Origin of the sequence: Paucibacter sp. Y2R2-4, from assembly GCF_025717535.1 — a bacterium.
Lineage (GTDB): Bacteria > Pseudomonadota > Gammaproteobacteria > Burkholderiales > Burkholderiaceae_C > Paucibacter_A.
Map to the genome: position 1 here is coordinate 398164 of NZ_JAJIRO010000005.1, position 56654 is coordinate 454817.

Annotated in this window: 54 protein-coding genes (2 of these 54 only partly in view); 27 read left to right on the top strand and 27 right to left on the bottom strand. The window is 62.2% G+C overall.

Annotated features, from left to right (window positions below; genetic code table 11):
- The 4 genes from pcnB to LNV06_RS20225 all read left to right on the top strand — a co-directional run.
- Positions 1-824: the 3' portion of a polynucleotide adenylyltransferase PcnB gene (gene pcnB, locus LNV06_RS20210; RefSeq protein ID WP_263540088.1), read on the top strand. Its footprint begins 778 nt before the window's first position; only the last 824 of its 1602 coding nucleotides appear in the window; its start codon lies beyond the left edge, outside the window; its stop codon occupies positions 822-824.
- Positions 825-1352 (top strand): 2-amino-4-hydroxy-6-hydroxymethyldihydropteridine diphosphokinase, encoded by a 528-nt coding sequence (folK, locus tag LNV06_RS20215; RefSeq protein ID WP_263540089.1) that lies wholly within the window; start codon positions 825-827, stop codon positions 1350-1352. It begins immediately after the preceding gene.
- 132 nt (positions 1353-1484) lie between these two features.
- Complete coding sequence (locus LNV06_RS20220) at positions 1485-2132, top strand: DUF47 domain-containing protein (RefSeq protein WP_263540090.1); 648 nt, start codon at positions 1485-1487, stop codon at positions 2130-2132.
- Positions 2133-2142: 10 nt separating this feature from the next.
- The gene (locus LNV06_RS20225) at positions 2143-3153 is read left to right on the top strand and encodes an inorganic phosphate transporter (RefSeq protein WP_263540091.1); all 1011 of its coding nucleotides are present in this window, start codon (positions 2143-2145) and stop codon (positions 3151-3153) included.
- A gap of 102 nt (positions 3154-3255) precedes the next feature.
- Here the strand turns inward: LNV06_RS20225 and LNV06_RS20230 are convergent, their stop codons facing one another.
- Together LNV06_RS20230 and LNV06_RS20235 are read right to left on the bottom strand one after the other, a co-directional pair.
- Complete coding sequence (locus LNV06_RS20230) at positions 3256-3738, bottom strand: TM2 domain-containing protein (RefSeq protein ID WP_263540092.1); 483 nt, start codon at positions 3736-3738, stop codon at positions 3256-3258.
- 8 nt (positions 3739-3746) lie between these two features.
- Entirely contained in the window at positions 3747-4298 is a 552-nt protein-coding gene (locus tag LNV06_RS20235; RefSeq protein WP_263540093.1) for a GNAT family N-acetyltransferase, read from the bottom strand.
- A gap of 256 nt (positions 4299-4554) precedes the next feature.
- Between LNV06_RS20235 and rpsP the strand changes: the two genes are divergently transcribed.
- From rpsP to LNV06_RS20270, 7 genes are all read left to right on the top strand, one after another.
- Positions 4555-4806: a 30S ribosomal protein S16 gene (gene rpsP, locus LNV06_RS20240; RefSeq protein WP_263540094.1), complete on the top strand. Its 252-nt coding sequence runs from the start codon at positions 4555-4557 to the stop codon at positions 4804-4806.
- Positions 4807-4826: 20 nt separating this feature from the next.
- Positions 4827-5444: a ribosome maturation factor RimM gene (gene rimM, locus LNV06_RS20245; protein WP_263540095.1), complete on the top strand. Its 618-nt coding sequence runs from the start codon at positions 4827-4829 to the stop codon at positions 5442-5444.
- A 32-nt stretch (positions 5445-5476) separates the two neighbouring features.
- Positions 5477-6271 carry a tRNA (guanosine(37)-N1)-methyltransferase TrmD gene (gene trmD, locus LNV06_RS20250; protein ID WP_263540096.1) on the top strand — a complete coding sequence of 265 codons (795 nt, stop codon included), beginning with the start codon at positions 5477-5479 and terminating at the stop codon, positions 6269-6271.
- Between the two features lie 159 nt (positions 6272-6430).
- Positions 6431-6784, top strand: coding sequence for a 50S ribosomal protein L19 (gene rplS / locus LNV06_RS20255; RefSeq protein ID WP_263517580.1), 354 nt, complete (start codon positions 6431-6433; stop codon positions 6782-6784).
- 161 nt (positions 6785-6945) lie between these two features.
- Positions 6946-7641 carry a CoA pyrophosphatase gene (locus LNV06_RS20260; protein ID WP_263540097.1) on the top strand — a complete coding sequence of 232 codons (696 nt, stop codon included), beginning with the start codon at positions 6946-6948 and terminating at the stop codon, positions 7639-7641.
- Between the two features lie 28 nt (positions 7642-7669).
- The gene (locus LNV06_RS20265) at positions 7670-8659 is read left to right on the top strand and encodes a CobD/CbiB family protein (protein ID WP_263540098.1); all 990 of its coding nucleotides are present in this window, start codon (positions 7670-7672) and stop codon (positions 8657-8659) included.
- A gap of 222 nt (positions 8660-8881) precedes the next feature.
- Positions 8882-9508 (top strand): hypothetical protein, encoded by a 627-nt coding sequence (locus tag LNV06_RS20270; protein ID WP_263540099.1) that lies wholly within the window; start codon positions 8882-8884, stop codon positions 9506-9508.
- Positions 9509-9598: 90 nt separating this feature from the next.
- On the opposite strand, the gene LNV06_RS20275 is transcribed toward LNV06_RS20270, so the two are convergent.
- The 5 genes from LNV06_RS20275 to LNV06_RS20295 form a co-directional block, all read right to left on the bottom strand.
- Positions 9599-10564 carry a Tim44 domain-containing protein gene (locus LNV06_RS20275; RefSeq protein ID WP_263540100.1) on the bottom strand — a complete coding sequence of 322 codons (966 nt, stop codon included), beginning with the start codon at positions 10562-10564 and terminating at the stop codon, positions 9599-9601.
- 111 nt (positions 10565-10675) lie between these two features.
- Positions 10676-11437, bottom strand: a complete 762-nt coding sequence (locus tag LNV06_RS20280; protein WP_263540101.1) for an SDR family NAD(P)-dependent oxidoreductase — start codon at positions 11435-11437, stop codon at positions 10676-10678.
- Positions 11434-12051, bottom strand: coding sequence for a DUF938 domain-containing protein (locus LNV06_RS20285; RefSeq protein WP_263540102.1), 618 nt, complete (start codon positions 12049-12051; stop codon positions 11434-11436). Before LNV06_RS20285 ends, LNV06_RS20280 begins: the two co-directional genes overlap by 4 nt.
- A gap of 48 nt (positions 12052-12099) precedes the next feature.
- A complete protein-coding gene (locus LNV06_RS20290) occupies positions 12100-12819 on the bottom strand; it encodes an RluA family pseudouridine synthase (protein WP_411970145.1) in 720 nt (239 codons plus the stop codon).
- Between the two features lie 11 nt (positions 12820-12830).
- Positions 12831-13247, bottom strand: a complete 417-nt coding sequence (locus LNV06_RS20295; RefSeq protein ID WP_263540103.1) for a protein-tyrosine phosphatase family protein — start codon at positions 13245-13247, stop codon at positions 12831-12833.
- Between the two features lie 299 nt (positions 13248-13546).
- On the opposite strand from LNV06_RS20295, the gene LNV06_RS20300 reads away from it, so the two are divergent.
- Both LNV06_RS20300 and LNV06_RS20305 read left to right on the top strand, forming a co-directional pair.
- Positions 13547-14821 carry an MFS transporter gene (locus LNV06_RS20300; protein WP_263540104.1) on the top strand — a complete coding sequence of 425 codons (1275 nt, stop codon included), beginning with the start codon at positions 13547-13549 and terminating at the stop codon, positions 14819-14821.
- Positions 14818-15462 carry a helix-turn-helix transcriptional regulator gene (locus LNV06_RS20305; RefSeq protein WP_263540105.1) on the top strand — a complete coding sequence of 215 codons (645 nt, stop codon included), beginning with the start codon at positions 14818-14820 and terminating at the stop codon, positions 15460-15462. The genes LNV06_RS20300 and LNV06_RS20305 overlap by 4 nt, the downstream gene beginning before the upstream one ends.
- A gap of 23 nt (positions 15463-15485) precedes the next feature.
- Here the strand turns inward: LNV06_RS20305 and LNV06_RS20310 are convergent, their stop codons facing one another.
- From LNV06_RS20310 to LNV06_RS20355, 10 genes are all read right to left on the bottom strand, one after another.
- Positions 15486-16265 carry a TVP38/TMEM64 family protein gene (locus LNV06_RS20310; RefSeq protein WP_263540106.1) on the bottom strand — a complete coding sequence of 260 codons (780 nt, stop codon included), beginning with the start codon at positions 16263-16265 and terminating at the stop codon, positions 15486-15488.
- Positions 16262-20401, bottom strand: coding sequence for a non-ribosomal peptide synthetase (locus LNV06_RS20315; protein ID WP_263540107.1), 4140 nt, complete (start codon positions 20399-20401; stop codon positions 16262-16264). The genes LNV06_RS20310 and LNV06_RS20315 overlap by 4 nt, the downstream gene beginning before the upstream one ends.
- Positions 20374-22164: a cyclic nucleotide-binding and patatin-like phospholipase domain-containing protein gene (locus LNV06_RS20320; protein WP_263540108.1), complete on the bottom strand. Its 1791-nt coding sequence runs from the start codon at positions 22162-22164 to the stop codon at positions 20374-20376. Before LNV06_RS20320 ends, LNV06_RS20315 begins: the two co-directional genes overlap by 28 nt.
- A gap of 114 nt (positions 22165-22278) precedes the next feature.
- Positions 22279-22695 carry a hypothetical protein gene (locus LNV06_RS20325; protein ID WP_263540109.1) on the bottom strand — a complete coding sequence of 139 codons (417 nt, stop codon included), beginning with the start codon at positions 22693-22695 and terminating at the stop codon, positions 22279-22281.
- Between the two features lie 161 nt (positions 22696-22856).
- Positions 22857-24740 carry a ferrous iron transporter B gene (feoB, locus tag LNV06_RS20330; protein ID WP_263540110.1) on the bottom strand — a complete coding sequence of 628 codons (1884 nt, stop codon included), beginning with the start codon at positions 24738-24740 and terminating at the stop codon, positions 22857-22859.
- Positions 24733-25011 (bottom strand): FeoA family protein, encoded by a 279-nt coding sequence (locus LNV06_RS20335; protein ID WP_318013540.1) that lies wholly within the window; start codon positions 25009-25011, stop codon positions 24733-24735. The genes feoB and LNV06_RS20335 overlap by 8 nt, the downstream gene beginning before the upstream one ends.
- A 118-nt stretch (positions 25012-25129) precedes the next feature.
- Positions 25130-25831, bottom strand: a complete 702-nt coding sequence (locus LNV06_RS20340; protein ID WP_263540112.1) for a response regulator transcription factor — start codon at positions 25829-25831, stop codon at positions 25130-25132.
- Positions 25828-28281 (bottom strand): ATP-binding protein, encoded by a 2454-nt coding sequence (locus LNV06_RS20345; protein ID WP_263540113.1) that lies wholly within the window; start codon positions 28279-28281, stop codon positions 25828-25830. Before LNV06_RS20345 ends, LNV06_RS20340 begins: the two co-directional genes overlap by 4 nt.
- Positions 28282-28319: 38 nt before the next feature.
- A complete protein-coding gene (locus tag LNV06_RS20350; RefSeq protein WP_263540114.1) occupies positions 28320-28868 on the bottom strand; it encodes a YfiR family protein in 549 nt (182 codons plus the stop codon).
- Positions 28869-28870: 2 nt separating this feature from the next.
- Positions 28871-30970, bottom strand: a complete 2100-nt coding sequence (locus tag LNV06_RS20355; protein WP_263540115.1) for a TonB-dependent receptor plug domain-containing protein — start codon at positions 30968-30970, stop codon at positions 28871-28873.
- 556 nt (positions 30971-31526) lie between these two features.
- Between LNV06_RS20355 and LNV06_RS20360 the strand changes: the two genes are divergently transcribed.
- The 9 genes from LNV06_RS20360 (at position 31527) to trmB (ending at position 40592) form a co-directional block, all read left to right on the top strand.
- On the top strand, positions 31527-32555 hold the full coding sequence (locus tag LNV06_RS20360) for a BMP family lipoprotein (RefSeq protein ID WP_263540116.1): 1029 nt from the start codon (positions 31527-31529) through the stop codon (positions 32553-32555).
- A gap of 31 nt (positions 32556-32586) precedes the next feature.
- The gene (locus tag LNV06_RS20365) at positions 32587-34212 is read left to right on the top strand and encodes an ABC transporter ATP-binding protein (RefSeq protein ID WP_263540117.1); all 1626 of its coding nucleotides are present in this window, start codon (positions 32587-32589) and stop codon (positions 34210-34212) included.
- Entirely contained in the window at positions 34209-35336 is a 1128-nt protein-coding gene (locus tag LNV06_RS20370) for an ABC transporter permease (RefSeq protein WP_263540118.1), read from the top strand. The genes LNV06_RS20365 and LNV06_RS20370 overlap by 4 nt, the downstream gene beginning before the upstream one ends.
- Positions 35329-36309, top strand: coding sequence for an ABC transporter permease (locus LNV06_RS20375; protein WP_263540119.1), 981 nt, complete (start codon positions 35329-35331; stop codon positions 36307-36309). The genes LNV06_RS20370 and LNV06_RS20375 overlap by 8 nt, the downstream gene beginning before the upstream one ends.
- A 22-nt stretch (positions 36310-36331) precedes the next feature.
- On the top strand, positions 36332-36751 hold the full coding sequence (gene cdd, locus LNV06_RS20380) for a cytidine deaminase (RefSeq protein WP_263540120.1): 420 nt from the start codon (positions 36332-36334) through the stop codon (positions 36749-36751).
- Between the two features lie 43 nt (positions 36752-36794).
- The gene (locus LNV06_RS20385) at positions 36795-37646 is read left to right on the top strand and encodes a purine-nucleoside phosphorylase (RefSeq protein WP_263540121.1); all 852 of its coding nucleotides are present in this window, start codon (positions 36795-36797) and stop codon (positions 37644-37646) included.
- Entirely contained in the window at positions 37646-38407 is a 762-nt protein-coding gene (gene deoC, locus LNV06_RS20390; RefSeq protein WP_263540122.1) for a deoxyribose-phosphate aldolase, read from the top strand. The genes LNV06_RS20385 and deoC overlap by 1 nt, the downstream gene beginning before the upstream one ends.
- Before the next feature lie 8 nt (positions 38408-38415).
- A complete protein-coding gene (gene deoA / locus LNV06_RS20395; RefSeq protein WP_263540123.1) occupies positions 38416-39735 on the top strand; it encodes a thymidine phosphorylase in 1320 nt (439 codons plus the stop codon).
- Between the two features lie 128 nt (positions 39736-39863).
- The gene (gene trmB, locus LNV06_RS20400; RefSeq protein ID WP_263540124.1) at positions 39864-40592 is read left to right on the top strand and encodes a tRNA (guanosine(46)-N7)-methyltransferase TrmB; all 729 of its coding nucleotides are present in this window, start codon (positions 39864-39866) and stop codon (positions 40590-40592) included.
- On the opposite strand, the gene LNV06_RS20405 is transcribed toward trmB, so the two are convergent.
- Entirely contained in the window at positions 40579-42708 is a 2130-nt protein-coding gene (locus LNV06_RS20405; RefSeq protein WP_263540125.1) for a S8 family peptidase, read from the bottom strand. The genes trmB and LNV06_RS20405 overlap by 14 nt on opposite strands.
- A gap of 174 nt (positions 42709-42882) precedes the next feature.
- Here LNV06_RS20405 and coaBC point away from each other — a divergent pair, with 174 nt between their 5' ends.
- The gene (gene coaBC / locus LNV06_RS20410; protein ID WP_263540126.1) at positions 42883-44109 is read left to right on the top strand and encodes a bifunctional phosphopantothenoylcysteine decarboxylase/phosphopantothenate--cysteine ligase CoaBC; all 1227 of its coding nucleotides are present in this window, start codon (positions 42883-42885) and stop codon (positions 44107-44109) included.
- Positions 44106-44555: a dUTP diphosphatase gene (gene dut / locus LNV06_RS20415; RefSeq protein ID WP_263540127.1), complete on the top strand. Its 450-nt coding sequence runs from the start codon at positions 44106-44108 to the stop codon at positions 44553-44555. Before coaBC ends, dut begins: the two co-directional genes overlap by 4 nt.
- A 39-nt stretch (positions 44556-44594) precedes the next feature.
- Here dut and LNV06_RS20420 read toward each other — a convergent pair whose 3' ends face one another.
- From LNV06_RS20420 to LNV06_RS20450, 7 genes are all read right to left on the bottom strand, one after another.
- Positions 44595-45116 carry an FKBP-type peptidyl-prolyl cis-trans isomerase gene (locus LNV06_RS20420; protein WP_263540128.1) on the bottom strand — a complete coding sequence of 174 codons (522 nt, stop codon included), beginning with the start codon at positions 45114-45116 and terminating at the stop codon, positions 44595-44597.
- 27 nt (positions 45117-45143) lie between these two features.
- Complete coding sequence (locus LNV06_RS20425; RefSeq protein WP_263540129.1) at positions 45144-45692, bottom strand: GNAT family N-acetyltransferase; 549 nt, start codon at positions 45690-45692, stop codon at positions 45144-45146.
- A gap of 60 nt (positions 45693-45752) precedes the next feature.
- Entirely contained in the window at positions 45753-47222 is a 1470-nt protein-coding gene (locus LNV06_RS20430) for a sensor histidine kinase (RefSeq protein WP_263540130.1), read from the bottom strand.
- Positions 47219-48625: a sigma-54-dependent transcriptional regulator gene (locus LNV06_RS20435; RefSeq protein WP_263540131.1), complete on the bottom strand. Its 1407-nt coding sequence runs from the start codon at positions 48623-48625 to the stop codon at positions 47219-47221. The genes LNV06_RS20430 and LNV06_RS20435 overlap by 4 nt, the downstream gene beginning before the upstream one ends.
- A 40-nt stretch (positions 48626-48665) precedes the next feature.
- Complete coding sequence (locus tag LNV06_RS20440; RefSeq protein WP_263540132.1) at positions 48666-51128, bottom strand: ABC transporter permease; 2463 nt, start codon at positions 51126-51128, stop codon at positions 48666-48668.
- The gene (locus tag LNV06_RS20445) at positions 51128-51916 is read right to left on the bottom strand and encodes an ABC transporter ATP-binding protein (RefSeq protein ID WP_318013541.1); all 789 of its coding nucleotides are present in this window, start codon (positions 51914-51916) and stop codon (positions 51128-51130) included. The genes LNV06_RS20440 and LNV06_RS20445 overlap by 1 nt, the downstream gene beginning before the upstream one ends.
- A gap of 80 nt (positions 51917-51996) precedes the next feature.
- Positions 51997-53319 (bottom strand): efflux RND transporter periplasmic adaptor subunit, encoded by a 1323-nt coding sequence (locus tag LNV06_RS20450; RefSeq protein ID WP_263540133.1) that lies wholly within the window; start codon positions 53317-53319, stop codon positions 51997-51999.
- A gap of 136 nt (positions 53320-53455) precedes the next feature.
- Here LNV06_RS20450 and LNV06_RS20455 point away from each other — a divergent pair, with 136 nt between their 5' ends.
- The 3 genes from LNV06_RS20455 to LNV06_RS20465 all read left to right on the top strand — a co-directional run bounded on the left by LNV06_RS20455 (position 53456) and on the right by LNV06_RS20465 (position 55584).
- The gene (locus LNV06_RS20455) at positions 53456-54589 is read left to right on the top strand and encodes a JmjC domain-containing protein (protein WP_263540134.1); all 1134 of its coding nucleotides are present in this window, start codon (positions 53456-53458) and stop codon (positions 54587-54589) included.
- Between the two features lies 1 nt (position 54590).
- Positions 54591-55151, top strand: coding sequence for a hypothetical protein (locus tag LNV06_RS20460; RefSeq protein ID WP_263540135.1), 561 nt, complete (start codon positions 54591-54593; stop codon positions 55149-55151).
- 259 nt (positions 55152-55410) lie between these two features.
- Positions 55411-55584, top strand: coding sequence for a hypothetical protein (locus LNV06_RS20465; RefSeq protein WP_318013542.1), 174 nt, complete (start codon positions 55411-55413; stop codon positions 55582-55584).
- 69 nt (positions 55585-55653) lie between these two features.
- On the opposite strand, the gene LNV06_RS20470 is transcribed toward LNV06_RS20465, so the two are convergent.
- Positions 55654-56430 (bottom strand): MBL fold metallo-hydrolase, encoded by a 777-nt coding sequence (locus tag LNV06_RS20470; RefSeq protein ID WP_263540137.1) that lies wholly within the window; start codon positions 56428-56430, stop codon positions 55654-55656.
- A 99-nt stretch (positions 56431-56529) separates the two neighbouring features.
- Positions 56530-56654: the 3' end of an NlpB/DapX family lipoprotein gene (gene bamC, locus LNV06_RS20475; protein ID WP_318013544.1), read on the bottom strand. 1081 nt of this gene lie beyond the right edge of the window; 125 of the gene's 1206 nt are visible here — the last part of the coding sequence; its start codon lies off the right edge, out of view; its stop codon occupies positions 56530-56532.

Consider the following 56654-nt stretch of genomic DNA (forward strand, 5'->3'; position numbering starts at 1 on the left):
AGTTGCTAGCCAATGTGCCGGCCTCGCGTTTGTTTGACGAAATGATCAAGCTCTTGCAGACCGGGCACTCGCTGGCCAGTTTGGAAGAGTTGCGCAAGCAAGGTTTGGCGCGCGGCGTGTTCCCAATTCTTGACGCGATGTTGGATGAAAGCGGTCAATTGGCCGAGGGCGTGCGTGGCAAGTTCATCCGCCAGGCTTTCGAAGATACCGATCTGCGTGTGTCCGAAGGGCGCGGCGTCTCGCCGAGCTTCATGCTGGCCTGCATGCTGTGGTTTGAAGTGCTGGAGCGTTGGACCCGCAACCGTGATGCAGGCGAACCCGCCATGCCGGCCCTGCAGCAGGCGATTGATACCGTCTTCGATGCGCGCATTGGCGATATCTCCGGTCGCGGCAAATTGGCCACCGATATGCGCGAAATCTGGATGATGCAGCCGCGCTTTGAGCGTCGTACCGGCAGTGGCGTCTACACCTTGGTCGAGCAACCGCGCTACCGGGCTGGCTTTGATTTCCTGCGTCTGCGCGCCGACGCGGGTGAGATCGATGCGGCTCTGGCCGATTGGTGGGAAGACTTTGCCCTCGGCAGCGACGATGAGCGCGAGGCCTTGTTGACTGAAGCGCGCGAGGCTGACAAGCAGCAGCGCCGTTCCAGCGGAAAAGTGCACCAACTGCCGCGCAAGCCGAAAGCTCCGGATGATGCAGGCACCGAAGCGCCGGGCGAAGGTGAAGCTGAGCCTAAAGGGGAGGGCGCGCCCGCCAAGCGCCGCCGCCGTCGCCGCAAGCCGGCAGGTGCCAAGCCCGCAGCGGCGGGTGACAACGCCAGCTGAATGAGCCGAAGTCTGAGCGCGAGTTCGCAAGAACTCTTGGAACTGGCCTATATCGGCCTGGGTGCCAATCTGGGTGATCTGGCACTGACACTTCGACAAGCCCTCCAGGCTTTGGCCGTTTTGCCACAGTCGCGCTTGGTGGCCGTGTCGAGTGCCTATCGCAGCGCCCCCATCGAGGCCGGTGGCCCCGATTATTTGAATGCCGTCGCAGCGCTTGAGACGTCCCTGCCGCCGCAAGACTTGTTGCAGGCTTTGCAAGCGATTGAACTGCAGCACGGACGTGAGCGCCCCTACATCAATGCCCCGCGGACCTTGGATCTGGACCTTTTGCTCTATGGTCAGGCCTCGATCCTGACGGCAAGCCTGACCGTGCCGCATCCTCGGCTGGGGCAGCGGGCCTTTGTCCTGCATCCCTTGTTGGAGCTTTCTCCTGGGCTTAGCGCCCCGGGCTTGGGCATATTGGCGGACTTGTTGCCTGCCGTCGCAGAGCAGCCCATTGAGCGGCTGTCGCTGTCTTTGATCGACTGATCAGCCCGGTAAGCGGGCGCTGCAATTACACTCTCGCCCTTGCTTTGTGTGACAAAGCGATGACGAATATGTGAATTGCGCGCTTTTTGGCGAGAAATGGTCTTTGCCGCGCGCCACCGGAGACTCCTGAAAATGTTTTTCAGCAAGCTTTTGCCCCGTGAGGGCAATTTTTTCGAACTCTTCAATGAGCATGGGGCCAAAATCACGGAAGGGGCGCGCTCCTTCATGCTGATGTTGAACAACTATGACGACCTGACGTTGCGCGAGAAGTACGCGGCCGAGGTTGATGCTGCTGAGCATCAGGCGGACCGGGTGACGGCCGAGGTCAACCGTCAGTTGCACCGCACCTTCATCACGCCGATCGATCGCGAGCAGATTCACGGTCTGATCAATTCGATGGACGACATTGTCGATCTGCTGCAAGACGCGACCGAGACGCTGTCGCTGTATGACGTGCGTCGAATCCCTGCGGATGTGGTGCGTTTGGGTGAGTTGAGCGTCAAGTGCTGCGAGCGGGTGCAGCATGCGGTGTCTTTGTTGCCCAAGCTGAGCGAACCGACGACGGCCGAGGCGGCCATCAAGACTTGCGAAGAGATCGACAAGCTGGAGTCGGATGCTGATCGCGTAATGCGTTCAGCCATGTCGCGTCTGTTCCGCGAAGAGCCTGATGTGCGCGAGCTGATCAAGCTGAAAGCGATCTATGAGCAGTTGGAGTCCATCTCTGATCGTTGCGAAGATGTGGCCAACTTGATCGAGGGCATCGTCCTCGAGAACTCCTGAGTCGCCCGCGATGGAATCGGTTCAGGTAGCCTTTTGGGTTGTCGCGCTGCTGGTCGTTTTGGCCATCTTGTTTGACTTCATGAATGGGTTTCATGACGCCGCCAACTCGATTGCGACGGTGGTGTCGACCGGCGTATTGAAGCCTCAACAAGCGGTTTTGTTTGCTGCGTTTTTCAATGTCTTGGCGATCAGTTTCTTTCAGCTGAAGGTGGCGGCCACCATCGGCAAAGGCATTGTGGATCCGGGCATCGTTGATCACCATGTGATCTTTGGTGCTTTGATTGGCGCCATCACCTGGAACGTCATCACCTGGTGGTACGGCATCCCCTCCAGTTCCTCCCACGCCTTGATTGGCGGCATTGTGGGGGCCGTGGTGGCCAAAAGTGGCACGGGTGCCCTGGTGGCCGGCGGTGTGCTGAAGACGGTGCTGTTCATCTTCGTCTCGCCCTTGCTCGGTTTTTTGCTGGGTTCGCTATTGATGGTGGTCGTGGCTTGGCTGTTCAGGCGCAGCTCGCCACTGCTGGTGGATAACTGGTTCAGGCGTTTGCAGCTAGTGTCGGCCGGGCTTTACAGCTTGGGTCATGGTGGCAATGACGCGCAAAAAACCATCGGCTTGATCTGGATGCTTTTGGTCGCTTCCGGCTATATGGCGGCGCAGGACAAGAGCCCGCCGAGCTGGGTGATCTATGCCTGCTATATGGCCATCGGTTTGGGCACCATGTTTGGCGGCTGGCGCATTGTGCGAACCATGGGCCAGAAGATCACCAAGCTCAAGCCTGTGGGCGGCTTTTGTGCTGAAACAGGCGGTGCCATCACTTTGTTCTTGGCGACGGCGCTGGGTATTCCGGTCTCCACCACGCACACCATCACGGGCGCTATCGTGGGCGTTGGCTCGGTGCAGCGGGCCTCATCGGTGCGCTGGGGGGTGGCCGGCAATATTGTGTGGGCTTGGATCTTTACGATTCCCGCTTCGGCCTTTGTGGCTGGCGTTTGCTACTGGATCAGCTTCGTATTGTTCTGAGTCGTCAGTGGCGCAGAGCAGGGCGTGGGCATTCAATGAATGGTGTGGCTGCTAAGTCAAGCTCGCAAAGAAATAGAAATGGGCCTTCGGGCCCATTTCTTTCTATTTGCTATTCGGCAGGTTCGAATTGGCTGGATTGGTGGGGTCGGCAGAGGCTGGACTCTCCACTTGATTTTCAAAATAGCGTTGAGCGCTGAATGCAATGGTGGACATCAAGCAGATGCCGCCCATCATCACGCAGGCGATGACAGCGATGATGACCGCCCATCCACTGGGTCGAATCGTCTGATCGGGATTGTGCTTGGCGTTCCAGTCCGCATCTGAGCTCAGGCCGTAGACGATGCCGGTGATGGCGGCGTTGACCAGCATCAGCCCCAGGATGGGAATCAGGATCCAGGCCAGTCGATCATCTTGGCCCAGCAGATCCATGCGCTGAACGCCATAAAGTCCGACCAAGGTGGGCCAGGGGTGCAGCCAGCCCCATTTGTCGCTGAGGCCATACAGATAAAAGCGGTGCAAGCCAAAGCTGCCCAACAGCAGGGCCAGCCAAGTGGCAATGGTTTTTGATTTGTAGTTCTGGCTCATGGGGCGTCTCATTCTGGTTGGCTTTGGTCGCCTTGACCCAGAGGGCGCTGCATCATCACCACATCCAGCCAGCGGCCGAACTTCCAGCCGGCGCTGTGCAAAGTGCCGCTCGCTTGGAAGCCTAGCGATTGATGCAAACCAATTGAGCCCTTGTTCTCGGAGTCACCAATCACGGCCAGCATTTGTCGCGCTCCAGCTTGTTCGCAGCGAGCAATCAGTTCCGCGAGCAGTAAGCGACCCAAGCCTTTGCCTTGTTGGTTGGGGTGCAAATAGATCGAGTCTTCGACGCAAAAGCGGTAAGCCAGGCGAGGGCGAAAATAGTTGGCGTAGGCATAGCCCAGCACCTGACCCTCGGCTTCAGCGACCACCCAAGGCAGTTGCCGGCTCAAAACTTCTGCGCGCCGTTTGCCCATTTCTTCGATAGACGGCGCTTCGGTCTCAAAAGTGCCGGTCCCATGTGCGACGGCATAGCCATAAATGGCCTGAATGGCCTGCAAATCTGCCTCGCGACTCGGTCGAATCAGCACTTGGGCTGGAATTTTGGATTTTTCTGTGTTCATGACTGTGCCGAGTTGAATGTCCGAGTTTATAATGCTGGGTTTTGGCCCTGGTCGAATAGTCACAAATTCTGCAGCAATTGCGGGTGAGGGGCGATTCGGCGTATCTACAGGTCCAACCACGGCGGCTGCGGTTTAAGTGCTTGTTTGTGCATGACTTTGAGTGATGTGCGCGGGCTTTGGGCTGAAGCGCTACCCCGATCTATTCGCCCTGAGTGTCTCCTGGTGCGATGGATGCAATAGATTCATAGGAAACATCATGGTTGTAATTCGTCTGGCTCGCGGCGGCTCCAAGAAGCGCCCCTTCTACAACATCGTCGTGGCAAACAGCCAAATGCGCCGTGACGGCCGCTTCATCGAGCGCGTGGGTTTCTACAACCCCGTGGCTTCCGGTGCTGCTGAGCCGCTGCGCGTCGCTATGGACCGCGTTAACTACTGGATCGGTGTTGGCGCTCAGTTGTCGCCGACCGTCGAACGTCTGGTGACCCAGGCCAAGAAGGCCGCCGTCTAAATCGACGCAGACCTTTTGAAATGACAAGATCACCCGCCGAAACCCGCTCCACGCCTGCCGCCTCAGACGAGTTGGCTTGGCCTGAAGACGCGATTGAGGTCGGGTGCATTCTTGATGCCTGGGGCGTCAAGGGCTGGTTCAAGGTGCAAGCCTATTCCAGCGATGCCCAGGCGCTGTTCTCCTCGCGGCGCTGGTTTCTCCGTGCGCCCGAGGGCAACGGCCCTGTCGTGGCACGCGCCAAGCCGCTGCCTCGATTGCTGAAAATTCTCTTGGTTCGCGAACATGGCGAGGGCATTGTGGCCAACGCCCAAGACATCGCGGACCGAAACCAAGCTGAAGCCTTGCGCGGTGCGCGCATCTTCATCTCGCGCTCAGCCTTCCCCAGCGCCAACCCAGATGAGTATTACTGGGTCGATTTGATTGGCCTGACGGTCATCAATCGCCAAGGTGAGACTTTGGGTGTGGTGGAAGGCTTGATTGATGCTGGCCCGCACAGCGTGCTGCGCATCACGCCTCCGGGCCTGGATGCTCCGGTGAAACCGGATCAAGAGCGTCTGGTGCCTTTTGTGTCGGCCTTTGTTGACGACGTGGATCTGGAGCAGCGCCAGATCACGGTCGACTGGGGTCTGGACTACTGATTCGGGCCGAACTTCTTTCGGTTCAGCGCAGCATGCGCTTTGATGTCATCACCCTTTTTCCGGAATTGTTCGGGCCGCATCTGAGCCAGGGCGTGACACGCCGTGCGTTCGAGTCGCGCCAGGTCGATGTGAACCTGTGGCAGTTGCGCGATTTCGCTGATGACAACTATCGCCGTGTCGATGATCGCCCTTACGGCGGTGGACCGGGCATGGTCATGTTGGTGGAGCCCTTGGAGCGTGCATTGGCAGCGGCCAAGTCCGCTCGTGTCGAGGCGAAGGCCGAGGTCGGTGCGCCCGCCATCATCCATTTCAGTCCGACCGGTCGTCCCATCACCCAAAGCCTGGTTGAGGAACTGGCGGGTGGGTCCGGCGGTGTCCTGCTGTGCGGCCGCTACGAGGGCATGGATCAGCGTTTTCTTGATCGTCATGTCACGCTGGAATTGAGCCTGGGTGACTTTGTTCTGTCCGGCGGCGAACTGCCGGCACTGGCTTTGTTGGATGCCATTGCGCGCTTGCAAGAAGGCGTACTGAACGATGCGCAGTCGCACCAGCAAGACAGTTTTTCGGAAGGCCTGCTGGATTGCCCACATTACAGCCGGCCCGAGGTTCTGAGCGGTATGCCGGGGCAAAGCGAATCGCTGGCTGTTCCGGAGGTCCTGCTATCAGGACATCACGCCAAGATTGCGCGTTGGCGGCGCGAGCGGGCTTTGGAGATCACGGCGCGCCGCAGGCCTGAATTGATCCAAGCGGCCCGCGCGGCCGGCCGCTTAAGCAAGGCCGACGAGCGTTTTTTGACTGAGATGGCGCAGGTTGCGTCCAAAGCCTAGGCGAAAGTCGCGATTCGGGCTATACTTGCGGGCTGTCCGATCCTCTGGTGGGTGGGTTTAGGGCCAATCGATAATTTGTCGATGGGTTCAAAAGCATTGAGTTTGGTCCCCGTGTTGGGGGATCAACGCCCGCGCCGCCATGATCACTAGGAGAACTCTGTGGACTTGATCCAAACCCTTGAGCAAGAAGAAATTGCTCGTCTGAACAAGACATTCCCGACCTATTGCCCTGGCGACACGGTCATCGTGAGCGTCAACGTCGTTGAAGGCACACGCAAGCGCGTGCAGGCTTTTGAAGGCGTGGTGATCGCCAAGCGTAACCGTGGCCTGAACTCCAGCTTCATCGTGCGCAAGATCTCCAACGGCGAAGGCGTGGAGCGTACGTTCCAGCTGTACAGCCCGCTGATCGCTTCGATCGAAGTCAAGCGTCGTGGCGATGTTCGCCGCGCCAAGCTGTATTACTTGCGCGACCGTTCGGGCAAGTCGGCTCGAATCAAGGAAAAATTGGGCTGATCTTCGGATCACCCGGATGGCGCTTTGCCGCCATCCCTGCTCGCAGCTCGCTGCCAGCAAGCAAAGCCGCCTTCGGGCGGCTTTGTCGTTTTCGAGGCGAATGTGAAGGCTTCGGACTTTGGCCTTCTATTGGAGCTTTGAACAAGCCCTATGCTTCAGTCATGAGTCGTCCCCCCATTCTTGATCCCCAGGCGGTTCCCGTGACCGGCCTTGACGCCCATTTGCCCCCGGTGCCCGCCGAGCGTTTGCAACTTAGCTTTTTGCGTCAACGTTTCGCGCATCCACCTCAATGGCAAGCCGAGATCGCAGGTGACGGCGCTCAATGGACGCAGCGCGACCCAGCTGCCGCGGCAGTCCTCTTGCCTTTGGTGATGCGCGAGCAGGGACTGAGCTTGTTGCTGACGCGCCGCTCTGAACAACTGCGAGATCATGCGGGCCAAATCAGCTTTCCGGGCGGGCGTGTCGAGCCGGAGGACGAGTCGATCGAAGCGGCCGCCCTGCGGGAAGCAGAAGAAGAGATTGGCCTGAGCCGTGACTATGTTGAAGTCTTGGGGCAACTGCCGGTCTACAGCACCGTCACCGCCTTCCAAGTCACACCGGTCGTCGCCTTGGTGCGTCCGGGTTTCGATTTGCGCTTGGACGGCATGGAGGTCGCCGAGGCTTTCGAAGTTCCTTTGCATTTCTTGATGACGCCTGCCCATCATCAGCACCACCGTTTTGAATATGCGGGCGGGCAGCGTCAGTTTTTATCGATGCCTTGGCGCAACAGCGAGCATCCCGGCGAGCCTCGGGATTACTTTATTTGGGGCGCGACAGCCGCCATGCTGCGCAACTTCTACCGTTTCCTTTCGGCTTGAGGCGCGACGCCCGCTATCATCCCCGGCCATGAACTTCTTTGCGGTCCTTTTGGCCTTGCTGTGTGAACAGCTGAAACCTCTTCGTCACGGCAATGGCGTGCATCACGGCGTGATCGGCTGGGTCCGTTGGACCGGTCGTAACTTTGATGCCGGACGGGATCACCACGCCACCGTGGTCTGGGGCATCACTGTGCTTGGACCGGCTTTGTTGGCTGCCGTTGTCTATCTTGCGGTCGCTCGCTTCAGCTTGATGTTGGCCTTGGCCCTGGATGTTTTGGTCTTGTATCTGACCTTGGGCTTCCGGCAGTTCAGTCATTACTTCACCGATATTCGCGACGCCTTGGAGCGGGGCGATGATTTGGAAGCCCGGCGGCTGCTGTCCGAGTGGCGTCATTTGGATGCCAGCGAATTGCCTCGTACCGAATTGGTCCGTCATGCCATTGAGCATTCGCTGCTGGCCGCGCATCGCCATGTCTTTGGCGTGTTTTTCTGGTTTGTTTTGCTGTCAACTTTGGGGTTGGGTCCGGCCGGTGCGGTGCTGTACCGGATGGCTGAGTTCGTCAGCCGTTATTGGGCGTTCAAGAGTCGCACGCTGGAAGCGCCGACCAATATGCGCTTGATGGCTTTGTCCCGCATGTTGTTTGCCTGGGTCGATTACATTCCCGCGCGCTTGACGGCCACTGGCTTCACCATCGTGGGAAATTTTGAAGAAGCGGTGAATGGCTGGCGGCGTGATGCAGGCCTGTGGCTGCACCCCAATGAAGGCATTATTTTGGCCACCGCGGCTGGCGCCCTCGGTTTGCAATTGGGAGGGGCAGCTGCGCCCGGCGTGACCCCGGATCGAAGCAAGACTTTCAGCTCAGGTATGGACGGAGATGAAACATTGGCCGAAGGCTCAACGCCTGGACAATTGCCTCAGTTGGGCCATCTGCAGAGCGTGGTTGGCCTGATTTGGCGTTCGGTGGTCCTGTGGATGCTGCTGCTGGCCCTGATGACTCTGGCCAATTTGGTGGGCTAGCGCGACTCAATCAAGTGTTGGGATTCAGCCGCACCTGCACCGTCTCTTGCCGTTTTCGCGGAGCGCCATCTTCGATCGGTTTGGCACTTGTGACCTTAGGGGTTTAAAGTTCGACCTGCGGATGCCGAAACCATCCTCATGATCTGTGGCATTTTGTTTGCTCAGTCTTCGCCGGCTTGAGCGCGTCACAGCCCTGCAATCTCTCTCTAGTGGAGGTTTGCCATGATTACTTCTGTCGCGGGGGCCGCCGAGAAAACTTCCGGCACTGCCGTCCGAACCAATGCTGAAGACACGGTGAAGCGCACGGACTCGATTCGTGCAGCCAAGCCTGCTTCCAGTGCAGCGCCGGAGTCCGGGTCTTCGGTGGTCGAGATTTCCAGTGAAGGCGCACGCCGCGCCGCGCAACAGCAAGCGGTTCAAACGCGGGCGAGCGAGCAAGCGGATCCGTCTCCAATTGCGGCACCAGTCGATCAAGTGTTCAGTCCGGCCAATGAGCAGGCGCCTTCCACCACCTCGGCGGCCAATGAGTCGACCCGTGCGAGCCTGGCTTCGGCCGCTACTGATTCAAGTGCCCCTTCAAGCACAAGCTCAAGCGCTACTTCCACGAAACAAGCTGCCAGCACCGTCAAGGAGTTTGACGATGCCGACACCAATCAGGATTACACCGTCAGCGTCTTGGAGCGCCGTGCCTACGACTTTTTGCATCCCAGCTTGAATGGCAGTAGCGAACAGGATCAGACGGCCTCCTTGGCAAGCTTAGAGGGTCAAAAAGAAGCTCAGAACTCCCGCGCCATCGATGCAGAGCTGAAGGCTTACACCGAAATCGCCAAGGCCGGCCGGGTGGCCTGAGTTCTGCATATCGAATCAGGCGATGGAGTCGCCCAAAGAAAAAGGCCCGCGGAAGCGGGCCTTTGCTTTTCAACGGACTTGCAAGTTCATTCAGGCCGTGGCTTGAATGCCAGCAATGGCCCACTCGCGGCTTTCGTCGACGGGGCGAACCAGATGCCAGACCTCGTCAAAGTTTTCCGCCGCGGCATCGCTTTGTTCGCGGATCAAGCCCCAGAAGCGAACACTGACAATCTGCTGCCCATCATCTTGGGCGCGCTCAATCACCTTGGCATCCAGTTGCAGCACTTCGGTCGACTGTTTGGCGCCTTTGCGGTCCAACAAGTCTTGTTGAATCACACCGTACATCTCAGGCGTGGTAAAGCGGCGCAGATCGGCTTGGTCGCCCGCGTCATTGGCTGCTTGCAGTCGAATGAAGACTCGCTTGGCCAATTGCTCGAAACCGGCAGCATCAAAGCCGTCATGGGCAGGTGCCAAGTTCTGGCTAGCCACTGGGATGCCGGCAGGGGCTTGTACCGGCGCTGAAGCTGGAGCCGGGAAGGCATTCTGCGGCGGCAGTGTCTGGCTTGCCGGCTGGCTCATCGGGGTCTGGGTCGGGAAGGGCGCACCCGCTCCGGCAAACTGCATGCCTTCGGGTTTGGCCTTGTTGGCAGCCATACGACGCATGATGAAGCCGATCACGAACATCACCGCGACGCCGATCAGCAGCATGGTCATCATATTGGCCAAGGCGCCGCCAAGACCGAAATGGCTGGCCAGAGCGGCAATACCCAGACCTGCAGCCAAACCGGCGATGGGCCCCATCCAATTGCGTTTGGGGGCGGCTGCCGCGGCGGGCGCTGCGGCAGCGCCGGGCGTGGCAGGAGCCGCTTGTTGCGGCGCTGGCGTGGCTGCTTGCTGTGGGGGCGTGCCTTTGCTGGCATCGTGCGTCTGCTGCGGCGTGGCGCGCTTCATGCCGGAAGACCCTCCGCCGCCCAGTCGTTTCGCTTCGGCATCAAACGAAGTCAAGCTCATGGCCAAAACGGCGACGGCTGCACTCAAGACAAAGAATCGTTTCACTACAAACTTCCTCCAGGCCTACTATGGCCGATCTCCCCATTTTGGGGCAAGCCTTGTGTTCTCAAGCGCCCGTGCTCAATTAACAGCGCATGAACAGCGGATGAAAACCTCTCAGGCCTCGCGCACGTCGGCCAGCACGGTTTGGCCAAAGTCCTCCCGAGCCAGGTAACGCAAGACCTTGCCTGCTGCTTCTTCCGGGCTCATCAATTGACCGCTGCTCTTGAAACTGGCGAACACGGCTTGATCCGGAAACTTGCGCGGGTCTCCGCTGCGCAGCTGCAATTGCATCTCGGTGTCAATGATGCCGGGGGCCAGCGACACGATGCGGGCACCGTCTGGCTTGGCCGCTTCATCCAAAGCCATGGCGCGCGACAGATTGTCCATGCCCGCTTTCGCCGCGCAGTAGGCGGCGCTGCCGGCCATGGCGCGTCGGCCCAAACCGGATGAGATATTCAGAATGCGACGTTGCGCTCCCAGATGATTCGTCGCTCGCAAAAAGGCGCTGCTCAGCAAGAGGCAAGCTTCCAGCCCCACCCGAATGGCATTGGACAAGTCTTGAAGAGAAGTGTCGTCAACAGGCCCAGGTTGAGCGACGACGCCTGCGTTATTGATCAGGCAGGCCTGTTGGAAGCGATCTTTGGGCTGTGCCTTCAGCCAATCTTCCAAGGCTTCAGCGGCAGTGAGTGGTTGGGCCAGATCGAATGACCATTGCTCCAAGGCTGCCCCGCAGTTTTTCGCCTGCGCGTTCAGGGCTTCACTCTGGCCTCGTGAGATGCCGATCACCAGGTTTTGGGGAGACAGCAATTGCTGCGCCATGGCCAAGCCCATGCCGCGAGAGGCGCCGGTGACGATGTAAAGGCATTGATGAGTCATGGCTGGGCTTGCGTAGGGTTAGGTGACGGGCTGAATTGAAACACCAGCAGCAGGTTGTTGGCGGGCATTTGCAGCTTCTGATGCAGATGCAAGCCTAGGCTTTGAGCCTCTTGAGCAACGGCGGCCAAAGAGCGCAGACCCCAGGCGGGGTCACGGCGACGGAGGTCGGCATCAAAGTCCAAATTGCTGGGGGCCGTGGCTTCGCCAGGCACGAAAAACGGACCATAAATGATCAAACGCCCCTGCTCGTGCAGGTGGCGCTGTGCGCCTCGCATCAGGGCCGCACAGTTGGACCAGTCCGAGATGTGCAGCATATTCGCGCAGTAGATCAGATCGAGCTGCTGATGGCTTGGCGGCAAATGCCAATCGGATTGGCTGACATCCAGCTGCACTGCCTGGGGCGCATTCGGGCAGCGCTCCGCAATTGAGGCCAGCGCTTCCTCTGAAGGATCGGAGCCCAGCCACTGCCAAGCCGGCAGGGCCTGAATGAAGTGCTCCAGATGCTGGCCGGTACCGCTGGCGATTTCAAGCGCGAGGCCATGCTTGGGCAGCAGGCTCAGCAAGGCTTGCAAGATGGGCTGCCGGTTGCGCTCGGCGGCGGGCGAATGAAGCATGGCAAAGGGCTTTCGCTGAGAAGGCGGGAAGTAGGTCGGATGGATGAGTTAAAACTCTGGCGGGCATTCAAACTTCAAGCCCAGTGCGGGCAACTCCAGCACTCGGGCGTGTAGATAGAGCCTGGGGGCCTGATCAGTCTCAGGGCCGTACAGCGTGTCACCGATGATGGGATGCCCCAGCGCCAGCATATGCACCCGCAGCTGGTGGGTGCGTCCGGTCACGGGCTCGAGTTCAAGCCGGCTGTAGCGGGGCAGGCCGGGTCTGGCCAAATTGGCTAAATTGGCTAAATTGGCTAAATTGGCAGAACGGCTTGGACTGGCGCATGGCCCCTGTAACACGCGGTAGCGGGTCAGGGAGGGCTTGCCCAGAGCAAAGTCTACTTTTTGGCGAGGGCGGTTGGGCCAGTCGGTGAGTAGGGGCAAGTTCACTTCCGACCATTCCTGCGCAGGTGTGGAGCTCACATCGCCGTGCACCAAGGCCTCATAACGTTTGTGGACCTGCCGGGCTTCAAAGGCCATGCTGAGTTGTCGCTGCGATGCCGGGCCGCGCGCCAACAAGAGCAAGCCTGAGGTCGCCATGTCCAAGCGGTGCACGATCAAGGCTTCGGGAAACTGCTGCTGGATTCGGTGAATCACACAGTCTTGCTTGTCGGGGCCGCGGCCGGGGACCGAGAGCAGCCCGGCGGGCTTGTTGACGACCAGCAAGTCGGCATTGGCAAAAAGCAGAGGCACTTCGTCCCAGGGGCCGGCTGGATCTGGCGCAGGCAAGCCCAAGTCGGTCAAAACTGATCCACCCAAGCTGATTGCAAAGCGGATTGGGGATTGGAGCCAGCAGCCCGCACCGCCGCCAGCGCTTCTTCACGGCTGGCCCCCAAAGACTTCAACACGCAGGCGGCCACGGTGCCGGTGCGGCCGATGCCGGCTGCGCAATGCAGCAGCACTTGCTCGCCGAGGTTCAGGCTGTGGCAAATCTGTTCGACACCGAGCCGGAAGGCCGTGGGGTCGGCGCCGAGACCAAAGTCCCGCATCGGCAAATGCTGCCAGCGAAAAGGCAATCGACCTTCGGCAATTGCCTTGTGATAGGCCGGAGACAAATGCGCGACTTCTTCCAGAGGATTCAAGCAAACCACCAAATTGAGGCTGCGCTGACGTGCTTCATCCAAAAAACCGCCCCAGGATTCCAGTCGTCCCGGCATGGACTGCAGCCACAGGCGTGCCTGGGGCAGAGGAGGTTTGTGAAGAGAAGCGGGGAGTGAAACGGGGCGAAATGGCATGCCCCTATTTTCAGCCAAAGCTGTCAAAGGCCTGATGCCTATCTGGTTAATAAACTTTTTGTTTATTTATCTGGGGTGTGACGGCATGATGGCTTGATGTTGAAGACGCTTGGACTTGATTTGAATGCCTCAGACGAGGCAACGCGCCGAGCAAAGCACCTGATTTTGCTGAATGCAAGTGCTCGCCAGGGCGTCGAAGAGGTGGCTCCTTGACGGCGGGCTTGAAGCCGGCACCAGACCTGAGCGCAATCACGGTGCGCCATCCTCAATGGGTGTTGGTGGCCGTGTGTGCGTTGGCGCTGATGAGCACCATCGGCGTGTCCATGCCCTATCCCATCTTGGCGCCGATTTTTGTTGGAGGCCCGGTTGACGGCTTTACCCACTTTGCCGGCTTGGACCCGAAGTTCTTGATGGGCTTGGCGCTGGCGGCCAATCCTTTGGGCATCTTGCTGGGCAGCTTGTTCATTGGCCCCTTGTCAGACCGCCAGGGACGCCGCCAAGTTTTGGGTTTGACTCTAAGCGCGACCCTGTTGGGCCATGCCTTGACCGCCTATGCCTTGAGCGAACGGGACTACCTCTTGTTTATTTTTGCCCGGTGGGTGACCGGTCTGACCGAGAGCAATGTGGCTGTGGCGCGGGCCTTGTTGGCCGATATGCATGCGCAAATCGACCGCACCCGCGCTTTTGCTTGGCTCAATGCTTGTTTGTATATGGGCTGGCTCTTGGGGCCTTTGGTGGGGGGACTGACGCTGCCCTTGGGCGAAGCGGTGCCCTTTGTTTTGGCCGGTCTGGCCATGCTGCCTTGCCTGATGGTGCTGATGCTCTGGGTTCCTGCAGGTCAACCTCCTCTTGTTGATGGAAGCCAGCCGAAAAGAGGCTTTTGGTCTGCGCTTGGCGAGCAGCAGGTTCTGGGCTTGCTGCGTCGCGATCGGTTGCTGGCGACCTTGTTTGCGCTGCAGCTGTTTTACTGCCTGGGCGTCAACGCTTTGTATGAATTCGCGCCGCTGTGGATGTTGGAGAACCTGGGTTTTGGCAGTGTGGGCATCGCCTGGGTGACGGCGGCACAGTGTGCTGCCATGACCACGGCCAGCGTGATAGCCGGCAAGTTGCGCCAAAGCCGACGACCGCTGCGGCGCGCCGGTTTGTTAGCTCTGTGTGCCGCGCTGGGGCTGAGCGCCTTGGCTGTTTTGCCAGGTCAGCTGGGCTTGGCCGCCATCATTGGTTTGGGCCTGCCTTTGGCGCTGTACAACGCGGTGCTGCCGGCTTGGGTGTCAGAGCGCTTCGCCGACTATGGGCAAGGGCGGGTGATGGGCCTGCTCTCGACCATCTTCTGCCTGGCCAATGTTTTGATGGCGCTGGCCGGAGGGCTGATCTCTATGCTCTCAACCCGATGGATCATGGGCTTAGGCGGGCTCACCTGTGTGATTGCTGCGCTGGCGCTCTTGCGTCTGGCGAATCAAGAGGCCGGGCGGCCCGATGAGGGGAGCAAGCCGTGAAGGCGAGTACCGATCTCATGCTGGAGCAATTGAAGCGTCATGGGCCCCAATCGGCCACCGCTCTGGCCCATGCTTGTTCCATCACGCCCATGGGGGCGCACAAACAGCTGCAGCTCTTGCTGGCGCAGGGCCTGGTGGTCTTCGGTGAAAGCAGTGCCTCAGGTGTCGGTCGGCCTCAGCGCATCTGGCGCCTGACGGCGGCTGGCCATGGCCGCTTTCCCGATCGCCATGGCGATCTTTCGGTGCAACTGATTCGTCAAATCAAGCAGACCTTAGGGCCACAAGCCTTGGACCGGCTGATCACCGCCCGAGAGGAAGAAAGTCTGCTGCTGTACCAAGGCCGTCTGGCTGGCTTGAAAGGCTTGGCTGAACGGGTTCAGACCCTGGCCGCCATGCGCCTGGAGGAGGGCTATATGGCGAGGGCGGAAGTCGATGGCGAAAGGCCAGGCGCTTACTTGCTGATCGAGGACCATTGCCCCATTTGCGCTGCTGCGACCGAATGTCAGGGTTTTTGCCGCTCTGAGTTGAATCTGTTTCAGCGCTGCATGGGTGAACAAGTGAAGGTCTCGCGCGCCGAGCATCAGTTGGACCGGGCCAGGCGTTGCGCTTATCGCTTTGAGGAGTTGAGCTCGCCCGCTTGAGGGGTCTCTGTGCCAAGCGGCGTCTATGCCTGGCGCTTCTTCCTTCGCCGCCAAGCCAGCGCCAAACCGAGCACGAGCAATAAGAGCCCCAAGGCCAAGAGTAAAGCCGGCACGCCCAGATCTTGCGGATCTTGGAGCCAAGCCAAGATCCAGTCCATAAAGAAGGCCATGGCCAAAATGCTGGGCGACATGCCGATCAAGGTGCCAAGCAGCAAGTCGCGCAAGCGGATATGGGTCGCTCCTGCCGCCATATTGGCCACCGCAAACGGTGCCAGCGGTACGACGCGCAGCGTGATCACCGCCCACAAGCCACGCGCCCCTAGGCTCTGGCTGAGCAGTCGCACCCGTGGGCCGGCCAGGGTTTGCAAGGCTTGGTGGCCCAAATGATGGCCAATGGCATGGCTGATGCTGGCGCTGATCAAAGCCCCGATCAACACCGTCGCAAATCCGGCCCAGGGCCCTAGCACCGCAATGACCAGCAGCGCCAGCAGTCCCAAGGGCACGGCCAAGGAGAGCGCCAGCGTGAACAAGGCCAGGACCCAGCCAGGACCGGCCGATTGCGCCGAGGCTTGCAATAGCGCGAGTGACTGCTTCAGGTCCTGGCTGCCCGCGCTCCAATACACGGCCAGAGTGATCAAAGTGATCAAGCATGCGCCTAGCACCAAGAGCCGCGTCAGCGCCTTGAACCGGGCAGATCTCACATGGCGGTCTGCGGTCAATTCTTCCGGCTCATGGCTGTCATTGGGCGCGCTGGAGGGCCGGCCCTTGCTTGGCGTCTCGGCCGGTCGAAGGTCCGAGCTCATGCGCCTTCTTGCGTGCTGAGTGATTGCATAAAGCGTCGCATGGTATCGGCCAAGTCTTGCGCATGGCCGGGCTCAAAAATAGAACCATGCAGGCCCGTCACAGTTTGAGTGCTCAGCTGGCGCGGCATCATGCGGTGCCAGGCTTGAAACAGCAGGCGGTTCCAGCCCGCCAGCCCGCTGGACTTGATCAAGAGTACCGGCCCTTCAAAGGCTTGGCATTGATGGCCGCGCAGGGCCATCACCTGGCTGATCAGGCCGGGATCGCTGAACATGGCGCTCAGGCGCCGCCCGTTCATGCTGAGTTCTTGCATGTGTAGCTTGCGCACCAACCAGCCCAGCGTACGCCAAGAGGCCGCGCCTCCAAACACGGCGTCCGGGTGAATGGTGTCCAGCAGCATCAGCCCCAGCGGTGGATGGCCACGGCGCTGCAGTTCACGCGCGGTTTCCAGCGCACTGACGCCGCCGACCGAAAAGCCGGCCAAAAAAGTAGGCCCGGAGTGGGGGGCTTGGGCCTCAATGGCATCGGCATAGAGGGAGGCAAATTCCTTCATCGTGGCGGGCGGCGGTTCCAATGGTGCTTGCAGCATGAATAACTTGGCCTCGCCTTGCAGCGCGGCGGCGAGATTTTGCAGACGCAAGATGTCACCAAATCCAGAGGCCGCCAGATAGATGACCGGACGCTGTTGGCTGTCAGCCGGGTCGACTTCGTCGAGCGCGGTATCGGCGCTGCCGAGCCCACCGTCGAGGGCTCTCAGCACCTCCGGCCGGGCTGCTGGCAGGCTGAGCGCTTGTGCCAGTTCAGCGATCGTCGGGTGGTCCGCCATCAACTGCAGCGGCAGCGTGCGTCCGAGGCGTTCTTCCATGCTGCCCAGAATGGACAAGGCCGCCAAAGAGTCGCCGCCCAAATCAAAGAAGTTGTCGTGCACGCCGAACATTTTGGGCGGGGGGCTCAAGCCGTTTTCTGCCGCTGGCGTCAGCGCTTGCTGCCAGAGTGCGAACAAAGCGTGCTCCATGGCGGAGTTGGGGGCTTGAGGGCCTGATGAGGCGTGCTGTGTCCGACTTGATTCAGCGCTGGGCAGGGCGGCCAAGTCGATCTTGCCGTTGTCGCTCAGCGGCAGCGTTTCAAGACAGACGACTCGGCTGGGGCGCATATAGTCCGGCAGCTGGCTGCGTAAACCCGCTTGGATCGCGGCTGGATCGAGTGCAATGCCGCCCAGCCAAGCATGCAAAGCCGGGGGCTGGCCGGCGGCCCGAACCAGTTGAACGACCGCCTGGCTGACACCGACCAAGGCCAGACAGGCAGCTTCGACTTCAGCGAGCTCAATGCGATAGCCGCGCAGCTTGACCTGGCGATCGGCCCGGCCGCTGAAATGCAGTCGGCCCGCCATATCAAACCAGCCCCGATCACCGCTGCGGTACAGGCGCGGCTGCGCTAGCCCGGGTAGGGCACTTTGGAAAGGGTCGGGAAAGAAGGCTTGTTCATCCAAGTCAGGGCGGCCCAAATAGCCTCGGGCCAAGGCACCGCCGCCGATAAAGATGTCGCCGACCACGCCATGCGGCAGCACTTGCAGTTGCGGCCCCAAGACGTAGAGACGGGTGTCATCAATCGGCCGCCCGATGGGAAGGTCCGCGTGGGCTGGCGCTGCTGGGGCTGCACCCAACACCTGCACGCCTGGATCAAGCGCAGGCAGGAGGGTGGGGCCGGTATGGAGGCTTTGGCATGCCCAAGCGCTGGCGAAAATGGTCGCTTCGGTCGGGCCATAAACGTTGTAGAGCTGCGCGCCGGTTTCGCGCATGAACCGGTCGGCCAGCGTCGGTGTCAACACATCCCCGCCACAACAAGCCACGCGCAGCTTGAGTGCGGGCGCACCGGGTTCCTCAGAACGGCCACGCCAACCGGCCAGCAGACCCGGCAGCGAGGAGGGTACAAAGGCGCTGAAGGTGGCGCCATGGCGCAGGATGAACTCTGCCAGGCGTTGCGGATGCAAACGTCCCGGTGGCGCCAGCGCAATGCTGGCGCCTTGCGTCAGCGGCAGCAACAATTCAATCAAGGCCGGGTCAAAACTCAGCTGTGTGCCTTGAGCCGAGCGGTCTTCGGCTTGAATCGCCCAGGCTTTGGACAGCCAGGCCAGGCGGCGCGACAAGGCGCCATGCTCGATCATCACGCCTTTGGGTCGACCGCTTGTTCCCGAGGTAAACAAGACATAAGCAAGGTCATCGGCCCCGGCTTTGGCCCAGGACCACAAGGCGGCCGCCTCTGCATGGAGGCGGTCTACGGCGCCTCGGTCTCCCAGTACTTGAAGCTTGGCGTCGAGCGACACATGCAAGCAGCGGCTGTGCAATCTCAGGAGTTCTTGGGGTGCTTTGGGGTCCAATAGCAAGGCCACTGCGCCGCTATCGACCAAGATGCCCGCCAAACGAGCCAGCGGCGCTTGTGGATCCAGGGGCAAGAAGGCAGCGCCCGCCCTGCCAATGGCGAGTACCGCAATCACCATCTCGGGCGAGCGCTCCAGAGCCAAAGCCACGACCTTGTTTCGCGCAGCGCCCAGGGTGCGCAATTGGCCCGCCAGGCTTTCAACCCGCCGCGCCAGCTCGCCATAGCTCATCTGGCCCTCGTTCCAGACCAAAGCGCAACGCTCCGGCCAGAGGGCCGCTTGATGTTCGAAAAGATCGATATAGGGTTGGGGCGCTTCGAGCTGCGCCAGGTCTTTGTGCACGCCATTCACCAAGGCCCAGCGCTCTTCGTCGGGCAGCAGTTCAAAGTCTTCAAGCCTTGTTTCGGGCTGGGTGCTCAGCGCTTGGGCCAGCAGCCAGATCCTGGCGCCCAGCAACTCGGCCTCGCCGGCTTCGAAGCAATTGGCGCTTGCTTCCAGCACCATTTCGGGATCGAGTTGCTTGCCAAAATCACACAAGCTGATGGCGAGTGGATAGCGGGCCAAACCGGCGAAGAGTTGGCGCGACTCGGTCAGTTGGGCTTCACCAAATGGCAAGTCATAGTCTTGCCGTTCAAAGGACAAGAGCACATCCACCAGATGGTCTCTGCCCTCTCGCAGCAAATGCAAACGTTGGCCCAAATCACTGAGTGGATAGCGGGGATGTCGCAAGGCGCCCAGCATTTGCTGACCGACGTGGTGCAACAGGTCCTTGGCCCTTGCCTGGGGCTGAAGTTCGATACGGACCGCCAAGATACCGGCGAACATGCCGGGCGTGCGCATGAAGCGCCGTCCTGAACGGTTCAAGCTGGGCACGCCAATCAGCAGACTGCTGCGTTGCTGAACCCGGCCAAAGTAGAGCGCCAAGGCGGCCAGAAAGCAGGCAAAAGGGCTGCTGCCCAGCGCCTCGGCGGCGGAGCTCATGGCGGCATAGTCGCGGCGATTCAGCTGCAAATGAGCCAGGTGAGCGGCGGGCAGGCTGGGTCTGGCGCTCGCTTCGGGCGAGGCCAGCGGCGTGTGCTTGCTGCCCGGCCCGCGTGCGCAGAAAAGGGCTTGAGGCGGACTGCCGACTTGCTGCAACCAATAGTCTGCGTCCAGGGCAAACTGTGGCGACTCCCGGTAGTTCAGGGAGGCTTGGATGAAGTCCAGATAAGGCGGTGGCGTTCCGGAAGCAGTTTCGCCGGCCAAGTCTGACACTGTGGGTGCCAGGCTTTGGTAGAGATCACTCCAGAGTTGCATCACTTGGCTGCTGCCCCAGCCATCCATGACCAGATGGTGGAATTGAATCGTCAGACCCCACAAGTTGTCACTGGCCTTGAGCAAGATGAAGCGCCAGGGCGGGCGATCATTCAAGGCAATGGGCTCGCGAATGCGCTGCTGCCAATAGGCGCGCATGCTTTGCTGGGGGTCAGGTGTTGACTCGGGGAGTTCCACCAGCGTCAACGGTGGCTCGTAGTGGCGCAGCAGGATTTGCGTGCCGTCAGGCTGCGGCACAAGGCGCAGGGCATCGCAGCGTTCCACCAGCATTTGCAAGGCGCGTTGGAAGCGGCCGAGGTCCAGCGGGCCTCGAAAAAATCCAGCGCCACCGATGTTCAAGTGAGCACTGCCGGGCCACGCACGCTGATCCAACCAAACTTCACGCTGGCTCAGTGACAGCGGGAGGCTGTCGCCTGCGGTCAAGTCCGCTGTTTGAGGATGTCCCATTCGCCGATTTTTTCCATCGCATAGCGGTAGCCGACCTCGGCAATATCGGCACCTCGACCGTAAGCCATGAGGGTAAACTCAGCCACCGGCGGCTCCAGATAATGGTCGGCTTGCGCAATGGTGCGAAAACGTTGGTTCACGCCGCCGACATGAGAGGCGCTGTAGAGGATGTCGGCAATGCCCGGCGAGGCCGGCGCATTCTTGAATGCCATGCGCTTGAAGGTGCTCCAGGTGCTGAGGCGCTCCAACTTGGCATCCGCAAACAAACTCTCCCGCACATCGACATCAATGGCAATGATCAGGCCATTGCCACGGCGTCGCTCTAGCGGCGTGCCCAGCCGCATGCGCATCGGCTGCACTGGAACGTTTTCGAGAATGGCGCCGTCTACCAAGAGCGAGCCCTGATGCAGCACCGGCGGCAGCAAGCCAGCGGGTGAGTTGCTGGCCAAGACGGCTTTCCAAAGCGGGCCACTGTCCAGCACCTGCGTACTGCCCAGGCTCAAATTGCAGGCGGCGGCGAAATAGGGCTTCCACAACTGCTCGATCAATTGATCACCGAACATCGCCTGCAGGTCACGTTCGACGCGCCGACCCCGCACCAGCGAGACCAAGGGCAAGGCGGGCCATTCGCCGCCCGCAGCAAAGCGCTGGGTTTGGCTCAAGATCTGCTGCAAGTCGTGCCCGCAAGCGTATTGCGCCGCGATCAGCGCACCCATGCTGTTGCCGCCGATGAGGTCGACAGGAATTGAGGCTTCATTCAAGGCACGCAAGACGCCCAGATGCGCAAAGCCGCGGGCGCCTCCGCCGCCCAGCACCACGCCGACCGCCGAGCCGGTCAGAAAGCGCGCCAGCCTCTCGGCATCGCGTCGGCGGCTCAGTCTCATCGGGTAGATGCGCTCCAGATCTCGCCCTTGCAGCCAGGGGCCGGGCAAGGTCGGCAAGGCGCGTTGATCTGCATGCAGCAAGGCCAGGTGCTTGCGCTTGAGCGCGTAGCCAGCTTCTTGCGCAAGGCTACGCTCAATAGGCTCCAAGCCCGGCGCGGCGTCCGCGTTCGCAACAAAAATCAGCTGATCGGCCTGGCGAAAGGCACGGCGCGTCCAGGCCAAAGCCTCGGGCTTGGCGCTGGCCTCGTAGACGATGAACTCATGTGCGTCCTCCAGCCGCGCCAACTCGTCGTCAGGAATCGATGTACGCAACAAAACGACGCGTCCTTGGCGCGCCAGGGCCAGGGTCAGTTCGCGCGCCAGTTCGGCCGTGGGAACTTCGGCGTTCAAAGGGATCAAGGCAAAGGTCTGCGCCATGCGGCGCTCGCCCGCTTCGCTGACGTTGCGCAGTCGGTCGTAAACCGCTTTCAGGAAGACCTGCGACAGCTGCAGCGGAAAGCGTTGCAACAGCGCTTCATAGGCCGCTCGGTTCAGCACAGCCAGTGTCGAGTCGCGGACGGCAGTGACGTCTTGAGCGCGGGGCTGGCCCAGAATCAAGCCCAACTCACCGATGCTCTGGCCGGGCTGCACCTGGTTGTACAAGAGGATTTGGCCGGTCTTGTCTTGGCGCGAGACGCGCAAGCCTCCGCTGATGACAAAGACGATGCTGTCTGAGTTTTGGCCTTCGCTGATGATGCGTTCGCCACCGTGCACATGGCGGAGCTCGATGGCCGCCGCCAGGGCCTTCAGAATGCCCTCTTCCAGGCTCCCGAAGACCGAGCTGTCTCTCAAGACCTCGAATACGCGCTGCTGTTGAGCATCGGCGGCTTCTTCATTCATCGCCGCAGTCTAGTCGCAGGCCTAAAAAAAAGCAGGCCCGTGTTTTCCAACACGGGCCTGCTTTGTGAAGCGCAAGCCTGGATGGCGCTTGCGCTTGATCTCAGTTCTGAAACATCAGTTCGGCACCAGGGCAGAGCCCAGGGCTTGCACCGCTTCGTCCAGCTTGGAAGCAGCCAGGGCCTTGCACTGTTCGATCGAGGCGTTGGCTTGCTGGCCAAAGGTGGTGGCGCTCTTGGCCGGCTTGAACAGCAATTCCTTGCCGCTGACCGGCAGCATCAGGGTGCGAGCGGTGATGACGCAGGTCTTGGAAGCGTCAATGCCGCCTTCCACTTGGCTCAGGAAGCCCCATTTTTTGGCCGGGTAGAGCTTGACGAACTTGGCCGAAGGAGCCTTCAACCAAATGCCTTCGGCGGTCGCTTGATCCATCCAAGGAGCGGTCGAATGGTCGGTGATGATGTACTTGGCGGGAGCAGCCAGGGCCAGGGAGGCGCAGGGCAGCAGCATGACAGCGATCAGCTTGGAGATTTTCATGGAATTCTTTCGACCAATGGATATTCTGGAGCACTCGACCGGGCACGGCCGATCGGCGGCATTGTAGAGACTCGCTGAGCGCCAAACCTAACTCAGTCGCAGGCGGACTACTGGAGAAAACCCTAGTTTTTACCCGCGTCAGTTGAATTCCCGAGGCCGCTTCAGCTCAGCAGCCAGCTGCTGATCCTGAAGGTTAGGAAGGAGGCCAAGTACGCCAGGCCGAACAAATAGCTGGCCATCAGCAGCGGCATTTTCAGCCCGCCGGTTTCACGCTTCACCGCGGCCAGAGTGGCCAGGCATTGCGGTGCGAAGACAAACCAAGCCAGCAGCGAGAGCGCCGTTGGCAGGCTCCAGCTCTCGGCAATCAAGGGCGCCAAGGCTTGCGCTGTGTCCTCAGCCGTGGAGGACAAGGCGTAGACCGTCCCCAAGGCGCTGATGGCGATCTCGCGGGCGGCAAGACCTGGCACCAGCGCGAGGCTGATTTGCCAGTTGAAGCCGATGGGCTCAAACACATGGGCCAGCGCACGACCCAGCATGCCGGCAAAGCTGTGTTCTATGGCCAAGCCACTGGCGCCGGGCGGTGGTGCCGGGAAGCTCGACAAGGCCCAGAGCAAGAGCGTCAACACCAAGATGATGCCGCCGACGCGTTTCAGAAAGATCTCGGCGCGCTGCCAAAGTCCGATCAGCACATTGCGAGGGTTGGGCCAGTGGTAGCTGGGCAGCTCCATCATCAGCGGACGCACTTGTTGGCGACTGGTGAAACGCTTGAGCACCCAGGCCACCGCCAGAGCACCGACGATGCCGGCCAAGTAAAGCCCGAACAGCACCAAGCCTTGCAAAGAAAGCCCGCCCCAAACCTCCCGCTGTGGGATGAAGGCGCCGATCAACAGTGCGTACACCGGCAGGCGGGCCGAACAGGTCATCAGTGGCGCGATCATCAGGGTGACCAAACGGTCGCGGGAATTGGCGATGCTGCGAGTCGCCATGATGCCGGGGATGGCGCAGGCAAAGCTCGACAGCAAGGGAATGAAGCTGCGGCCAGACAAACCGACACTGCCCATCAAACGGTCAAGCAAGAAGGCAGCGCGCGGCAGGTAGCCGGATTCCTCCAACACCAGGATGAAGAAGAACAGGATCAGAATCTGCGGCAGGAACACCAGCACGCCGCCGACGCCAGCGATCAGCCCGTCAACGACCAGGCTGCGCAGGTGGCCTTCGGGCAGCAGCGGGCCGACTTGCTGACCCAGCCAAGCCATGCTGGACTCGATCATCTCCTTGGGGGTTTCGGCCCAGCTGAACACAGCCTGGAACAAGAGGAAGAGTATTGCCGCCATGATCAGCGGCCCGAGCAGCGGATGCAACAACACCCGGTCCACGCGGTCGCTCGGCAGGTGCGGCAATTGCCGGTCCAGATTCAAGCTCTGCAAGATCTGCTTCACCACCGCGTGATCGGTGTCGGGCTGGCTGTCCAAATTCAGATCGGGCAGGGCTTGAGTTGCCGGCGCCCAGACTTCGCGTTGGTCCAGCAAAGCCTTCAACTCGTCGATGCCTTCGCCGCGAGTGGCGACTGTGCGCACGACCGGCACGCCCAACGCGTCGGAGAGCTGCTCGGTGTTGATCTCAATCCCGCGCTTGGCTGCAAGGTCTGCCATGTTCAACACCACGACGCAGGGCAGGCTCAGGCGTTTGACGGCCAACACCAGGCGCAAGGTGCGACGCAGATTGGTGGCATCCAGCACGCAGACCACCAAGTCAGGGCGCTTCTCACCGCGCGCGCGCCCGGCCAGCACATCGCAGGTCACGCGTTCATCTGGCGACCTGGGGTGCAGACTGTAAGTGCCTGGCAGATCGAGCAGGCGCAAAGCCCGACCCGCGGCGCTGTGCAGGCGCCCCTCTTTGCGCTCGACCGTGACGCCGGCGTAGTTGGCCACCTTTTGATGGCTGCCGGTCAGGCGGTTGAAGAGGGCGGTCTTGCCGCAGTTCGGGTTGCCCACCAGAGCCAACAAGGGACCGCTGGGATGCACATGAATCACCGACTCACGCATGCAGAGGCTCCCCTGCGTCGATGCGGCCAACCGCCACACATTCGGCTTCTGCGCGGCGCAGCGCGAAGGTGGATTGCCCGATGCGCACCACCAAGGGGTCTGCGCCGGGTTGACCGCGCGCCATCACCCGCACCGCCTCGCCTGGCAAAAAACCGATCTCTTCCAACCACGCCGACCATTCGGGCGCGTGCTGGGGCGCAGTGATGCTGAGGACTTGCAGTGGCTCGCCAAGGGCGGCTTGAGCCAGATTGCCAGGGGAATCGGTCTTCATGGACAGGGGCGCTCGGGGAACTCGGCCTAGAACAGACATTGCCGAGTGGGGTGGCTTCAATCGAGAATGATTCTCATTGTATTCTGATTGAGCGCTGCCGTGCGGGCCGTTGTCGTCTTCAGTCTTGCGAGAACAATTGCTGATGCAGTTGCTGGCGGATTTCACCCAGGTATTCGCTCACCAGTCCGCTGCTGCCTTCCTCGCTGGTGTCTCGACTCAGCAATTGCTGGGCACGCCAGAGCCCCAAGGTGGCGCAGTTGGCTTTCAGACTGTTTAACTTTTGCCGCAGGCCGCTGCTGACGGGCGCTTTGGGTCCGGCACCCTCGGCCAATTCCGCCAGCAGTTGGCCAATCTGGTTTTGCAGGCCGCTCAGATAGGCTCGGTAGCGGTCTTGGGGGAGTTTCAGGCGGGCCATGGTGAGCGCGGGCCGCTCCATGGTCTTGCTGGCGGCCAGTAACAAGAGCTTGCTGAGTCGGTTGCGAGCGTCTTGTTGGCTGAAGGGCTTGACCAGATAGCCACTCACGCCCAGTTGCACCGCCTCTTGAATGGCGGCCGCTTCGTTCACCATGGAGACCAGCACAAAGGGCAGGTCTTTGCAGCCTGGATGGGCGCGCACTTTTTGCAGCAGGTCCAGTCCCGACATGCCGGGCATGCGAATGTCGCAGCACACCATCATCGGCGGCACCGCCTGGCCGCTGATCTGTTGCCATGCTTCTTCGCCATTGCTGGCCTCGGCAATGCGGTAGTTGCCGCACTCAGCGATGGCATCGATCAAGGCCATGCGCGTCACCTTCTCATCATCCACCACCAAGACTTTCAAGCCTGGCCCTCCGCGTCTGGGTTGATGTCGAGGCTGCTGAGCAACTCGTTCTTGAGCAGTTCAAAGCTCTCGATGAACTCGGCTTCGTCTTCGTTGTCGGCCATGCGCTCCAGCCAGTCACTCAGCTCATAGGCCTGGCCCTCGGGTGCGATAAAGGCCAAACAACCTTTGATGCCATGGGCCAATATGGCCGCGGCCGGCCAATCCTGGGCAGCCACCGCAGCTTCGATCTCGCGGTAGCGCAAGGGGGCCTGAGCGCGAAAGGCTTGCAGCATTTGCTCTCTGAGTTCGATGACGCGCTGGGCGCGCCCCGGTTTCGGCGCGACGGACTCAGGCGCAGCCGGTGTCGCTAGGGTCTCGGTCACCGGGCCCAGGTCCAGCAAGGCATCGAGTCCGGCCAGATCGGCGGCGCCGGCCGCGTCCACAGGCGCTTTGGGCTTGAGCATCAGGCCTTGCGCTTTGCGCTGCTCGATCACTCGGCTGAGCGCGTGGTGCAGGGCCACTTCATCCACCGGCTTGCGCAGGAAGTCGCTCATGCCCACCGCCAGGAACTTGGAGCGGTCCAGCTCGGAGGCATTGGCGGTGAGGGCAATGATGGGGATGTCACGCTCCGCGAAAACCCAGTCGCCCCAGAAGCCGGCGCGGATATGTTGGGTCGCTTCCAATCCGTCCATGATCGGCATTCGCCCGTCCATCAGAATCAGGTCGAAGCTTTCCTGGGTCAGCGCTTCCAGGGCCTTCTCGCCATTGCTGACCACGGTGAAAGTGTGGCCCATATCGCTGAGCACGGCCTTGATGATCAGTTGATTGGTTTCAGCGTCTTCGGCAACCAGCACATGCAACTGATGGTCATGAGCTTGCAAATCTTCAACAGGTTGCTCGATCGGTTGCTGACCCGGCAGCAAGGGGAGGTCAAAGTAGAAGATGCTGCCGCTGCCGACCGTGCTGTGCATGCCAATGCGGCCACCCATCAATTCGACCAGTTGTTTGCAGATGGACAAACCCAATCCGGTGCCGCCGAAATTGCGGGTGGTGGACATATCGGCCTGCTCGAACTTCTGGAACATGCGGCCCTGAGCTTCTTCGCTGATGCCGATGCCGGAGTCTTGCACCGCGAAATGCACCCAGAGTGAGTGCTCGTCTGCTGAGACGGCGGAGGTCTGTGTCGGCAGGGTGGCGGCCATGTCTTGGGGCGACTGCAGTCGCACGTTCACGCTCACGCCCCCCTGCTCGGTGAACTTGATGGCGTTGCCTACCAGGTTGAGCAGCACCTGACGCAGGCGGGTCGGGTCGCCTTTCAGGAACAAGGGCAGGCGCGGATCCACATGCAAGGCAAAGCCAATGCTCTTTTGCTCGGCACGCTCTTGCAGCAATTCCATGGCATCGTCCAGCAGCGGGTGCAAGGCAAAGTCCACGCTTTCCAGACTCAGCTTGCCGGCCTCGATCTTGGAGCCATCCAGCAAATCATTGACGATCTGCAGCAGCGCATTGGCGTTCTTGCAGGCTAGTTCCACCCTCTCACGCACTGTCGACTCCATTTGCCCGCGCAGGCTGAGTTTGAGCATGCCCAAGATACCGGCCATCGGCGTGCGCAACTCGTGGCTCATCAAGGCCAAAAAGGCGCTCTTGGTGGTGGAGGCTTGTTCGGCCGCTTCTTTCAAGGCCAGCAGGCGGCGGTTGTTGTCTTCCAGCAGGCCGTCGCGTTTGACGATTTGATCGAGCATGTGGTTGAACACGATGCTGAGATCACCCACCTCGTCATTGGCAACCAGGGCGGCTCTCACGGTGAAGCGTTCTTGCTGGGCCACCTCATCCATCACTTGCTTGAGTCCGGCGAGGGGCTGCAAGGCGCGGTGCAGGAAGCGCCGCGCCGCCAAGGCCGCCACGATGCCAGAGATGCCCAGCGCCAGCATCAAGGAGACACCGAAGCGCAGCACCGATCGCCACATCGGCGTCAGGTCAATCTTGGCGACCACCCGGCCGACTTCTTCATGCGATAGCAGCACCGGCGTGCTGATCAGCAGCGACCGGTCGAAATAGGCCGAGGTGGGCAAGCGCTTGAGCGCATCTGCAGACAAGGGCTCTTGCAAATCATCCAGGTGGCGGGCCATGGTCGACCCGTCCGAGCGCAGGATGTAGGCCGCCTGCAAGCCGGGGTAAATGCTGGTCGCGCGCAGAATTTCATTGGCCGCTTTGGCGTCATCAAAAACCAAAGGCGAGGCAGCTTGAACTGCCAAAGTATTGAGCCAAGCCTGGCTGCCTTCACTGACGGCGGCCCTCTGGCTCAGCACTTCTTGGCTGCTGATCAGAACCAGCGCAATCAAGAGCGCCGCGCCCATGGCCGCCGCAAGAATGCGTTCCAGGCGGCTGACCAAGGACAGGCGAGGGCGGCCGACTTGCGGGCTCAGTTCGTCGGATGACGGGCCGCTGAAGGCGGGAGAGGTGCTCACAGATGCTGGACGCCGGATTTCAGTTTCAAAGGATGGGCTTAGTTGGTGCTACGGGCCAATTGCAAAACCTTGGATGACAAGTTGATGCCTTGCTTTTTGACGCGTTGAACGTTGACGTCAAACACCAGTCGGTTGCCGTCCACGGTCAACATTATTGCGGCAGTGGAGGCCAAAGGAGAGTCGGTCACCGTCAGCACCGGTGCGTCACCGATCGAGCTTTGAATCGACTGCATATTTGGCGCCTCTCGCTCGGTAACGAAGAGCAGATGGCATTTTTTGATGCCGGGCAAATGGTTCAAACGTTGCACGCTCAGGCGCCGGCCGTTGACATTCTTGCCCTCCAAATTGGACAGGGCGCTCCCAAAGTTGTCTTGACCAAAGACGCAGAGATTGAGCCCCTCGCGAGGTGTGTTCGGCGCGCTTGAGTCAGGATTCGGCCATTCCGTGAACACCATGAAGTTGTACAAATAGGTGGCCTTCATGACGTACTCAGGGACCGGCGGCGCCGTCGCCTGAGCCTGGGATGGCGCGGGCAAGCCGCCTCCCAAGCTCAGCAATCCGGCGATGAGGAGACCGGGCATCTTCATGCCTATCTCCAGAAGTCCAGACTGAGTTGCAGCCAGAAGGTCCGGCCATCCATTTCCATGGTGTCAAGCACCGCGCCCGTGTCCGAATAACGTGGGTCGGCCGCGGGCACCTCGTAGCGACGATTCAGCGCATTCTTGACGCTCAGCACGGCGCCAATGCCATACCAGGTGCGCGACGAGGTCAGTGACAGGTTGAGCAAGCTCACGCCGCCAATCGGACGTCCTTCGCGAACCAGAACGCGGTTGTCATCGCGGAGTTCTTGAGTGGAGCGTGCGCCGATGTATTGAGCTTCCAGTCCAAAACGCGCAGCGTTCTCCAAGATCGGCCAGCTCATATTGAACTTGGCCAGCCCGCGCGGGGAATTGGCCAGACGTTTGCCTTCCACATCGGTCGCCGATTGCATGGCCGCGCTGGCCCGCAACTTCACCTCATCGCTCCAGCTATGGTCCAGTTGAACTTCCAGGCCTCGCGTCTTGCTTTGGCCATTGAACAGTCGCTCGCCCGTTGATGACGATCGATAGCTTTGGTCAGACAAACGGTAGTCGTAGATCGAACTGGTGAAACGCAGCGTTGGCGTCAAGTCATACAGCAAAACCAATTCAGCAGCGGCCACTTGCTCTGGTTTGAACAATGAAGACGGAATCGGCGTGTTGACCTCGTAAGGATTGGGCAGGCGGAAGGCCTGGCTGTACGAGGCTTTGAGCGTGGTCTGTGCGTCCGGGGTGTAAACCAAGGCCAGGCGCGGACTGACAGCGGCCTTTTTGGCATAGCTCAAGCAAGGCGCGGTGGTGCAGTCGATGGCGTCGGGCTTGTCGTAGCGAATGCCGATATTCGCCGTCAAATGCTCGCTGAGCAGGAATTCATCGGTGGCGTACAAGCTGTAGGTCTTGTTGCTGTACGGCGACTTGAAGTATTCGAACTGTTCCTTGTGCTGCGCGTCCAAGGCAACGGCACGGACTTCTTGTTGGTAGTCATCGCGGAATTCAAGACCAAAGATCAGGGTGTGATCTTTCAAGCCTGTGTAAGCAAACTTCTGGTCTAAGCCCCACCATTTGCCGTGAGTCTTGTTCTGTCGAAAGAACTCGTTAGGGTCGGGGGAGCCGTATTCCCGCAGGGTTAAGTCTTCGTAGTGGCCGAAGTACAAGCGAGACACCGACTTCAGGCCACTAAAGACATTGAAGTCGTACTGGGCGCTGGCATGGGTCGAAGCGTCGTTCAACTCATAGGCCCGGTTGAAGGCGTTCTCTTTTTTCGGAATCGGAGCCGCCTTGGTGCGAGAGGCTTTGGCCAATTGCAGGCTCAGGCCTTCGAACTCCAGCTTGGCAAAAAAGCGCTGGCTGCGCTCGAAGTCCTGTCCAACTGCCAGCCCTTTGTTTTGACCGATTTGGTCAAAGTAGGGGAAGTAAAGCGTCTGGCCATCGCTACGCTGGCGCGAGGCCGAGGCTAAGAAATTGCTGCCGTTGTCCAGTCGCTTGCCGACCGTGACTCGCTGCTTTTGTCCTCCAAAGCTGGCGGCCTCCGTGGCGATTTGGGCCGCGTTGAAGTCACTGCCTTTTTTGGTAATGACGTTGATGATGCCCAGCATGGCATTGTTGCCATAGGTAACCGAACCGGTGCCGGGCACGTACTCCACTCGATCGATCAACTCCAGGTCGAGCAGGCCGGAGTTGTCGATATAGGCTTGGTTGTAGATATTGTCTTGGACCGAGTTGCCGTCCACCAGCATCATGATCCGGCCGATGTAGTCGCCCGGCGCGCCAAACCCGCGTCCACCCAGATACTCATAGCGACGGTCATAGGTGGTGTAGAGGCCACGCATGCCGTTGATCACATCGGCCAGAGTGCGGTAACCAAAGGTTCGGATATCGTCGGCGGTGACGATGGCCACCGCAGAGGGGGAGTCGCTGACTTGCTTGGCCAGCTTCGAGGCCGTGATGACGCTGGTTTGCGTCAGCCTCTCAAAAGGGATGGCGGTCAGGTCGTTGCCGTTGCTGTCTTCGTGCGCGACAGCCACACCCAAGCCGGCCCAAGCAGACAAGGCCAGCAGCGCCAGGCTCCAGGCGCCTGTTTGAGCCAGCTTGTGGCAGGGTTTGAATTCCATCGTCATCTCAATCGGGTCAATGTTGCAAGAATGGAAAGTGCTGCCTCGCCGCTTTCACCCTTGCAATCCCGCTTTTCGCTGTGCGGGAGTATCTGCCTTGGGCTGCATGCCATGACGAGCGAAGACGCTGATTCCTGTTCTTTCGTGAATTTCTAGGCGTAGCGGCCCGAGGGGCTTGCCTGGATCAAGCCTGCGTGTCGTTGCCTCGCTTTTAGTGCGCGTCGACTTTACTTGATCCGCTGGGTGGCCCTGCTTGGGGTTCTTGTCCTTGGGGCGCAAGGACTTGCCAGGGATGCCTCTGTCTTGACTCCTGCGGGCGCTTGGCCCCCACCGACTCAAGCGCAGGCCTCAGGCCTGACTAGGCGGCTTCAATCCATTGTCCAATGATGGTAATCGCTTAAAAAAGACGCCAATTGATGCAAAAACGCTGCGCGCAAACGTTTAGCGTTTTCCATTGCCTGTCGATACACTTGAATTTCTTACAATGCTGGATCGCCAACGGGCGGGATCCTCGGGTCTCGTCCGCCTTCACTCTTTGCTGCCACCTCATTTAGCCATGACGATTGCCATCTCGCCGTTTGCTCGCGCCGCTGCTCCGAAGCGTGGTACGCCCTGGGTTTCTTCGCCGCTGGCGCTCGCCCTGCTGGTTTTGTCGGCCTCGGCCTTTGCGCAAAGCAAGCCGGCGGTCATCTTCGATATGGGCGGCAAGTTCGACAAGTCTTTCAATGAGTCGGCCTACCGCGGCGTGGAGCGCTGGAAGCAAGAAAGCGGCAAGCCTTACCTCGAATTCGAAATCAGCAACGACACGCAGCGGGTGCAGGCCATTCGCCGCATGGCCGAGCGTGGCGCCAGTCCTATCATCAGCGTCGGCTTCGCCCAAGCTTCGGCCCTGGAACAAGTGGCCAAGGAATTCCCCAAGACGCAGTTCGCCATCGTGGACGCCGAGGTGAAGCTGCCCAATGTGCAGTCGCTCTTGTTCAAGGAGCATGAAGGCAGTTATTTGGTCGGAGCCATGGCGGTGCTGGTCAGCAAGACCGGCAAGGTCGGCTTTGTCGGCGGCATGGACATCCCCTTGATCCGCAAATTCCAATGCGGCTACGAACAAGGCGCCAAGGCTACCAACCCTAAGGTTGAGGTCTTCTCCAATATGACCGGCACCACCTCCAGCGCCTGGAACGACCCCACCCGTGGTGGTGAGTTGGCCAAGGCTCAGTTTGCCAAGGGCTCAGACGTGGTCTTTGCCGCCGCCGGCGGCACCGGTTCTGGCGTCTATCAGGCCGCCAAGGACGCAGGCCGTCTGGCCATCGGTGTGGACAGCAATCAAAACCATCTGCAGCCCGGCACCATGCTGACCTCCATGGTCAAGAACGTCGATGTGGCGGTCTACAACGTGCTCAAGGGCTGGAAGGCCGGCACCACGGTCTTGGGCCTGAAGGAAGGCGGCGTGGAGTACGCGCTGGACCAGCACAATGCCAAGCTGGTGACGCCTGCGCTCAAGAGCAAGGTCGAGGCCATCAAGGCCGACATCATCTCTGGCAAGGTCAAGGTGGCCGACTTTATGGCCGATGGCGCCTGCAAGTACTGAACTCGCTTCCGACAAAAATTCTCCATTCATCATGAAGCAAGTTGTGCAGGGCGCTGGGCCTGACGCGGCGCCCGGCTCGGGGCGGCCTGCCGTTCAGTTGTGTGCCATCTCCAAACGATTCGGCGCGGTGCAGGCCAACCGCGAGGTCAGCTTGAGCGTGGCCGCGGCCAGCGTGCATGGTTTGGTGGGCGAGAACGGTGCTGGCAAGAGCACCTTGATGGCCATTCTCTATGGCTATTACCAGGCAGATGCCGGCCATATCGAAATCGACGGCCAGCGCGTGGAGATCGCCAATTCGCAGCAGGCCATTGCGCTGGGCCTGGGCATGGTGCATCAGCATTTCATGCTGGTCGACACCCTCAGCTGCCTGGATAACGTGATGCTGGGCGCCGAGCCCGCCTTCTTCTTGAATGCGGCCAAGCGCAGCGTGCGCGCCAAGCTTGAGGCCTTGATGCAAGACACCGGTCTGCATGTGCGGCTGGATGCCTTGGTGGGCGACTTGCCGGTGGGTGAGTTACAGCGTCTGGAGATCCTGAAGGCGCTTTACCGTGGCGCCAAGATCTTGATCTTGGACGAGCCCACGGCGGTGTTGACGCCGCAAGAAACCCTGCAACTGTTCGAGACCCTGCGTCGCTTGAAGGCGCGCGGCACCACCATCATCTTGATCACCCACAAGCTCAAGGAAGTGATGGCCTTGTGCGATGAGGTCACGGTGATGCGGGCCGGCCAGGTGGTGCAGACCCGTGCCATCGCGGACACCAGCCCGGAAGATTTGGCCGAGGCCATGGTCGGACGCAAGGTCAATTTGGGTCGCAAGGCCGGGACAAAAGCTGCCCAAGCTGAGGTCCGCTTGCGGTCCGAAGGCCTCAGTCTGCGCGCCGCTAACGGCGTGCCCTTGCTGACTGACTTGGGCTTCAGCCTGCATGCCGGTGAGATCGTCGGCGTGGCCGGCGTATCGGGCAATGGCCAGAGCGAGTTGTTGGAGGTCTTGTCCGGCATGTTGGCACCGGATGCTGGGCGCCTGCACTTGGGCGAGACCGTGTTTGACGCGGCTACGGGGGACTGGTTGAACCCGAAGCGCGCGCGCGAGCTGAAGCTGGCCCATGTGCCGGAAGACCGCCATGCCTGCGCCATGGTGATGGGCTTCCCGGCCTGGGAAACCGCCGTGCTGGGCTATCAAGACCAGGCCCAGTACCGCAGCGGTCCTGCAGGTCTGGGCATGAATCAAGCCTTGATGCGCGAGCAAACGGCGCAAATGCAAGAGCGCTTTGATGTGCGGCCGCGCAATGTGGAACTGGGCTCCTCCAAGTTCTCGGGCGGCAATCAGCAAAAGCTGGTGATGGCGCGTGAGATCGGCCAGGCGCCGCGAGTCTTGCTGGTCGGCCAGCCGACGCGTGGTGTGGATATTGGCGCCATCGAGTTCATCCACAACCAGTTGCGCGCGATGCGAGACGCCGGTTGCGCGGTGCTGGTGGTCAGCAGTGAGCTGGATGAAATCTTGGCCTTGGCCGATCGGGTCATTGTGATGAACGGCGGCCGTATCACCGGTGAATTGGCGATTGAGGCCTGTGACGAGAAAACATTGGGAATGATGATGGCAGCGCAAACGACAGCGCAAACGTCAGCGCAAACGGCAGCAACGGGAGTGCAAGCATGAGCAGCGGTCAAGCCATCGTCTTGCCGCGCTGGATCGATGTCGGCCTTTTGCCGCTGTGGAATCTTTTGGTGGCCCTGGCCGTGGCCGGCGGTGTGGTGCTGGCCATCGGACAAAGCCCGGCGCAGGCCCTGAGTGTCTTGCTGGAAGGCGCATTGGGCAGCTCGCGTGGCATCGGCTACACGCTGTACTACGCCACCACCTTTATCTTCACCGGCCTGGCGGTGGCGGTGGCCTATCACGGCGGCCTCTTCAATATTGGCGGCGAGGGTCAGGCGACGCTGGGCGGCATTGGTTTGGGGCTGTTGGCGCTGGCCTTGGGGCCGCGTTTGCCGGCCGCTGTTTTGTTGCCGCTTTTGGTCGTGGCCGCCGCCTTGTTCGGCATGGCCTGGGCCTTGGTGCCGGCGGCCCTGCAAGCCTGGCGCGGCAGCCATGTGGTGATCACCACCATCATGTTCAATTTCCTGGCGGCCAGCCTGAATGTCTATTTGCTGGTCAACTGGCTGCGGCCCAAGGGCTCGATGTCGGTGGAGAGCGTGAATTTCGCCGACTCGGCTCGTATGCCGGGCCTGCATGAGATCGCCGCCAAGTTCGGTTATGAGTTGCCCTCGTCGCCGCTCAATCTGAGTCTCTTGTTGGCCTTGCTGGCTTGCTTGTTTGTGTACTGGTTTCTGTGGAAGAGCGGGGCGGGCTATGCCTTGCGTGCGGTCGGCAGCGCGCCACGGGCCGCCCATTACGCTGGCATCAAGCCGCGCATGCAGGTGCTGGTCGCCATGGGCTTGTCGGGAGCCTTGGCTGGCTTGGTGGCAGTCAATGAAATTTCCGGTGTGCAGGGCAAGCTGACCCTGGACTTTGTGGCCGGTGCTGGCTTTACCGGCATCGCCGTGGCCTTGATGGGCCGCAACCATCCGGTCGGCATCATCCTGGCGTCTTTGCTGTTCGGTGTGCTGTACCAAGGGGGCGTCGAGGTTTCCTTTGAGTTGCCCGGCTTCAGTCGTGAAATGGTGGTGACGGCCCAGGGCCTGATCGTGCTGTTCGCCGGCGCCATGGCCAGCGTCAGTGCGCCGACGTTTGCGCGGCTGTACGCGCTCATCGCCACAAAGAAGAAGGAGGCCCGCCATGGATGAAGTCATGATCGGCTCGGTGCTGGCTTCAACGCTGCGCGTCAGCACGCCGCTGCTGCTCTGCGCGCTGGCCGGCCTGGTCAGCGAACGTTCGGGCGTGGTGGACATCGGTCTGGAAGGCAAGATGCTGTTTGCCGCGTTTGCTGCGGCTGCCGCTGCCAGCGTGGCGCATTCCACGGGCTTGGGCGTTTTGGCCGCTGTGGGCGTGGCCTGTTTGATGTCGCTGATCCATGGCTATGCCTGCGTCACGCATCGCGGGGACCAGGTGGTGTCCGGTGTGGCCTTGAATATGGTGGCGGCGGGCTTGACCGTCGTTTTGGGCATTGCCTGGTTCGCCCAGGGCGGGCAGACCCCGCCGGTGGCCGCCGATGTGCGCTTGACCGGCTTGATCCCGGCCTGGAGTGAGTTGGACGCCGCTGTGGCTGATCTGGGGCCTTGGCTCGGCGCCGTTGTGGGCCATGGCTTGCTGAGCCACAACCTGCTGGTCTATTTGGCCTTTGCCTTGGTGGCGGGCGTTTGGTTCTTTCTGGAGCGCACCAAGCCGGGCCTGCGCCTGCGCGCCGTTGGCGAGAACCCGGCCATGGTGGACGCAGCGGGCCTGTCCGTGCCGCGCTTGCGTTATGCCGCTTTGATGATCAATGGGCTGCTGTGCGGTTTGGCGGGTAGCTATCTGGTGCTGGCGCAAAACGCGGCCTTCTCCCCGAATATGACGGCTGGTCGGGGCTATATCGCCCTGGCTGCGATGATCTTCGGAAAGTGGAAGCCGGTGCCGACGATGTTGGCCTGCCTCTTGTTCGGATTCTTGGATGCAGTGGCGATTCGCATGCAAGGCGCAGTCATCCCCGGCATTGGCGAAGTGCCGGTGCAGCTGATCCAGGCCTTGCCGTATTTGCTGACTGTTGTTTTGCTGGCTGGTTTCATCGGCCAAGCGCTGGCGCCCAAGGCCTTGGGGCGCCCCTATGTCAAAGAACGTTGAAGACAAGAACATAGGACGCCGGATGACACTCAGCCCCGACCTGATGCAGCAACTGCTGCAGGCTTCGCTCGCCGCGCGTGTGCATTCGCATTCGCCGTATTCCGGCTATGCCGTTGGTGCGGCCGTGCTGGACGAGCAGGGGCGCATCCATGTGGGTGCGAATATCGAGAACGCCGCCTATCCACAAGGCTGGTGTGCCGAAGCCACGGCGCTCAGTGCCATGATCATGGCCGGCGGGCGCCGCGCCCAGGCGGTGCTGGTGACGGGCCCTGGCCCCGAGATCATCACGCCCTGCGGCGGCTGCCGACAAAAGCTGCGCGAGTTCGCAGGACAAGAGCTTGTCATCATTGCCAGCGATCCTTCGGGGATTCGCCAACAGTGGACCCTGGGCGAATTGCTGCCTTTCAGCTTCGGCCCCGAGCATCTGAGCCACAAGGCTTGATGCGTTTTGAAGAGTCATCTCAGTTTCAGTGGAGTTTAGAAAAATGATCAATCACGCCATCCTCAATCCCGCCATCGCCAGCACCGTGGCCAAGCTGAACGAGTTGTTCGGTGCCGCACCGGCGGTGGCCGTGGTCCTGGGCTCCGGCTGGGCCGGCGCGGTCAGCCTGGTGCAAGACGCCAAGCATCTGTCATACGCCGAATTGCCGGCCTTCCCGCAACCCAAGGTGGAAGGGCATGTCAACGAAATCGTCGTCGGCACCATTGGCGCGCAGCGCGTGGTGATGTTGCGCGGCCGCGCACACACCTATGAAAGCGGTGAATGCACTGGCATGGCCGGCGCCTTGCGCAGCTTGAAGGGCTGGGGCGTGCAGGTGCTGCTGCAGACCAATGCTTCGGGCTCCTTGCGCAGCCATATGGCGCCGGGCAGCCTGATGCTGATCAGCGACCACATCAATGCGCCGCAGCGCTCGCCCCTGGTGGGCGAGCCCGGCAGCGAGCGTTTTGTCGACATGAGCTGCGCCTACGACTTGGAGCTGCGCCAGCACGCCAAGAAGGTGGCTCAGTCGCAAAACCTGATGCTGGGCGAGGGCGTGTACTGCTGGGCTCTGGGCCCACAGTTTGAGACCCCGGCCGAGATCCGCATGTTCGCTGCCTGGGGCGCCGACGCGGTGGGCATGAGCACCGTGCCCGAGACGATTCTGGCCCGCCACGCCGGCCTGCGCGTCATGGGCCTGGCCTTGATGACCAATATGGCCGCCGGCCTTTCGGCCGAGGCGCTGACCCATGCGCTGACGCTGCAGCAGGCGCAGCTGTCGGGCGAGCGCGCAGCGGGCTTCCTGGGCGCCGTGGTGGCCGGTCTGGCCGAACTGCCTTCACTGCAAGCGGGGGCATGATGAACGAGCTGAAACACGCCGCGCAGTTGGCGCTGCAATGCCTGGATCTGACCAGCCTGAACGAAGCCGATACCGCCGCCGACATCGAGGCCCTGTGTGCCCGCGCCCAAACGCCGTTTGGCCCGGTGGCCGCGGTCTGCGTCTGGCCGCGCTTTGTGGCGCAGGCGCGCGCTGCTTTGCCGGCGACCATCCGTGTCGCGGCGGTTGCCAATTTCCCCGCCGGGGAGTTGGACCTGAACCGCACGCTGGCCGAGGTGCAAGAGATTGCCACCGCCGGCGGTGATGAGGTCGACGTGGTCTTGCCTTACCGCGCCTTGATGCAAGGGCAAAGCGTCGAGTGCGCCGAGTTCTTGGCCGAGGTGCGCCACGCCACCCGGCCGCTGACGCTGAAGGTCATCATCGAAAGCGGTGAACTGGCCAGCAGCGAGTTGATCGCTCAGGGTGCGCGTCTGGCCTTGATGGCGGGCGCCGATTTCGTCAAGACCAGCACCGGCAAGAGCAAGGTCTCGGCCACGCCCAAGGCGGCCGGCCTGATCCTGCGTGAAATCGCGGTGAGCGGTTTCAGCGCCGCCGGCTTCAAAGCCTCGGGCGGCATCCGCACCGTGGCCGATGCGCAGGTTTATCTGCAACTGGCCGAGCAGCATCTGGGCGCAGCCGCCCTGAACTCGCGCCGCTTGCGCTTTGGCGCCAGCGCTTTGCTGGGTGATATCGAAGCTATCTTGTCCGGCGCGCACGCGGTGGTGACCGACGCCGCCTACTGATCGCCTCGATGCTGGCTCAGGAAATCATTCGCGCCAAGCGCGACGGTCAAGTCTTGGGTGAACCCCAGATCCAGGTCTTTGTACGCGGCCTGGTCGATGGCAGTTGGAGCGAGGCGCAGATCGCTGCCCTGGCCATGGCGGTGTTCCAGCGCGGCATGGGGCGCGATGAGTGCGTGCAGTTGACGCTCGCCATGATGCTGTCCGGCCGCACCATGAGCTGGCCCGAGTTGCCCGGCCCGGTGCTGGACAAGCATTCCAGCGGCGGCGTGGGTGACAAGGTCAGCCTGATGCTGGCGCCACTGGTGGCGGCCTTCGGCGGCTATGTGCCGATGATCTCGGGCCGGGGCCTCGGCCACACCGGCGGCACCCGCGATAAGTTCGACGCCATCCCCGGCTACAAGGGCACGCCCTCGCCCGAACTCTTGAACCGCGTGGTGCGCGAGGTCGGCTGCGCGGTGATCGGTCAGACCGGCGATTTGGCCCCAGCCGATGGGCGTCTCTATGCGATTCGCGACGTGACCGCCACGGTCGAGAACGTGCAGCTGATCACCGCCAGCATCTTGTCCAAGAAGCTGGCCGCCGGCCTGCAAGGCCTGGTGATGGACGTCAAATGCGGCAATGGTGCTTTTGCCGATTCGCCGCAGATGGCGCGCGAATTGGCCCTCAGCATTGTTGAAGTGGCCAAGGGCGCCGGCCTACCAACGCGGGCGTTGATCACCGATATGAACCAGGTGCTGGGCCGTGAAGTCGGCAATGCGCTGGAGATGGATGAGGCGATCCGCTACCTGACGGGGCAGGGCGTGCGCGAGGCGCGGCTGCATGAGGTGACCCTGGCCCTGGGGAGCGAGATGTTGCTGCTCGGTGGCTTGGCGAGCGACGCTGACGATGCGCGCCGCCGGCTGCAGCAGGCCTTGGACAGCGGAGCCGCCGCCGAGCGCTTTGCGCGCATGGTGGCGGGCCTGAGTGGCCCCAGCGATCTGCTGGAACGTCCGCAGCACTATCTGGCGCAGGCGCCCGTGCGGATGCCCATTCCCGCACTTCGGAGCGGTGTGTTGGCGGCCATGCGGACCCGCGACATCGGGCTTGCTGTTGTGGAGTTGGGCGGCGGTCGTCGCCAGGCTTCCGACCTGATTGATCCCCGCGTCGGCTTCTCTGCCATGCGCGCCTTGGGCGAGTCGGTCCAGGCCGGCGAGGCCTTGGCCTGGGTGCATGCGGCAGATCAGGCTGCAGCCGAGCGCGCGGTTGCCCAGGTTCAGGCCGCTTGTGAAATCAGCGATGCAGGAGCTCCATTCAACGCAAGCGCTGTCGTGCTCGACCGCCTGAGCTGATTCTTTTCCTCCCGCCGGCTTGTGGCCATGTGGTCCCGCCAGCCGGGGCGGCTAGACTCAGGTCGGATAGACTTGCCGCCCCTCGCCAGCGAGCCGTTCTCCCTTTTTCTCTTACTCATTCCAAGCCTATGTCAGAACTTCCCGAGCAGCCGGAGCCCCTAGCCCCCGCCGAATCTGCAGCGGATGCCCATAAACATCGGCCGATCAAGAGCTTTGTGGTGCGCGCCGGGCGCATGGGCTCGGGGCAGGTCAAGGCCTTGGCCGAGTTAGGCCCCAAGTTCGTGCTGCCTTTCAAGCCCGAGCGCCTGAACCCGGCCGCGGTGTTTGGCCGCGAGGCACCGCTGGTGTTCGAGATTGGCTTTGGCATGGGCGACGCCACCGCCAAGATTGCCCAGACCTTGGCCGACACCGATTTCATCGGCTGCGAGGTGCATGAGCCGGGTGTGGGCGCCTTGCTCAAGCACATCGACGAGCGGGATTTAAGCAATATCCGCATTGTTCAACACGACGCCGTCGAAGTGCTGGAGCAGATGATTGCCCCGGCCTCGCTGGCCGGTGTGCATATCTATTTTCCGGATCCCTGGCACAAGGTGCGCCACAACAAGCGCCGCCTGATCCAGGCGCCGTTTGTGGCCAAGCTGATCCAACACATCCGCCCCGGCGGCTATTTGCATTGCGCCACCGACTGGGAGCCTTATGCCCAGCAGATGTTGGAGGTCTTGACGGCCGAACCGGGCTTGGAAAACACCGCCCAAGGCTTTGCCGAAAAGCCCGACTATCGCCCACTGACCAAGTTCGAAAACCGTGGCCTGAAGCTTGGCCACGGGGTCTGGGACGTGGTGTTCAAACGTCGCTGAGCGATCGTCGGCGCCGATACAGCAGCAGCGCCAGCCCACTCAGCAGCAAGGCATGAGTCTGCGGCTCGGGCACGGCGGTGATCTCGAAGCGCAGGCTGTCGCCGTCGTAAACGAGCTGGCTGTTGTAGCCGGCGCCCAAGCCGCTGATCTCGACCGAGGCGAAAGCCCCGCTCAGATGCCCGGCGGTCAAGAGGGTGAAGCTGCCCGGCGCGGCCTCGCCGCTCAAGTTCAATTGCAGGGTACCGCCCAATACCGCGTTGCCCGCCACGCTGAGCCAGTCGGCCGCGCCCAGGCCCAGATCGAAGGCCAGCGCGGCGCCGGAGCTTTGCTCAAAGCTGCCTAAAACGGTCAGCGTGGCGATCGAGTCTTCGCCGAGTGCCACCAGCCCGCCCAGATTGCGCAGATCGCCGCCGATGCGGGCTTGGCCGGCGAGGGTGCCGCCCAGCACCACGACATTGCCGCTGCCGAAGGCATTGACCGAGCGGCCGACCAGGGTGCCGCCCGACAGTTCGACCCCGCCAGAGAAGCTGTTGTCGCCGCTCAGCACCAAGCTGCCGGCGCCGGCCTTGGCCAAGCTGCCCTCGTAGACACGGCTGTCGCGCGCGGCTTCGCGGGCCACGCCTATCGCGTACTCGGTCTGGTCGTCGGCGCTGGCACCGGGCGGCAGGCCTTGGGTCCAGCCCTTGGCGATCTTGGTGGCTTCCCAGCTGGCGGCCTCGGTCTGGTCTTCCAACTTGCGCGCCTTGATGGCGAGGTCCGAGATATTGTTGGACCAGGTGTCGTTCTGGCCCTGCGTGTTGACGGCGAAACGGCCCTGGAACTGGCCCGGCCCATTCATCGCATGGCGCAGGCTGACCGTGCCCCAGCCATTGCGGGCGTCGGGCACCTGGGTGAGTTGGCCGGCGCTCGGGTTGACGATGGCCGTCCCTGCCGCATTGTTGATGCTGCCGTTCTGGATCGCCGTGGTTTTCATGACGTCCAGCGCCTGGGCGTTGCTCATATAGGCGTAGCGCTCCATCACCACCGCCAGCGCGCCGGACGCATGGGGCGCGGCCATCGAAGTGCCAGACAGTGCGGCATAGGTCGCGCTCGGCACGCCGCCGGTGAGGGTGACGGTGCTGCCGTTGATGGCGTTGCCGGGAGCGCTCATGCAAGACCATTTGGCCAAGCCGCATTGGTTGTAGAGTTGGGCGCCGGGCACATTGACCGAGCCGTCTGGGTTCAGGGTCTGACCCGCGACGGTGCCGCCAATGCTCAGGTTCTGGCGGATTGCCGTCACCGCCAACCAGTTGGCTTCCAGCTCGGGCCTGGCATAGGCCATGGCAGAGCGCGCGCTGGCATTGGTGAAGCCGGTGTTGCCGGCGCTGAAGACGAGCACGGTGCCGGTCTGGGCGGCGTCCAGCGCGCCCTTCATCCAGGTGTCTTCACGCGACAGAAAGCCCCAGGCGCCGATCAGGCCGGCCACGCCGGTCCCGCTGGGGCCGAGGCTGTTGTACTGCTCGCTATTGGGCTGGCTGCCCCAGCTGCTGCTGATGATGCGCACGCCCTGGGCGTTGACGCCGCGATAGACATCCGCCACATGGCCTTGCTCCAGCGTCTGGGCTGCGGTCTGGCTGGCCTGCGGCATGCCGAACAGCACGGCGTCGGTCTTGTGGGTATTGCCGACATAGACATTGGCGTTGAAGGCGACACCGTGGAAGTTGGTGCTGGCTGCATCACCATCGCGGGCGCCGGCGATCGTGCCGGCGACATGGGTGCCGTGGCTGTCGTTATAGGCCTGGTTGTAGCTACCGGCGATGCCATTGACCGTTACCCCTTGGTAGCGCGTGCTGCTCAGCTGCGGATGCAGATCAAAGAAGCCCGAATCGACCATGCCAACCTTGATGCCGGCGCCGCTGTAGCCAGCCGCGTAGGCATATTCGGCGCCGATCGACAACAGGCCCCAGTCGCGCTTGAACTCGTTGCTGCGCCAACTGCTGGGATTGCCCAGCGTGCCAGGATCGCCAGGGTAGGTGTTGATAGCCTGGGCTTGCTGGGCGGCAAGGCAGGCCAGCATCAGCAGGCTTAAGCGACCAAGGCGTGCTGTTCGCTGCAGTGCGGTGCGGGTCTGTTTCACAACATACTCCTATCGAGCTAACTGATTAGCTGCGCGTGTAGATTTCGGCGCGGGTGTGGGCTTCAGTGGTGCAATATTTCACGCAAAATGAGCGGAGCCGGCGAGCCTAGGCTAACCCTTAGGCGCTAACCCCTGGCGCTAACCCCTGGCGCTAGAACTGCTAGAGTGCTCGCCATGACTTTTGTTTCACTTCCACTCGCCGGCAAGCATGTGTTGCTGGGCCTTTCCGGCGGCATCGCCTGCTACAAATCCGCTGAACTGGTGCGTCTGCTCAGCAAGGCGGGCGCGACCGTGCAAGTGGTGATGACGGAGGCCGCCGAGCAATTCATCACTCCGGTGACCATGCAGGCGCTGTCGAACCGGCCGGTGGTGATCAGCCAATGGGACGCACGCGAGCCCAACAATATGGCCCACATCAACCTCAGCCGCGAGGCGGACTTGATGTTGGTGGCGCCGGCCAGCGCCGACTTCATTGCCAAATTGGCACAGGGTCGTGCCGATGATTTGCTCAGCTTGATGGCCCTGGCGCGCCCGATCGAACGCTGCCCGCTGGCGGTGGCGCCGGCCATGAACCGCGAGATGTGGGTGCACCCGGCCACGCAGCGCAATCTGGCGCAGATCCATGCCGACGGCGCCTTGGTGCTAGGCCCCGGCAATGGTGATCAAGCCTGTGGTGAGGTCGGTGACGGCCGCATGCTGGAAGCCGCCGAATTGCTGGAAGAAGTGATCGCCGTGTTCCAGCCTAAACGGCTGGCGGGGCTGAAGCTCTTGATCAGCGCCGGGCCGACCTTCGAGCCCATAGACCCGGTGCGCGGCATTACCAATCATTCCAGCGGCAAGATGGGTTTTGCCATCGCGCGCGCCGCCCGCGAAGCCGGGGCGGAGGTCACCCTGGTGGCCGGCCCGGTGCATCTGCCCACGCCGCGTGGTGTGAAGCGCATTGATGTGCAGACGGCGCAGCAGATGTTTGATGCGGTGCTGCCGCTGGCGGCCTCGCACCGCGTCTTTGTGGCCACCGCTGCGGTGGCCGATTGGCGCCCGGCAGCCGCCGCCGATCACAAGATCAAAAAAGACGGCAGCGGCCTGGCGCCCAGCATTGCGATGACGGAGAACCCCGATATCTTGGCTGCGGTGGCCGCCTTGCCGCAAGGGCCGTATTGCGTTGGCTTTGCGGCCGAGAGCCAGGATCTGGTCCAGCATGGCCGCGCCAAGCTGATCCGCAAGGGCGTGCCGCTCATCGTTGGCAATATCGGACCAGCCACTTTTGGCCGCGATGACAATGCCTTGCTCTTGATCGACGCCGAGGGCGAGCGCGAGATTCCCCATAACGACAAGCTCACACTGGCGCGCGAATTGGTGCGCGACATTGCCGAGCGTTTGCTACACACCCAACGCCCATGACCACAGTTGATCTGAAAGTGCTCGATGGCCGCATGGCCGAGCAATTGCCCGCCTATGCAACCCCAGGCAGCGCCGGCCTGGACCTGCGCGCCTGCCTGGACGCCGCCATCACCTTGGAACCCGGCCAGACCACGCTGATCCCGACCGGCTTGGCCATTCACATCGGCGACCCGGGCCTGGCGGCCATCATCCTGCCGCGCTCCGGCCTGGGCCATAAGCACGGCATCGTGCTGGGCAATTTGGTGGGCTTGATCGACTCCGACTACCAGGGCCAACTGATGGTCAGCTGCTGGAATCGGGGTCAGAGTGCTTTTGTGATCGAGCCTATGGAGCGCATCGCTCAATTGGTGCTGGTGCCGGTGGTGCAAGCCAACTTCCGGCTTGTGGACGACTTTGACGCCACGCAGCGCGGTGAGGGCGGTTTCGGCTCGACTGGCAAGGCCTGAATCGGTCGAACGTCAACCTTGCCATTTAAGACCTAGCGCTCAGTGCAACTGCGCATCCGGCGGGGCGCCGCTGGGCAGCTGAAACACCGCTTCGCCCAGGCTGCCGGCTTCGAGTTCTTCGGCCGTGGCTTCGCGCACATCCAAGACCTTCAGATGCATGCGCAGGCCCACGCCGGCCAGCGGGTGGTTGCCGTCCAGCACTACATGCTCGGGGTAGACCTCGGTGACGATGTAGATGGCGTCGCGCGGCATGTCTTCGGTCACTGCGCCCTCGGGCAGGCCTTCGACTTGCATGCCGGGTTCCAACTCGGCCGGGAAGAGGCTGCGGGCCTCGAAGCAGACCAGCGAGGAATCGTAGTCACCGAAGGCATGTTCCGGCTCTAGGCCAACAATGGTTTGAAAGCCGACTTCCTGGCCTTCCAGCGCTTCTTCGACCTTGGCGAACAGGTCTTGCCCGCCGTAGAAAAACTCAAGGGCTTCGGTCAACTCATCGATCAGCTGGCCTTGGGCGTCTTCCAGTCTCCAACTGAGGGAGACGATGCAGGGGGCAGAAATTTTCATGCCGATATTGTTTCACAGGGCTGCGCTTCAGCCATTTCTGCCCGCACTCAATCTGCAAACATAACGCCAGCCATCTTGCGTTTGCCCCTGGATCTCGCACAGGCCGGTTTGAAACTCAGCAGGCACAAAACCATGCTTGATCAAAACCCGCGCTGAGGCCGGATTGGCCTCGCTGACAAAGGCCTCCACTTCCCGCAGTCGCCAATCAGCCGCTGCGCTCTTCAGCAATTCGCCCACGGCCATGCTGGCCAGGCCTTGGCCGATATGGGCTTTGCCCACGCGGTAGCCCAGCTCGGCGCTACCTTTCTCGGCATCAATCGCCTTCAGATTGGCGCGGCCCAGGATGCGGCCTTCGGCATCGACCAGCACGAAGGGGTGGAACTTGCCTTGCGCGTGCTGGGCCAGCAAGTCGGCGATATGGCTGGCGACACCCTCGGGCGAGTAAAAAGCGGCGGGCCGAGGTTCGACAAAGGCTTCGAACCAAGCGCGATTCTCTTGCTCGAAGCACAGCAGCGCCGGACCATCCGACAGGGCCAAGGTGCGTGCGGCGTAGTTCATCATTGGGTACAGAGTCATTGGGCTTGAGAGAAGCGAAGTATCTTGCAAGTGCCATTGAGCTCTACTTCGAGTCCCGCATCAGTCGCTGGTCTGCTGCCCTGCCAGCGCAGCCTGGTGAGTGTTGCCAAAGCTCAGGATGGCGGCACAACCTCTCGCTGTTCCCCGTGCTTGTAAGATCAAGCTGCCTTGGTGAGCCTCGGCAATCTGGCGTGACAGCAGCAGGCCGATGCCGCCCCCATCCGGCTTGGTGCTGTAAAAGGGCACAAAAAGATTGTCCGGGTTGGCCAGACCGATGCCCTGGTCCAGCACCGTCAGGCGCAGCGGTTGCAATTGGCTGCGCAGTTCCAGTGGCGCGCCATCGGCCTCGATGCCGTTCTTCAGCAGATTGATCAGCAACTGTTCGATCTGTACCGGGTCACCAAAAAACGGGATCTCGAGTTCGGGCGGCAGCGCGGCGACGTGCGGGGCTTCGCCTGCGGGGGAGTCCTTGGCTTCCAGGCTGAGCTGTAGGCGAGCCTGGGGCAGCATGGTGGGCAAGCGACGCAGCAAGCCCGCCAGGTCGAAGACGCGCTTGTGGGGTTCGGGCAAGCGGGCTAACTGCGCATAGCGGCGCACAAATTCGGCCAAATGGATGGCGCGCTCATGGATCAGGCTCAGGCCTTCGTCCAGGTCCGCCAGCTCTTCTTCGTTGTTCGCATCCACCTGCTTGCTGTGCATCGAAGCCAAGCTTTTGCGCAAGGTGTCGCTGAGGCTGGAGATGGGCACCAAGGAGTTGTTGACCTCGTGGCTGAGCACCCGCAACAGGCGCCGCCAGGCTTGCATTTCCTCACCGCGCAGCACCTGCTTCAGATCGGTGACGAAGAGCAGCGTGTGCTCGCGGCCTTCCACGGCACTTTCTGCGGCACTTTCCACGGCATAGTGCTGCCGCCGCAGCTGCCACAGGCCGGCTGCACCCGGAAACACATGCTGGCTGAGCTGCCCGGTGTCGGCATTCAGCAGTTCGGCCAAGCCGAGGTCGGCGGCCAAACGGCCGATGACGGCAGAGCTGGGTTGGCCCAGCAGGCTGAGTGCGCAAGGGTTGGCCAGTTGCAAGTGGCCCTGCGCATCAAAGGCGAAGATCGCCACATCAATGCCTTGCATCACGCTGTCCACCAGGCTCATCGCTTCTTTGGCCTGCAGGCGCTGGCGGTGCAGGCCGTCGACCAGCTGATTGATCTGCAGACCCAAAAGGTCATCAGGTCCGGCCCGCCGCAAGCGGTGGCTGTAGTCGCCGCCAGCAATGCCCTCGACCAAGTTGCCTATGGTCTGCAGGTGGAATTCGGCCCGCTTGTAGATCGCTCGCGCGGCGCCTAGCCAGGCCAAGCCAAAGAGCAAACAGAGAAGCAGCTTGGGGTAGATCAGCCAGGTTTGCTGCCAGACCCAGCAACTGGCGGCCAGCATGGCGGGCGCACCACCGGCCAAGGCCAGCAAGCCCAATTGCCCGGCAAAACCGAAGTGATGCGGGCGTGGGGCCGACGCATGATTCAGAGGTGATGAGCGCTGCTTCACAACTGGTGCTTTTCCAGCCGGCGGTAAAAGGCCGAGCGGCTCAGGCCCAGCGCTTGCGCGGCCAATTGGGCGTTGCCGCCGTTGCGCCGTAAGGCGGTGCGGATCAAAAGCTTCTCGGCCTCGTCCAGCGTCATCTCGGTGGGCAGCAGGGCCGGGCTTGCCGGCGCGGAGGCGGCGGACTGCAAGGCCAGATCGCCCGGGTTGATCTGCTCGCCCGGCGCCAGCAGGCAGACTCGCTCCATGCAATGCGCCAGTTCGCGCACATTGCCCGGCCAGTCATGCACCAGCAGGGCAGCGCGGGCTGCGTCCGTCAGCGGTTTGAGCGGCCGTTTGTAGCGCTGCGCAAACTCGGCCAGGTAATGCTGGGCCAGGGCCAGGATGTCTTCGCCGCGCTCGCGCAGCGGCGGGAGTTGCAACTGCACGCTGTTGAGCCGGTACAGCAGGTCGCGACGAAACAGCCCTTGCTCGACCATGGCGTTCAGGTCCGCATTGCTGGCCGCGATCAACCGCACCTGTGCGCGCCGTGGGCGGGCCGAACCGAGGCGCTCGAACTGGCCGCCTTCCAGCACCTGCAGCAATTTGGCCTGCTGGGCCAGCGGGATATTGCCAATCTCATCCAGAAACAAAGTGCCTCCATCGGCCAGCTCAAAGCGGCCGATGCGGGCCTGGCGGGCATCGGTGAAAGCGCCTTTTTCGTGGCCGAACATTTCGCTTTCGAACAGGGTCTCCGGAATGGCCCCCATGTTCACGCTGATGAAAGGCCCCTCGGCACGCGCCGACTGGCGATGGATGGCCTGAGCCAGCTGACTTTTGCCGCTGCCGTTCTCACCGGTGATGAGCAGATTGACGTCGGCCGCCGCCACCGCCGCCACCTGCGCCATCAAGGCCTGCATGGCAGGCGACTGGCCAATCCAGGCGCGCTCAGCGCTGCCGGCCAGCAGCAAGGCGTTCTGGGCCGCCAGCTTTTGCGCGCGGCGTTGACTCTCGCCCAGCGCCAGTTGGGTGCGGATGAGGCCCGCCAGACGGGTGTTGTCCCAGGGTTTCTCGATGAAGTCGCAGGCCCCGCCCTTGAGTGCCTGCACCACCAGCGGCACGCTGCCCCAGGCCGTCATGGCGATGATGGGCAGATGCGGGTCGAGAGCGCGGGCGCGCTGGATCAAGTCCAGTCCTTCTTGGCCCGAGGTGGTGTCACGGCTGTAGTTGAGGTCGGCCAGCAGCAGGCCGAACTCACCTTGGGCGAGCGCCGCCAGCGCCTTCTCTGGTGAGTCTGTCAGCTCACAAGCCCAGCCCTCGCTCTTGAGGAACAGGCGCAGGGCGCTGCGCACCGCCGCGTCATCGTCGGCCACCAGAATGCGCAGGCTTGCGCTTGAGCTGGGGTGCGCATTGAGGGGGAGAGGATTCATCGGCGCTGGCTATTCATGGCCCGACCATTCTCGCCCAGGCTCATGGGCTGTTCAGCGCGGCGGTGGGCGACTGACGCAGCGCCCGCCGCGCCGGCAGCCAGGTCGACAGCAGCACCAGCGCCGAGATCAGCGCCGCCACCAGAGTGACGCCCAAACCTAGCGGCAGACCCGGTCCCACGTCATCGCTGAGCACCAAGGCGCCTGCGATTAAACCCAGCGGCAGCGCGAGGGCCAAGAGGCGCAAGGCCTGGGCCAGCAGCAGACGCATCAGCTGCGCATCGCTGGCGCCGACGGCCCGGCGCACGCCGATTTCCTGGCTGCGCAATTGCACCGCCCGGCTGGTCACGCCGTAGATGCCGCTGGCGGCCAGACCTAGGGTCAGCAGGCCCAGCACCAGGCTCATAGCCGCCATCACCTCTTCGCCACCATGCGCGATGCGCTGGCGCTCTTCGGCGCTGAAGACCTGCTCCAGCGCCAGGCCAGGGTCGGCCTGCGCCACGGCCCGACTCAGCAGCTCGCGGCTCGCGGTGTTGTCGGGCACGCCAACCAGGGCGATGCCCATGTCGGCAGGGGCGGTCTGGCTGATCGGCAGGTAGAAGTTGGCGGCGCGCAGGCCGCGTTCTCGACCGATGCCTTGCAAAACATGGGGCGTGACGCCGACCACGGTGATCCAGGTGCCGACGCTTTTCTTGGCGCTGTCTTCGACGATGGCGAAACGCTTGCCCAGCGGGTCTTGGCCGGGCCAATGCTCTTGAGCGAAGTTTTGGTTGATCACCGCCACCTTGAGGCTGTCGCCGCGGTCCTGCGGGCCAAACTCTCGCCCGGCCAGCAGCTTCACCTCCATGGCTTGGAAGAAGCCCGCGTTGACGCGGTAGTTGCCGCCGACCGGATAGCGCTCGTCCTGTACCGTCATGCCTTCGGGCAGGATGAGGTCGCTGTCAATCATGCCGCCGCCGGGCAGGCTGGTAGACATGGCCACGCGAGCGCCGGCGCTGTCGGCGGCCGCGCTCAGGCGGGCCTCCAAGCGCGTCCACAGGGCATCGCGGGCGGAGCGAGCCGCCTCGCTGTCGCCGCGGTACTCGGCCTGGCGCGGCGTCAGGCGAGCGGTCAGCACGCCTTCCATGCGGGCCCCGGTGCCGGCCGTCAGGCGCTGATGCACGGTGTAGGTCTGCAGGCTCGAGGCCAGCAACAAGAGACTGGACAGAGCGATCTGCACCCAAACCAGGGCGCGGGCAAAGCGCCCACTGGCCCGGCCTTGGCTGCCGCGGCCATCGCGGAGTACGGCGTTGAGGTCCACGGCGGAGGCGCGCCAAGCCGGCAGCAATCCGGTGGCCAAAGCGGTGAGCAGGCTCAGGCCCAGCCCGACAAGCAAGGCCTGCGGACGCATCGCGAAGTGGATCCAGAAGGGCAGGCGACCGTCTGCCGTGGCCTGCACCGCCAGCTGGGTGGCGTCAAGCGCCCAGGCGCTGAAGAATACACCGAGCGCGGCCGCCGCCAGACACAGCAGCAGGGTTTCGCTGAGCATTTGCAGGATCAAGTGGCCGCGCGGTGCACCCAGCGCAGCGCGCACCGCCAGCTCTTGCCGACGCTCATTGGCGCGCACCAGCAGCAAATTGCTGGTGTTGATGCAGACCAAGGCCAGCAGCAGGGCCGCCGCGCCGGCCAGGCCCAGATAAATCATTTCCACGTCGGGCATGCCCCAGGCTGCATAGGGCAGAACCAGGGCACCAACATGGGCGTTGTTGGCCGGGAAGGCCTGGGCCAGTTGTTGGGCCACCAGGCGCAACTCGTCTGCGGCCTGCGCGCGGCTGGCTCCGGGCTTGAGCTTGCCCAGCGCCAGCACATGTTGCGCCGTACCCATGGAATGCCCATGGCCGCGCGTCAGCGGGCCGGCAGGCGGCTTGAAGGGCAGCCAGAGTTCTTGCGTCATGGGGAAGCGCAGCTCGCCGGGCAGCACGCCGACGATCTCGGTGTCCACGCCGTTGATCTTGACCCGGCTGCCGATGATGGCCGGGTCGGCGGCCAGAAAGCGACGCCAGAGCTGCGCGCCAATGACGGCCACCGGCGCTGCGCCGGGCTGGCTGTCGCTGGCCTGCAGGGCGCGGCCCAGTTCGGGCTTGGCCGCCCGGCCCAGCCAAGGCCAAACCTCGGCCGGCACGAAAGCGGCGCGGAAGTTGGCCGGGGCTTGCTGGTGGCCTCCCAGCGTCACACTTGCCACTTGAATCGGCTGCAAGCTCTCAAAGCTGGGCGCATGGCCTTGGTACTCGAGCAGATCGAGGTAATGCACGCTGTTGGCCTGGGTGCGCTCGCCATCGCGGCTGGCCTCCACCGCCACCAAGCGTTCCGGCTCGGGGAAGGGAATGTCACCGGCGCTGAAGCTGAAATAGACGCCGGCGGCGTAAACGGCAAAGCCCAGGCCGCAGCTCAGGGTCAGCAGGCTCAGCAAGGCGTGGCCGGGGCGGCGCAGCAGGGCCTGGACGGAGTGGCGCAAATCGTCCCACATCACAGGGTCTCCGCCACTGTGGCCGCTGCTGCAGCAACAGCTTGCGACGTGCTGGGGCGGGGGTGGATGGCCGAAGTCGGCAGGTCGGCGACCACCCGGCCATCGAACAAGGCCACAGTGCGCTGCGCCAGCGCGGCATAGCGCGGGTCGTGGGTGACCATGCACAAGGTGGCACCCTTGGCATGCACGCTTTGCAGCAGCTCCATCACCAGCTCGGCATTGCGCGAATCGAGGTTGCCGGTCGGCTCATCGGCCAGGATCAAGCTGGGTTGGCCCACCAGGGCGCGAGCGATGGCCACGCGCTGCTGTTGGCCGCCCGAGAGCTGCGCCGGGTAGTGGCGCGCACGGTGCGCCATGTCCACCTGGGCCAAGACCTCGGCGACGCGCTGGCGGCGCTCGGCGCGGCTCATTTCTGAGCGGTAGCTCAGCGGCAAGGCGACGTTGTCTTCGACCGTCAGGTCGCCGATCAAATTGAAGGCTTGGAAGACGAAACCGATCTGGCGGTTGCGCAGCAGGGCGCGGGCGCGGCTGTCGAGTTGTTCGACGTGCTGGCCGTTCAGCAGATAGTGGCCGGCGCTGGGGCTGTCCAGCAAGCCAAGTATGGCCAGCAGGCTGGACTTGCCGCAGCCCGAGGGACCACTGACAGCGAGGAACTCGCCGCTGCGAATCTCCAGGCTGACCTCGTCCAGCGCGCGGGTTTCCAGCTCGTCGCTGAGAAAGCTTTTTTGGATGCCTTGCAGGCGAATCAGGGGCTGCTCCGGCGTCGGGGTAGGGCTCATCGTTGTCATGGCAGGGCTCTTTTCTCGTGGCGATAAATGTAGGGCTGAAACTTGAGGCGCTGGGGGGGCGTGGGGAGGGGTAGAAGCACTCAGCGCAGGCGCACGCGCTCGGCCAAGCGCCAGCTGCTGGTGTCGGAGACGACGATGCGGTCACCGGGCTTTAATCCGCTCTGGATGGCGATACGGCTGACCGAGGCGGGGCCAAACTGCACCGAGACCCGTTCGGCCAGTTCATCGTTGACCATGCGGTAGACGCTGCTTTGGCTCATGGCCTGGCTGAAGACCGGGCGCTGGACTTGGACGGCATCGCTGATGCGGTTCAAGGCGATGCTGCCGTCGATGCTGAGGTCGGGTCTTGCGCCCTGGGGCAGCGGGTCCAGAATGCGCAGATCCACTTTGAGCAGGCTGTTGCTGACCTTGGGGGCGACGCGGCTGACGACGGCGCGCAACTGGCCCTCGCGGTTGCCGGTGCGCAGATCGACCAGGGCTTCTTGGCCGAGGGCGATGTCACGTGCCTGAGCCTCCTGCACCTGAATTTCGGCATAGAGCGCCCCGGCGCGCGCCAGCTTGGCCAGCGGTGCGCCGGCCGCCACGCTTTGCCCGGGCTGCAGGGTCAACTCTTGCACCACGCCATCTTCGGGGGCGCGCACTTGCAAGGCCTCCACCAACTCAAGATCGCGCTGCCAGGCCTTGTGCAGGCGGGCCAGGGCGGCGCGTTTGGCGTCCAGCTGGGCCTGCATGGCGGCGCGGTGCTGCTGAAGCAGTTCGCGCTCGAGTTGCAGGGCTTGACCGGCCTGCTCGACGCTGAAGCGGCTGCGCTGAAAAGCGAGTTTGGAGACCATGCCGTCCTTCAGCAATTCCTGATCGGCCCGCCATTGCAGCTCGGCGCTGCGGGCACTGAAGTCGGCGCGTTGGACGGCGGCTTGGGCGCTCATCACCTGGCTGTCCAAGCTGGCTTGCAAGGCCTTGAGTTCGGCTTGCGCTTGCTCCAGCTGCCAGCGGCTTTCCTGGGCCCGTTGCGACAGCTGCGGGTTGTTCAGCACCATCAAGAGCTCGCCTTGCTTCAGCTGGCTGCCGGCCTGGGCCAGCAGGCGCTCCACCCGCGCCTCGCTCTGCGCGGCGACCCAGCGCAGTTCGCTGGACACCAGCACGCCGCTGCCGCGCACATCGAGCGCCAGGGGGCCTTGCTCGACCTTGGCGTAATTCAGGCCGCGGGCGGAGACTGTCAGTTCGGCCGGCTCGGCCTTCAGGCGCAGCGCCAGCAGGCCGCCTGCCAAGAGCAAGGTCAGCAAAACAAATAGCGCCGGGCGGGCCGCTCGACGGCGCCAGCGTTGCCCAGGGGTGAGAGGTCTTTGCAGGTCCATGCGGGACTTGAACGCAGGATGCGTGCCAAGGTCTTGCTTGCCCGGCATGTGCGCCAAGTGCTTGATTTCCCGGGCGTCTGAGATCAGCGTTTAACTTGATCTAGATGCAAGGATTGCGAAATCGGGACGTGGCTGCGCCCACGCATCCCAGTTTTGGGACGGCGCGAGAGGCGACAATGGCCGCATGAATATCCAAGACAAACTTCCGCTGCTGGGCGGCCTCAGCCCCGAACAATTCATGCGCCGGCATTGGCAGAAAAAGCCTTTGCTGGTGCGCCAAGCCTTGCCGGGCATCAAGCCGCCGGTGTCGCGTAGCGAGTTGGCCGCGCTGGCCGCCAGCGAGGATGTTGAGTCGCGCTTGATCAGCGCCTTCAAGGATCGCTGGGCCTTGTACCCTGGCCCGGTGGCCAAGCTGCCGCCTTATTCGAAAGCCGCTTGGACGCTGCTGGTGCAGGGCTTGGAGCAACATGTGCCGGCTGCGGCGGATTTGCTGAATCGTTTTCGCTTTGTGCCCGAGGCGCGGCTCGACGATTTGATGATCTCCTACGCCACCGATGGCGGCGGTGTCGGCCCGCATTTCGATTCCTACGATGTGTTCCTGATTCAGGTGCAGGGTCAACGTCGCTGGCGCATCGGCCGTCAGGGCGTGGCCACCAGCGGTGCCTTGCGCGAGGGCTCGCCGGTCAAGTTGTTGGCGGACTTCGAGCCCGAAGACGAGTTTGTGCTGGACGCCGGCGACATGCTCTATCTGCCGCCCGGCTGGGCGCATGACGGCATTGCGGTGGGTGAGTGCATGACCTGCTCGGTGGGCTTTCGCACCCCTTGGCGCGCTGAGTTGGCCAAGGACTTGCTGAGTCGCTTGATGGACGATGAGGATCAGGCTTATGCCAATCGCATGTATGCCGACCCCAAGCAGCCGGCCACGGTCACGCCCGGCTTGGTGCCCGATCAGTTGCTGGAGTTTGCCCGCGATGCCGCTGAGCGCGCCTTGCGTGAGCCTTTGGCTTTGGAGCGCGCCTTGGGCGAAGCCCTGACCGAGCCCAAGCCGCGCGTTTGGTTTGAAGCGGGCACCGAGTTGCCGCCAGGGCAGGGCGTTAGCCTGGATAGACGCAGCCGCATGATGTACGACAAGGCGCATATTTTCATCAATGGCGAGTCTTTCCGCGCTGGCGGACGTGACGCCAAGTTGATGCGGGCTTTTGCCGACAGCAAGCAGCTCAGCGCCAAGCAAGTGGGGCAGTTGTCGGAGCCGGCCCGCGAGCTTTTGAGCCAATGGGTGGAAGACGGCTGGGTGCAGCCAGAATCTGCGCCACTTTGACATGACAACAGCGGATCAGGCCAGCAAGTTCCAAGGGCGCAGTGACTTTGTCGCTGCGCTCAAGCAGGTCTTGTTGCAGGCCTGCGCCGAGGATTGGCCCGATCTCTACTGCTTAGACGCGAGCTTCGTCGATTGGCCTTGGTCTGAGGCTGAAGTCTTGAGCGCGCTGAAGCAGTGGGCGAAGCCGACGCGCAAACTGCATCTTTTGGCCGAGCAGTACGAAGACCTCAGGCGCTGCCATCCGCGCTTTGTGCAGTGGCGCGCCACCTGGGGGCATTGCGTGCAGGCTCAGGCTTATGGCGCGGAGGCACTGGCGGCCGTAGGCCCGGGCGGCCCAGCCGCTTTGTTCTTTGCTCGCAAGGGCTTGGCCAAGCACGCGAGTGCGCGATCCGCACAGCCTCTTGTGACGGAGTTGGCCCTGTGTGTGAGGCTGCATGACAAGCAGCTGTGGCGCGGCGCGGTGTCGATGAATGCTGGGGATGCCTTGCGTTCGGCCGAGTATTTTGATGCGTTAGCGCAACGCTCTTGCGAATCGTTTGCCAGCACGACCTTGGGTCTGTAAGAGCTTTCAAAAGCTAACGCTATAATTAGCGGCTAGGCGATGGAAGCGCTCGAGGTTTCCGCGTCTTGTCATGCAGAAGTTTGCGGCATTTCTGAGCCTTTGGGTTTTGATGTGCTTGTAGAGCTTCAAAAAATTACCGGTAATTGCAATTTCGTTTAACGAATTTTGAGGATAAGTATGAACAAGTCGATCCTGTTGGCTGCTGTGCTGGCTGCTGTTGCTCTGACCGCTTGCGGCAAGAAGGAAGAAGCTCCTGCTGTTGCAGCTCCTGCTGTTGCTGAAGCCGCTTCGGCCGCTGCCAGCGCTGTTGACGCTGCTGCCGCAACTGCTGCTTCCGCTGTTGCTACCGGCGCTGCTGACGCTGCTTCGGCTGTCGGCGCTGCCGCTGCTGACGCTGCTTCCGCAGTCAGCAAGTAATCAGACTTCGTTCTGATTCTTGAAAAACCGCCCGGCGCAAGCCCGGCGGTTTTTTCATGTCCGCTTGTTTTGTATACGTCTGGATTCAAACATTGAGCCAGGGATGGCCCGATTGCTGATGGCAAATCAGCGCCTCGTGCTCCGGGATATTGAGCACTGGCGCCAGCGCTGCGGCCGCCAAGTCCGGTCGGTTATTGCGCTCACTCAGATGAGCCGCCAGCACATGGCGCAAGCCGGGATGCAAGCATTGCTGAAGCAAATCGGCCGCTGCTTCATTCGAGAGGTGGCCATGGCTGCCCAGAATGCGCCGCTTCAGGCTGGCCGGGTAGTTGGAGGCGCGCAGCAGGTCCTCGTCGTGGTTGAACTCGAGCAGCAGGCTGTGACAGCCTTGCAGCGCCTGGACTACGCTCGCGCAGACATGGCCCAGGTCCGTGATCAGGCCCAGATGCGAGGCGCCATCGCTGCAGCGCAAATGCAGAGGCTCTTGCGCGTCGTGCGGCACTGCAAAAGTCTGCAGGCTTAAATCGCCAAGATCTATCTCATCACCGGCTCGCACCCAATGCAGCAATTTCGTGTCGAAGTCGGGTTTGCCGATGGCCCGCCAGGTGCCGCGGCTGGTCCACAGGGGAATGCGGAAGCGCTCGGCCAAGTTCAGGGCGCACCCGATGTGATCGCCATGCTCATGGGTGATGAAGATGCCGTTGAGCATCTCTGGGCTGCTACCCGCACGCTCTAGCCGCCGGGTCAACTCGCGCAGGCTGAAGCCGCAATCCACCAAGACTTGGGTGCTGGTGATGCCTTGGCTGGCTTCGATCAGACTGGCGTTGCCGCCGCTGCCGCTGCCCAGATTGCAAAAGCGCATGGCGGTCTCAACTACTTTGAAAAAAGGTCAGCAAAGTAAAAACGCCGCCAACCTTGCGGTTCAAGCGGCGTTTCAAAGCGAGGGGCTGACTGGGCTGAATTAGCGCAGATCGTCCATCAGCAAATTGAGAATGCGCTTGGCGTTCTCGCTGGTCTGCAGCTGGCCCTTGTCGTCCAAGACGCTGACCGAGCTGCGCTCGCCTTCGGACTTGACAGAGACGCGGT

Bases quoted from the DNA above. Each gene is read 5' to 3' on its own strand.
- LNV06_RS20450 (WP_263540133.1), bottom strand. From the start codon at position 53,319: ATGCCGGGCAAGCAAGACCTTGGCACGCATCCTGCGTTCAAGTCCCGC.
- LNV06_RS20375 (WP_263540119.1), top strand. From the start codon at position 35,329: ATGGATGAAGTCATGATCGGCTCGGTGCTGGCTTCAACGCTGCGCGTC.
- LNV06_RS20470 (WP_263540137.1), bottom strand. From the start codon at position 56,430: ATGCGCTTTTGCAATCTGGGCAGCGGCAGCGGCGGCAACGCCAGTCTG.
- LNV06_RS20260 (WP_263540097.1), top strand. From the start codon at position 6,946: ATGAGTCGTCCCCCCATTCTTGATCCCCAGGCGGTTCCCGTGACCGGC.
- LNV06_RS20280 (WP_263540101.1), bottom strand. From the start codon at position 11,437: ATGACTCATCAATGCCTTTACATCGTCACCGGCGCCTCTCGCGGCATG.
- LNV06_RS20350 (WP_263540114.1), bottom strand. From the start codon at position 28,868: ATGAAGATGCCCGGTCTCCTCATCGCCGGATTGCTGAGCTTGGGAGGC.
- LNV06_RS20310 (WP_263540106.1), bottom strand. From the start codon at position 16,265: ATGAGCTCGGACCTTCGACCGGCCGAGACGCCAAGCAAGGGCCGGCCC.
- dut (WP_263540127.1), top strand. From the start codon at position 44,106: ATGACCACAGTTGATCTGAAAGTGCTCGATGGCCGCATGGCCGAGCAA.
- rpsP (WP_263540094.1), top strand. From the start codon at position 4,555: ATGGTTGTAATTCGTCTGGCTCGCGGCGGCTCCAAGAAGCGCCCCTTC.
- LNV06_RS20235 (WP_263540093.1), bottom strand. From the start codon at position 4,298: ATGAACACAGAAAAATCCAAAATTCCAGCCCAAGTGCTGATTCGACCG.
- LNV06_RS20355 (WP_263540115.1), bottom strand. From the start codon at position 30,970: ATGGAATTCAAACCCTGCCACAAGCTGGCTCAAACAGGCGCCTGGAGC.
- LNV06_RS20460 (WP_263540135.1), top strand. From the start codon at position 54,591: ATGACAACAGCGGATCAGGCCAGCAAGTTCCAAGGGCGCAGTGACTTT.
- LNV06_RS20365 (WP_263540117.1), top strand. From the start codon at position 32,587: ATGAAGCAAGTTGTGCAGGGCGCTGGGCCTGACGCGGCGCCCGGCTCG.
- LNV06_RS20385 (WP_263540121.1), top strand. From the start codon at position 36,795: ATGATCAATCACGCCATCCTCAATCCCGCCATCGCCAGCACCGTGGCC.
- coaBC (WP_263540126.1), top strand. From the start codon at position 42,883: ATGACTTTTGTTTCACTTCCACTCGCCGGCAAGCATGTGTTGCTGGGC.
- folK (WP_263540089.1), top strand. From the start codon at position 825: ATGAGCCGAAGTCTGAGCGCGAGTTCGCAAGAACTCTTGGAACTGGCC.
- LNV06_RS20320 (WP_263540108.1), bottom strand. From the start codon at position 22,164: ATGAATGAAGAAGCCGCCGATGCTCAACAGCAGCGCGTATTCGAGGTC.
- LNV06_RS20455 (WP_263540134.1), top strand. From the start codon at position 53,456: ATGAATATCCAAGACAAACTTCCGCTGCTGGGCGGCCTCAGCCCCGAA.
- LNV06_RS20370 (WP_263540118.1), top strand. From the start codon at position 34,209: ATGAGCAGCGGTCAAGCCATCGTCTTGCCGCGCTGGATCGATGTCGGC.
- LNV06_RS20335 (WP_318013540.1), bottom strand. From the start codon at position 25,011: ATGAAGACCGATTCCCCTGGCAATCTGGCTCAAGCCGCCCTTGGCGAG.
- LNV06_RS20325 (WP_263540109.1), bottom strand. From the start codon at position 22,695: ATGAAAATCTCCAAGCTGATCGCTGTCATGCTGCTGCCCTGCGCCTCC.
- feoB (WP_263540110.1), bottom strand. From the start codon at position 24,740: ATGCGTGAGTCGGTGATTCATGTGCATCCCAGCGGTCCCTTGTTGGCT.
- LNV06_RS20440 (WP_263540132.1), bottom strand. From the start codon at position 51,128: ATGTGGGACGATTTGCGCCACTCCGTCCAGGCCCTGCTGCGCCGCCCC.
- deoC (WP_263540122.1), top strand. From the start codon at position 37,646: ATGAACGAGCTGAAACACGCCGCGCAGTTGGCGCTGCAATGCCTGGAT.
- rimM (WP_263540095.1), top strand. From the start codon at position 4,827: ATGACAAGATCACCCGCCGAAACCCGCTCCACGCCTGCCGCCTCAGAC.
- trmD (WP_263540096.1), top strand. From the start codon at position 5,477: ATGCGCTTTGATGTCATCACCCTTTTTCCGGAATTGTTCGGGCCGCAT.
- deoA (WP_263540123.1), top strand. From the start codon at position 38,416: ATGCTGGCTCAGGAAATCATTCGCGCCAAGCGCGACGGTCAAGTCTTG.
- LNV06_RS20295 (WP_263540103.1), bottom strand. From the start codon at position 13,247: ATGCCGGGACGACTGGAATCCTGGGGCGGTTTTTTGGATGAAGCACGT.
- LNV06_RS20285 (WP_263540102.1), bottom strand. From the start codon at position 12,051: ATGCTTCATTCGCCCGCCGCCGAGCGCAACCGGCAGCCCATCTTGCAA.
- LNV06_RS20225 (WP_263540091.1), top strand. From the start codon at position 2,143: ATGGAATCGGTTCAGGTAGCCTTTTGGGTTGTCGCGCTGCTGGTCGTT.
- cdd (WP_263540120.1), top strand. From the start codon at position 36,332: ATGACACTCAGCCCCGACCTGATGCAGCAACTGCTGCAGGCTTCGCTC.
- LNV06_RS20445 (WP_318013541.1), bottom strand. From the start codon at position 51,916: ATGACAACGATGAGCCCTACCCCGACGCCGGAGCAGCCCCTGATTCGC.
- LNV06_RS20435 (WP_263540131.1), bottom strand. From the start codon at position 48,625: ATGAATCCTCTCCCCCTCAATGCGCACCCCAGCTCAAGCGCAAGCCTG.
- LNV06_RS20270 (WP_263540099.1), top strand. From the start codon at position 8,882: ATGATTACTTCTGTCGCGGGGGCCGCCGAGAAAACTTCCGGCACTGCC.
- LNV06_RS20420 (WP_263540128.1), bottom strand. From the start codon at position 45,116: ATGAAAATTTCTGCCCCCTGCATCGTCTCCCTCAGTTGGAGACTGGAA.
- LNV06_RS20360 (WP_263540116.1), top strand. From the start codon at position 31,527: ATGACGATTGCCATCTCGCCGTTTGCTCGCGCCGCTGCTCCGAAGCGT.
- LNV06_RS20425 (WP_263540129.1), bottom strand. From the start codon at position 45,692: ATGACTCTGTACCCAATGATGAACTACGCCGCACGCACCTTGGCCCTG.
- trmB (WP_263540124.1), top strand. From the start codon at position 39,864: ATGTCAGAACTTCCCGAGCAGCCGGAGCCCCTAGCCCCCGCCGAATCT.
- LNV06_RS20220 (WP_263540090.1), top strand. From the start codon at position 1,485: ATGTTTTTCAGCAAGCTTTTGCCCCGTGAGGGCAATTTTTTCGAACTC.
- LNV06_RS20265 (WP_263540098.1), top strand. From the start codon at position 7,670: ATGAACTTCTTTGCGGTCCTTTTGGCCTTGCTGTGTGAACAGCTGAAA.
- LNV06_RS20315 (WP_263540107.1), bottom strand. From the start codon at position 20,401: ATGGGACATCCTCAAACAGCGGACTTGACCGCAGGCGACAGCCTCCCG.
- LNV06_RS20230 (WP_263540092.1), bottom strand. From the start codon at position 3,738: ATGAGCCAGAACTACAAATCAAAAACCATTGCCACTTGGCTGGCCCTG.